Annotated in this window: 56 protein-coding genes (1 of these 56 cut by a window edge); 21 read left to right on the top strand and 35 right to left on the bottom strand. The window is 37.4% G+C overall.

The features are described 5' to 3' along the window. Nucleotides 1-966, top strand: the 3' portion of a protein-coding gene (locus CA730_RS10780; protein ID WP_096667156.1) for a sodium:solute symporter family protein. The gene continues 690 nt to the left of window position 1, outside the view; 966 of the gene's 1656 nt are visible here — the last part of the coding sequence; its start codon lies beyond the left edge, outside the window; it ends in the stop codon at nucleotides 964-966. Nucleotides 967-975: 9 nt separating this feature from the next. On the opposite strand, the gene CA730_RS10775 is transcribed toward CA730_RS10780, so the two are convergent. The 3 genes from CA730_RS10775 to CA730_RS10765 form a co-directional block, all read right to left on the bottom strand. Further along, nucleotides 976-1818, bottom strand: coding sequence for a tetratricopeptide repeat protein (locus CA730_RS10775; RefSeq protein WP_096667154.1), 843 nt, complete (start codon nucleotides 1816-1818; stop codon nucleotides 976-978). A 321-nt stretch (nucleotides 1819-2139) separates the two neighbouring features. Beyond that, nucleotides 2140-3054, bottom strand: coding sequence for a ribonuclease D (locus CA730_RS10770; RefSeq protein ID WP_096667152.1), 915 nt, complete (start codon nucleotides 3052-3054; stop codon nucleotides 2140-2142). Nucleotides 3055-3289: 235 nt separating this feature from the next. Further along, nucleotides 3290-3604, bottom strand: a complete 315-nt coding sequence (locus tag CA730_RS10765; protein WP_096667150.1) for an RNA recognition motif domain-containing protein — start codon at nucleotides 3602-3604, stop codon at nucleotides 3290-3292. A gap of 394 nt (nucleotides 3605-3998) precedes the next feature. Here CA730_RS10765 and CA730_RS10760 point away from each other — a divergent pair, with 394 nt between their 5' ends. Next, nucleotides 3999-4445, top strand: coding sequence for an SRPBCC family protein (locus tag CA730_RS10760; RefSeq protein WP_096667148.1), 447 nt, complete (start codon nucleotides 3999-4001; stop codon nucleotides 4443-4445). A gap of 54 nt (nucleotides 4446-4499) precedes the next feature. Here CA730_RS10760 and psbA read toward each other — a convergent pair whose 3' ends face one another. The 3 genes from psbA to CA730_RS10745 all read right to left on the bottom strand — a co-directional run bounded on the left by psbA (nucleotide 4500) and on the right by CA730_RS10745 (nucleotide 10390). Continuing rightward, nucleotides 4500-5582: a photosystem II q(b) protein gene (psbA, locus tag CA730_RS10755; RefSeq protein WP_096667146.1), complete on the bottom strand. Its 1083-nt coding sequence runs from the start codon at nucleotides 5580-5582 to the stop codon at nucleotides 4500-4502. 173 nt (nucleotides 5583-5755) lie between these two features. Then, a complete protein-coding gene (locus CA730_RS10750; RefSeq protein ID WP_096667144.1) occupies nucleotides 5756-7255 on the bottom strand; it encodes an MBOAT family O-acyltransferase in 1500 nt (499 codons plus the stop codon). A gap of 96 nt (nucleotides 7256-7351) precedes the next feature. Then, the gene (locus CA730_RS10745) at nucleotides 7352-10390 is read right to left on the bottom strand and encodes a DUF1574 family protein (protein ID WP_096667142.1); all 3039 of its coding nucleotides are present in this window, start codon (nucleotides 10388-10390) and stop codon (nucleotides 7352-7354) included. A 436-nt stretch (nucleotides 10391-10826) separates the two neighbouring features. Here CA730_RS10745 and CA730_RS10740 point away from each other — a divergent pair, with 436 nt between their 5' ends. Further along, nucleotides 10827-11063: a hypothetical protein gene (locus CA730_RS10740; RefSeq protein ID WP_096667139.1), complete on the top strand. Its 237-nt coding sequence runs from the start codon at nucleotides 10827-10829 to the stop codon at nucleotides 11061-11063. Nucleotides 11064-11097: 34 nt separating this feature from the next. After that, nucleotides 11098-12201 (top strand): cysteine hydrolase family protein, encoded by a 1104-nt coding sequence (locus CA730_RS10735; RefSeq protein WP_231940127.1) that lies wholly within the window; start codon nucleotides 11098-11100, stop codon nucleotides 12199-12201. Between the two features lie 4 nt (nucleotides 12202-12205). Here the strand turns inward: CA730_RS10735 and CA730_RS10730 are convergent, their stop codons facing one another. After that, entirely contained in the window at nucleotides 12206-13099 is an 894-nt protein-coding gene (locus CA730_RS10730; RefSeq protein WP_096671444.1) for a LysM peptidoglycan-binding domain-containing M23 family metallopeptidase, read from the bottom strand. 451 nt (nucleotides 13100-13550) lie between these two features. On the opposite strand from CA730_RS10730, the gene CA730_RS10725 reads away from it, so the two are divergent. Further along, nucleotides 13551-14753, top strand: coding sequence for an HhoA/HhoB/HtrA family serine endopeptidase (locus CA730_RS10725; RefSeq protein WP_096667137.1), 1203 nt, complete (start codon nucleotides 13551-13553; stop codon nucleotides 14751-14753). Between the two features lie 102 nt (nucleotides 14754-14855). On the opposite strand, the gene CA730_RS10720 is transcribed toward CA730_RS10725, so the two are convergent. The 3 genes from CA730_RS10720 to ispD form a co-directional block, all read right to left on the bottom strand. Further along, nucleotides 14856-15200 (bottom strand): DUF760 domain-containing protein, encoded by a 345-nt coding sequence (locus CA730_RS10720; protein ID WP_096667135.1) that lies wholly within the window; start codon nucleotides 15198-15200, stop codon nucleotides 14856-14858. A gap of 110 nt (nucleotides 15201-15310) precedes the next feature. Beyond that, nucleotides 15311-15868, bottom strand: a complete 558-nt coding sequence (scpB, locus tag CA730_RS10715; protein ID WP_096667133.1) for an SMC-Scp complex subunit ScpB — start codon at nucleotides 15866-15868, stop codon at nucleotides 15311-15313. A 106-nt stretch (nucleotides 15869-15974) separates the two neighbouring features. After that, entirely contained in the window at nucleotides 15975-16655 is a 681-nt protein-coding gene (gene ispD, locus CA730_RS10710; RefSeq protein ID WP_096667131.1) for a 2-C-methyl-D-erythritol 4-phosphate cytidylyltransferase, read from the bottom strand. A 150-nt stretch (nucleotides 16656-16805) separates the two neighbouring features. Between ispD and CA730_RS10705 the strand changes: the two genes are divergently transcribed. After that, nucleotides 16806-17747, top strand: a complete 942-nt coding sequence (locus CA730_RS10705; RefSeq protein WP_096667129.1) for a glycosyltransferase family 9 protein — start codon at nucleotides 16806-16808, stop codon at nucleotides 17745-17747. A gap of 94 nt (nucleotides 17748-17841) precedes the next feature. On the opposite strand, the gene CA730_RS10700 is transcribed toward CA730_RS10705, so the two are convergent. After that, entirely contained in the window at nucleotides 17842-18327 is a 486-nt protein-coding gene (locus CA730_RS10700) for a CRR6 family NdhI maturation factor (protein WP_096667127.1), read from the bottom strand. Between the two features lie 242 nt (nucleotides 18328-18569). On the opposite strand from CA730_RS10700, the gene CA730_RS10695 reads away from it, so the two are divergent. From CA730_RS10695 to CA730_RS10685, 3 genes are all read left to right on the top strand, one after another. Continuing rightward, nucleotides 18570-19016 carry a Fur family transcriptional regulator gene (locus CA730_RS10695; protein WP_096667125.1) on the top strand — a complete coding sequence of 149 codons (447 nt, stop codon included), beginning with the start codon at nucleotides 18570-18572 and terminating at the stop codon, nucleotides 19014-19016. Nucleotides 19017-19070: 54 nt separating this feature from the next. Further along, nucleotides 19071-20771 (top strand): DUF3685 domain-containing protein, encoded by a 1701-nt coding sequence (locus CA730_RS10690; protein WP_096667123.1) that lies wholly within the window; start codon nucleotides 19071-19073, stop codon nucleotides 20769-20771. Nucleotides 20772-21256: 485 nt separating this feature from the next. Further along, nucleotides 21257-22099 (top strand): HAD-IIB family hydrolase, encoded by an 843-nt coding sequence (locus CA730_RS10685; protein WP_096667121.1) that lies wholly within the window; start codon nucleotides 21257-21259, stop codon nucleotides 22097-22099. Between the two features lie 134 nt (nucleotides 22100-22233). On the opposite strand, the gene CA730_RS10680 is transcribed toward CA730_RS10685, so the two are convergent. From CA730_RS10680 to CA730_RS10620, 13 genes are all read right to left on the bottom strand, one after another. Next, nucleotides 22234-22989, bottom strand: a complete 756-nt coding sequence (locus CA730_RS10680) for an SDR family NAD(P)-dependent oxidoreductase (protein WP_096667119.1) — start codon at nucleotides 22987-22989, stop codon at nucleotides 22234-22236. A 37-nt stretch (nucleotides 22990-23026) separates the two neighbouring features. After that, nucleotides 23027-23863 (bottom strand): sugar phosphate isomerase/epimerase family protein, encoded by an 837-nt coding sequence (locus CA730_RS10675; protein ID WP_096667118.1) that lies wholly within the window; start codon nucleotides 23861-23863, stop codon nucleotides 23027-23029. A gap of 108 nt (nucleotides 23864-23971) precedes the next feature. Next, a complete protein-coding gene (locus CA730_RS10670) occupies nucleotides 23972-25093 on the bottom strand; it encodes a DegT/DnrJ/EryC1/StrS family aminotransferase (protein ID WP_015078120.1) in 1122 nt (373 codons plus the stop codon). Between the two features lie 2 nt (nucleotides 25094-25095). Continuing rightward, a complete protein-coding gene (locus CA730_RS10665; RefSeq protein WP_172891175.1) occupies nucleotides 25096-25518 on the bottom strand; it encodes a secondary thiamine-phosphate synthase enzyme YjbQ in 423 nt (140 codons plus the stop codon). Nucleotides 25519-25520: 2 nt separating this feature from the next. Beyond that, nucleotides 25521-26528, bottom strand: coding sequence for an SDR family oxidoreductase (locus tag CA730_RS10660; RefSeq protein WP_096667116.1), 1008 nt, complete (start codon nucleotides 26526-26528; stop codon nucleotides 25521-25523). A gap of 69 nt (nucleotides 26529-26597) precedes the next feature. Beyond that, a complete protein-coding gene (locus tag CA730_RS10655; RefSeq protein WP_096667114.1) occupies nucleotides 26598-27890 on the bottom strand; it encodes a glycosyltransferase family 61 protein in 1293 nt (430 codons plus the stop codon). Nucleotides 27891-28000: 110 nt separating this feature from the next. Next, on the bottom strand, nucleotides 28001-28537 hold the full coding sequence (gene gmhB, locus CA730_RS10650) for a D-glycero-beta-D-manno-heptose 1,7-bisphosphate 7-phosphatase (RefSeq protein ID WP_015078124.1): 537 nt from the start codon (nucleotides 28535-28537) through the stop codon (nucleotides 28001-28003). 97 nt (nucleotides 28538-28634) lie between these two features. Beyond that, nucleotides 28635-30539: a transketolase C-terminal domain-containing protein gene (locus CA730_RS10645; RefSeq protein WP_096667112.1), complete on the bottom strand. Its 1905-nt coding sequence runs from the start codon at nucleotides 30537-30539 to the stop codon at nucleotides 28635-28637. 377 nt (nucleotides 30540-30916) lie between these two features. After that, nucleotides 30917-31657: an HAD-IIB family hydrolase gene (locus tag CA730_RS10640; protein WP_096667110.1), complete on the bottom strand. Its 741-nt coding sequence runs from the start codon at nucleotides 31655-31657 to the stop codon at nucleotides 30917-30919. A gap of 9 nt (nucleotides 31658-31666) precedes the next feature. Beyond that, nucleotides 31667-33136 (bottom strand): glycoside hydrolase family 13 protein, encoded by a 1470-nt coding sequence (locus CA730_RS10635; RefSeq protein WP_096667108.1) that lies wholly within the window; start codon nucleotides 33134-33136, stop codon nucleotides 31667-31669. A 42-nt stretch (nucleotides 33137-33178) separates the two neighbouring features. After that, nucleotides 33179-33853, bottom strand: a complete 675-nt coding sequence (locus tag CA730_RS10630) for a glycosyltransferase domain-containing protein (RefSeq protein ID WP_172891173.1) — start codon at nucleotides 33851-33853, stop codon at nucleotides 33179-33181. Nucleotides 33854-34156: 303 nt separating this feature from the next. Next, nucleotides 34157-34948, bottom strand: coding sequence for a hypothetical protein (locus CA730_RS10625; RefSeq protein ID WP_051424265.1), 792 nt, complete (start codon nucleotides 34946-34948; stop codon nucleotides 34157-34159). A 5-nt stretch (nucleotides 34949-34953) separates the two neighbouring features. Continuing rightward, complete coding sequence (locus CA730_RS10620; RefSeq protein WP_096667104.1) at nucleotides 34954-35709, bottom strand: sucrose-phosphate phosphatase; 756 nt, start codon at nucleotides 35707-35709, stop codon at nucleotides 34954-34956. A 578-nt stretch (nucleotides 35710-36287) separates the two neighbouring features. On the opposite strand from CA730_RS10620, the gene CA730_RS10615 reads away from it, so the two are divergent. From CA730_RS10615 to CA730_RS10590, 6 genes are all read left to right on the top strand, one after another. Then, a complete protein-coding gene (locus tag CA730_RS10615) occupies nucleotides 36288-36935 on the top strand; it encodes an SIS domain-containing protein (protein ID WP_096667101.1) in 648 nt (215 codons plus the stop codon). A 225-nt stretch (nucleotides 36936-37160) separates the two neighbouring features. Then, nucleotides 37161-38711 carry a PfkB family carbohydrate kinase gene (locus CA730_RS10610; protein WP_096667099.1) on the top strand — a complete coding sequence of 517 codons (1551 nt, stop codon included), beginning with the start codon at nucleotides 37161-37163 and terminating at the stop codon, nucleotides 38709-38711. A gap of 22 nt (nucleotides 38712-38733) precedes the next feature. After that, nucleotides 38734-39732, top strand: coding sequence for an NAD-dependent epimerase/dehydratase family protein (locus CA730_RS10605; RefSeq protein ID WP_027401736.1), 999 nt, complete (start codon nucleotides 38734-38736; stop codon nucleotides 39730-39732). A gap of 121 nt (nucleotides 39733-39853) precedes the next feature. Further along, complete coding sequence (locus tag CA730_RS10600) at nucleotides 39854-40090, top strand: hypothetical protein (RefSeq protein ID WP_015078134.1); 237 nt, start codon at nucleotides 39854-39856, stop codon at nucleotides 40088-40090. A 62-nt stretch (nucleotides 40091-40152) separates the two neighbouring features. Then, the gene (locus tag CA730_RS10595) at nucleotides 40153-40515 is read left to right on the top strand and encodes a DUF2281 domain-containing protein (protein WP_231940080.1); all 363 of its coding nucleotides are present in this window, start codon (nucleotides 40153-40155) and stop codon (nucleotides 40513-40515) included. Further along, nucleotides 40505-40876, top strand: coding sequence for a type II toxin-antitoxin system VapC family toxin (locus CA730_RS10590; protein WP_096667097.1), 372 nt, complete (start codon nucleotides 40505-40507; stop codon nucleotides 40874-40876). The genes CA730_RS10595 and CA730_RS10590 overlap by 11 nt, the downstream gene beginning before the upstream one ends. Nucleotides 40877-41519: 643 nt before the next feature. Here CA730_RS10590 and CA730_RS10585 read toward each other — a convergent pair. The 10 genes from CA730_RS10585 to CA730_RS10540 all read right to left on the bottom strand — a co-directional run bounded on the left by CA730_RS10585 (nucleotide 41520) and on the right by CA730_RS10540 (nucleotide 52299). Continuing rightward, nucleotides 41520-42386, bottom strand: a complete 867-nt coding sequence (locus CA730_RS10585) for a BUD32 family EKC/KEOPS complex subunit (protein WP_015078136.1) — start codon at nucleotides 42384-42386, stop codon at nucleotides 41520-41522. 5 nt (nucleotides 42387-42391) lie between these two features. Further along, the gene (locus CA730_RS10580; RefSeq protein ID WP_228043877.1) at nucleotides 42392-42823 is read right to left on the bottom strand and encodes an NUDIX hydrolase; all 432 of its coding nucleotides are present in this window, start codon (nucleotides 42821-42823) and stop codon (nucleotides 42392-42394) included. Continuing rightward, nucleotides 42813-44183, bottom strand: a complete 1371-nt coding sequence (gene gntT / locus CA730_RS10575; protein ID WP_096667095.1) for a guanitoxin biosynthesis MATE family efflux transporter GntT — start codon at nucleotides 44181-44183, stop codon at nucleotides 42813-42815. Before gntT ends, CA730_RS10580 begins: the two co-directional genes overlap by 11 nt. A 214-nt stretch (nucleotides 44184-44397) precedes the next feature. After that, nucleotides 44398-44619, bottom strand: a complete 222-nt coding sequence (locus CA730_RS10570; RefSeq protein WP_096667093.1) for a hypothetical protein — start codon at nucleotides 44617-44619, stop codon at nucleotides 44398-44400. 641 nt (nucleotides 44620-45260) lie between these two features. After that, nucleotides 45261-46718 (bottom strand): dihydrolipoyl dehydrogenase family protein, encoded by a 1458-nt coding sequence (locus CA730_RS10565; protein WP_096667091.1) that lies wholly within the window; start codon nucleotides 46716-46718, stop codon nucleotides 45261-45263. 68 nt (nucleotides 46719-46786) lie between these two features. Further along, nucleotides 46787-47848 (bottom strand): threonine-phosphate decarboxylase CobD, encoded by a 1062-nt coding sequence (cobD, locus tag CA730_RS10560; RefSeq protein WP_096667089.1) that lies wholly within the window; start codon nucleotides 47846-47848, stop codon nucleotides 46787-46789. Nucleotides 47849-47874: 26 nt separating this feature from the next. Next, nucleotides 47875-48168, bottom strand: a complete 294-nt coding sequence (locus CA730_RS10555; RefSeq protein WP_027401744.1) for an HU family DNA-binding protein — start codon at nucleotides 48166-48168, stop codon at nucleotides 47875-47877. A gap of 316 nt (nucleotides 48169-48484) precedes the next feature. After that, on the bottom strand, nucleotides 48485-48937 hold the full coding sequence (locus tag CA730_RS10550) for a helix-turn-helix domain-containing protein (protein ID WP_096667087.1): 453 nt from the start codon (nucleotides 48935-48937) through the stop codon (nucleotides 48485-48487). 828 nt (nucleotides 48938-49765) lie between these two features. Then, complete coding sequence (locus CA730_RS10545; RefSeq protein WP_096667085.1) at nucleotides 49766-51046, bottom strand: vWA domain-containing protein; 1281 nt, start codon at nucleotides 51044-51046, stop codon at nucleotides 49766-49768. Beyond that, a complete protein-coding gene (locus CA730_RS10540) occupies nucleotides 51043-52299 on the bottom strand; it encodes a vWA domain-containing protein (RefSeq protein ID WP_096667083.1) in 1257 nt (418 codons plus the stop codon). The genes CA730_RS10545 and CA730_RS10540 overlap by 4 nt, the downstream gene beginning before the upstream one ends. A gap of 341 nt (nucleotides 52300-52640) precedes the next feature. On the opposite strand from CA730_RS10540, the gene CA730_RS10535 reads away from it, so the two are divergent. The 6 genes from CA730_RS10535 to CA730_RS10510 all read left to right on the top strand — a co-directional run bounded on the left by CA730_RS10535 (nucleotide 52641) and on the right by CA730_RS10510 (nucleotide 57178). Continuing rightward, a complete protein-coding gene (locus tag CA730_RS10535) occupies nucleotides 52641-53198 on the top strand; it encodes a TM2 domain-containing protein (RefSeq protein ID WP_096671438.1) in 558 nt (185 codons plus the stop codon). Nucleotides 53199-53470: 272 nt separating this feature from the next. After that, nucleotides 53471-54046, top strand: coding sequence for a Uma2 family endonuclease (locus CA730_RS10530; protein ID WP_096667081.1), 576 nt, complete (start codon nucleotides 53471-53473; stop codon nucleotides 54044-54046). A gap of 224 nt (nucleotides 54047-54270) precedes the next feature. Beyond that, complete coding sequence (locus CA730_RS10525; RefSeq protein ID WP_039202028.1) at nucleotides 54271-54960, top strand: ATP-dependent Clp protease proteolytic subunit; 690 nt, start codon at nucleotides 54271-54273, stop codon at nucleotides 54958-54960. Between the two features lie 174 nt (nucleotides 54961-55134). Beyond that, nucleotides 55135-55788, top strand: coding sequence for an ATP-dependent Clp protease proteolytic subunit (locus CA730_RS10520; protein ID WP_096667079.1), 654 nt, complete (start codon nucleotides 55135-55137; stop codon nucleotides 55786-55788). Between the two features lie 86 nt (nucleotides 55789-55874). Next, complete coding sequence (locus CA730_RS10515; protein WP_096667077.1) at nucleotides 55875-56468, top strand: ATP-dependent Clp protease proteolytic subunit; 594 nt, start codon at nucleotides 55875-55877, stop codon at nucleotides 56466-56468. A gap of 104 nt (nucleotides 56469-56572) precedes the next feature. Further along, nucleotides 56573-57178, top strand: coding sequence for a J domain-containing protein (locus CA730_RS10510; RefSeq protein ID WP_096667075.1), 606 nt, complete (start codon nucleotides 56573-56575; stop codon nucleotides 57176-57178). 68 nt (nucleotides 57179-57246) lie between these two features. On the opposite strand, the gene CA730_RS10505 is transcribed toward CA730_RS10510, so the two are convergent. After that, the gene (locus CA730_RS10505) at nucleotides 57247-57549 is read right to left on the bottom strand and encodes a hypothetical protein (RefSeq protein ID WP_407919785.1); all 303 of its coding nucleotides are present in this window, start codon (nucleotides 57547-57549) and stop codon (nucleotides 57247-57249) included. Between the last annotated feature and the right edge of the window lie 122 nt (nucleotides 57550-57671).

Raw genomic sequence — 57671 nt, 5'->3', positions numbered from 1 at the left:
TATACTCAATCTTTTGCCAACAAGTCAATGCTGGATGTTCTTTTCATCACCATTGCTTTGATGGTAGGAACTGCTGGTTTACCCCACATTATCGTCCGGTTTTACACAGTTAAAAGTGTTCGTGCCGCCCGGTTTTCTGCTGGTTGGGCATTATTATTTATCGCCATTCTCTACACCACAGCCCCTGCAATCGGGATGTTTTCTCGTTACAATCTCATTACTTCTTTGCATAATAAAACAATTGTCGAAGTCCAGCAATTAGATTGGGCAAATAAGTGGGAAAAAACCAAACTTCTGGCTTTTGAAGATAAAAATAAAGATGGACGTTTTCAGTTAACTCCGAACAAAGAAACTAACGAAATCATCATTGATAAAGATATCATTGTTCTTTCTACCCCAGAAGTTGCTAATTTACCTCCTTGGATAATTGCTTTAGTTGCGGCTGGTGGTTTAGCTGCTGCTTTATCCACTGCATCTGGATTATTATTAGTAATTTCTAGTTCTGTCGCTCACGATGTTTATTATCGCATTTTTGATTCCCAAGCTTCAGAAAAAAAACGGGTATTTGTAGGGCGAGTTGTTGTTGGTCTCGCCATTGTTCTCGCTGGATATTTTGGCGTGAATCCACCAGGATTTGTGAGTGAAGTGGTAGCTTTTGCCTTCGGTTTAGCGGCTGCAAGTTTTTTCCCGGTAATATTTCTGGGAATTTTTGATAAACGCACCAATTCTCAAGGTGCAATTGCCGGAATGTTAACAGGTTTGATATTTACAGTTATTTACATTGTCGGCGTAAAATTTGTCGGTATGACACCTTGGTTTTTTGGCGTTTCTGCTGAAGGAATTGGCACTTTAGGGATGATTATTAACTTTATTGTCACCCTCACAGTTTCTCGACTTACACCACCACCACCCGCAGAAATTCAGGCTTTGGTAGAGGATTTACGCACCCCAATTATTGAAGAATAGATGACACAATTACTTACCCAATTCCTCAATATTCTTCATGGCTTGTTGATATAAGTCCTTATTTCCTTGTTTGTCGAAAATAGCTGCCGCCCGTTGTAAATCTTTTAATGCACCCCGTTTATCGCCAATTGCAGCATAGGCGTTACCCCGATTATTATAAGCAGCACCGAAATTAGGATTAATGCGAACAGCTTCATTATAATCGGATATTGCTTTTTGCTGTTCTCCCCTTGCAGCATAAGCATTACCCCGATTATTATAGGCTACAGCATATTCTTGATCAATCCGAATCGCTTGAGTATAGTCCTCTAACGCCCCGTTCTTATCACCTTGGTTAGCACGGGCATTACCTCGATTATTGTAAACCTCAGCTGATTTTGGGGCAATGCTAATTGCCTGATTATAATCCGCAAGTGCTCTTCTATAATCTCCGATAGAAGCAAAAGTATTAGCACGGTTATTATATGCTTCCACATCCTGGGGATTGAGACGCAATGCCTGATTATAATCCGCGATCGCTCCCTCTTTATTACCAGTATCAAAATAAACTAATCCCCGACCTTTAAATGCTGGTGCATACTCAGGATTAAGACTAATAGATTTACTATAGGCAGCAATAGCCGCTTCGGAATTACCTTTCAGATGTTGAGTTTGTCCCTGAACATAAAATTCCCCGGCTTTAGATGTTCTCCCTATCTGTGGATTGGGGGTACTTGCCCCCCTTTCTGTCACCAAAACATCTTGATTATTACTGCAAGAAACGCAAATAATACCACTGAAAATTGTAAACATTGCTATAGTGAACGCCCTGTTTACTCCTTGCTTTTTTTGTGCCAATAACTGCCATTTCATAATTTACCAAAAATTGCCATCTTACTGGGAGTAAATCATTCACTAAATTACTTACTTCTGCAATATGTCTGCTTTTTGATTAATATTCAATTCAAATTATAAAATTCCCTGAAGTTATTGAGAATTAATGAATAAATTTATCCAGCCAATCACCGCATATTAGTAAAGATTAAAAATAAAATCCTAGATATCTACATTTATATTATTACTATACTCCCGCTAATAATTATGTTAATTTTGTGATCACTTTCAGAAAAATTTTCATATCAGTATTCTGAGATAGGATGAAAATTAGTTCCCAGAATTTTTCAGTATTTGCTTTTAATCTTCCTCATCATCGTAATTTTTTGGAGTGATTTTCCAATAAGTATTTGTATCAACATTTACAGACAATTTTTTAATATTTACTCCCAAATTTTTGCGAATATCTTCAGTTAAAGTAATGCTAAAATCTAAATCAACACCTTGATTTTCTACTAAATTTACCAATTCCTGAAACTGAGTTTTAAAAGTTTTTCGCTCATAACTTGTTAGTTTACAATGCGATGTTTCGGCAATATTTTGGACTAACATCGCTTTTTTTACCCGTTCTTGTAAATGCTCAAATTCTGACTTCAGTATTTTTTGTTGCTGTTCAATTTCTCTATATCTAGCAGTCAATAAACTTAAATCTTCCTTAATTGGATCTACCTGAAAATTAGCCTCTAATTCTAATAATCGTAAATATACTTGAGCCAAATAAATACAATCAAGATAAGCATATTCTAGTTGTGCTTCAGTTAATGGTCTTTTTCCCCAATCACTCCTTTGTTCTTGTTTATCAATATCATGAAAATTACAAAGTTCAGTGGCTAGAGTTTTTAGTTGATAATTAGGTAACGGTAGTAAATAAACAGGAATTTTCTTAGCCATTGCCAAAGTACAAGTAATATTTTTAGCTCTTTTACCTCCCAAATATTGCACATCATAACCAGCATTATGAAAAACTTTTTCAATAGCATCATTAGTCATAATCCTTTCCACAAAATCAGCAATTACATCTGATTTATCGAGAACATCCAACAAATAAACACTATTACCAGTCATATCTTCTGGATTATCCAACACCTGAATTAGTGATAATCTCGGATTACGAGTTTTATAATCAGCAACTTCTGTATCTATCCACAGAGTTTTAGCTTTGCCATGTTCAGTAATTAGGGAACGAATTTCCCCCGCAGTGGTAAGATAAGGCATGGGTAGATGTCGGAAAATGCGACTTAGTTATAGTTTTCCAACGTAACATTTTATGACTAATTGTGCTGACAAGTGCTACCCCATCATGATAATTATTGCCAAAATAGCTCTTTTAATGCCATATTGATCTTGTGGAGGAAATTTACCATAAAAAAGCCCAGGTATTCATTCCTGAGCTTTTGTTAAACCTAATTATCCTCAAGGCGGATATTTATCCACCTTAAATCTATGGATATTAGTAACGGTTACGGTTTCCACCGCCGAAGTTTCCACCACCACGGTTTCCACCACCAAAAGAACTACGTTCTTCTCTTGGTTTAGCTTTGTTCACTTTTAAGTCACGTCCCATCCATTCAGCACCATCAAGGGCTTCAATGGCTTTGTTTTCTTCTGCTTCTGATTCCATTTCCACGAAACCGAAACCGCGAACTTTACCAGTTTCTCGGTCGGTAGGTAGCTGAACACGCTTTACAGTGCCATACTCCTTAAAAATTTCGCTTAAGCCGTCTTGGGTAACTTCATAAGAGAGGTTGCCTACATAAATCGACATAGATTTTCTCCAAAATCATAAGAGTGTAGAGATTTAGATTTCGGAGAAAAGTCTGTAAATACCAAAGGGAAAAAGCCTATCAATACTAAAAACAAACGAAGTCCACCGAATTACTTCTCGACTTCCATTATTGCACAATAAATGATATATCAACGGGTAAATTCTAAAAAATTGATAAAATATTTTTTTATACCTCAATTAGCGAATTGCCTGCAGCAGTGCTAGTTCCCTCCGGGACGCTCCGCGTAGCAATATCCCGTAGGGTACGCTGTAGTTGGTTCTCTCGTTATACTGAATTTAACTATTTTTAGCTATCAATTCCGGGTTTTTCCGCCTATTTGCTCATAAAATTGTCAATAATGAATCTAAAGGCTCAATTTTAGGTTTTTTGTTCATGTTGCACTTTAAACATTCCTCAATTATTAACGCACCAGTTGAAGCAGTTTGGAAATTCCACGAAAGACCAGACATACTGCAAATACTCACTCCACCTTGGCAACCTGTACAAATCGTTAGACGTGAAGGTGGACTAGCCGCCGGGGCAATTACAGAATTTCGGCTTTTTCTAGGTATTTTACCTTTAACTTGGTTAGCACGGCACACAGACTATGAAAAATATCATCAGTTTACCGATGAACAGATATCTGGACTTTTTGAGTCTTGGGTACATCGTCATGAATTTACAGAAGAAAATGGCAAAACTAAATTAACCGATAATATTACTTATGCCATGCCCGGCGGTGATGGCATAGAATTTATGAGTGGTTGGTTAGTACAAGCACAACTAGAAGCCATGTTTCGCTATCGGCATTATGTGACTAAACGCGAATGTGAAAAATGAACACAAAAAAACGCCCCCCGTAATTGGAGAGCGTTTTTTATTTAACTAAACTTATTAACCGTTGATTGCAGGAGCGCTTAAAGCAACAGGAGCAACATCAGCAGCAGCCAAGTCTAGGGGGAAGTTGTGAGCGTTACGCTCGTGCATTACTTCCATACCTAAGTTAGCGCGGTTGATTACATCAGCCCAAGTAGCGACTACGCGACCTTGAGAATCCATGATGGATTGGTTGAAGTTGAAACCGTTCAAGTTGAACGCCATGGTGCTGATACCCAAAGCTGTGAACCAGATACCAATTACAGGCCATGCAGCTAGTAAGAAGTGTAGTTGACGGCTGTTGTTGAAGGAAGCGTATTGGAAAATCAAGCGACCGAAGTAACCGTGAGCAGCAACGATGTTATAGGTTTCTTCTTCTTGACCGAATTTGTAACCGTAGTTTTGTGATTCGTTTTCGGTTGTTTCCTTAACTAAGGAAGAAGTAACCAAAGAACCGTGCATTGCGGAGAACAAAGAACCACCGAATACACCAGCTACACCTAACATATGGAAGGGGTGCATCAAGATGTTGTGTTCAGCTTGGAACACGATCATGAAGTTGAATGTTCCAGAGATACCTAAAGGCATACCGTCAGAGAATGAACCTTGACCGATTGGGTAGATCAAGAATACTGCGGTTGCTGCTGCTACAGGAGCAGAGAATGCTAGGCAAATCCAAGGACGCATACCTAAGCGGTAAGAAAGTTCCCATTCACGACCGAGGTAGCAGAATACGCCGATCAGGAAGTGGAATACTACCAATTGGTAAGGACCGCCGTTGTATAACCACTCGTCTAAGGAAGCAGCTTCCCAAATTGGGTAGAAGTGTAGACCGATGGCGTTAGAGGAAGGAACTACTGCACCGGAAATAATGTTGTTTCCGTAGAGTAATGAACCTGCAACTGGTTCGCGGATACCGTCAATGTCTACAGGAGGAGCAGCGATGAATGCAATTACGAAGCAAGCGATCGCAGATAGGAGGGTAGGGATCATTAGTACACCGAACCAACCGATATATAAACGGTTGTCTGTGCTGGTGATCCAACCGCAGAAGCGATCCCACACATTAGCACTTTCGCGCTGTTGTAAGGTAGTTGTCATTTTATGATTGCTTTATTTTCTTATGATGTTGGTAGGTTGTTTTGCCTACCTGAATACAACATTAGAGGATAAGTTTAAATTTGTAAAGATAATTAAAATTAGTATTAGTTATATCAGTTATATGTTTTCCTAATGTAATGAGATTTACAGGAATTGCAGCAGAAAATTCACCTCTAAAAATCAAAGTATATATAAGGTAAACTCCCCTCAGGAGCTAGTAACCAAACTGCATAAAAACATAGGGGAACAAAAACAATTTTAATTGGCCAGCTAAATTCTAGTTTCATGCCTCGCTTAAGAACATAAGTTGTAAACATTAGTAAAGCTATGACTACCAACAAATAAGAGAGTTGGTACTGACTTATGTTTAAGGCTTCTACATAGATTTTTTCTGAAAATTGTTGATCACCGGCATGACCCCAAAGGTTTTTGATCACTAAAGCGGAATCTTGGGGGTTGGGGAGACGAAACCAAATCCAAGATGTGAAAACCATGATTTGTGTTAAAAGCCAAGCAAAAATAACTCCTAGCGGATTTTGCCAAAATGAATTAAGAATTGTCAAGCGATCGCTGAGTACAACTGTGAGACGATGAACTACTAAAGCGATACCATGCAATAGACCCCAAATAATAAAACCCCAAGCTGAACCGTGCCAAATACCAGCTACTAACATAACTATCAATAAGTTTCCGCAGGTACGCATTAATCCGCGTCGAGAACCACCTAAAGGAAAGTAAAGATAATTACGTAGCCAATCACCTAATGTAATGTGCCAGCGTCGCCAAAAATCAGCAATACTTGTACTGAAGTAAGGAAAATCAAAGTTTTCCGGCAAAACCAACCCAAATAGTAAAGCACTACCACGAGCAATATCAACATAACCATTGAAATCTAAATATAACTGTAAGCCATAAGCAAAGGTAGCTAACCATAAATCTGTGCTACCTGCCCTTTGTAAGTTACCAAAACATAAATCTACAAATATACCCAAATTATCAGCGAGGATACCTTTTTTAACTGCACCTCTAGCAATTAACCACATTCCTTCAGCAACTCTATCAATGCTGGGAAATCTGAGGGTATCAAATTGAATCGCTAAATTATGGTAACGAGTAATGGGTCCAGAAATTAGTTTAGCAAAAAATAATTTATATGTGGCAAATTGGATAAATTTAGTAGCAGCCTGAGCGCCACGATAAATATCTATTAAATAAGCAATACATTCAAAGGTAAAGAAAGAAATCCCTAGAGGTGCAACTAACTTAATCAATGATTCTGGTGAACTTGTTGGCTGATTAAAAACTAAATTTAGAAAATGATTTATGTATTTAAAGCCTAAAAGAATAAAAACATTAAAACCTATGCCAATCCACAATAATTTAAGACGGCGTTGATTCCAGTCAGCTTGAGAAAATTGCCATTCCTCATTAGATAAATTCCAGTTTTGAGAATGTTTTCCTTGTGAAGTATTACTGCCAATTTCTAAACCTAGATAGAAGTTGATAAAAATTAGTGTTAAAAGTAATGGTAAATATTGAATATTCAAAGATGCGTAAAATAGAAGGCTGGCTATTAACAATATCCATAATCTTATATTTGCTAAATTAACAGTCCAGTAGATGCCTAAAACACTCAATAAAAAAAGCCCATAAAAAATTGATATAAATTTCATTGTTTATTAATTGATAATTTTGAATTTGTGACGAAGTTAGGAGTTAGGATAAAGAATATTTGCTCATCTATTCTCTATTCCCTATTCCTTATTTAATCATTTTGTTGGCCAGCTAATCATTGGATCTATAGCTAGTTTCTTGGATACTTCATAAGCACCATAACGATTGAGATGACTGGGATCTGAAAAGTAATCATTTGCTTTTGGCCATAGCTGACTTAAATCACGATAGATAAATTGAGGATAATTGGTAAAGGTTAATAAATACTCTTGAAATTGTTGCTCATATTTGGTGCGTACAGGATCTAAATAATCTGAAGTCAGAGGCATATTCACAAAGACGAGAGAGATATTATTATTTTTGGTAAACTCTAACATGGAATGGAATGCCTGATCTTGTTTACCTGCTAATTGAAAAGATTTATAATCATTATCATAATCTCCAGAAACTTTAGGATGTTGTTGATAGTATGTGGTGGGATTATAGCGAATAGATAAAGGTAAGAATCCATCAAAATCAACTCCTCGGAGAGAAGAATTATTGTCTATTTCTGAATCATGGGTGATATAAACTTTTGATTTAACTGGGGAATTTTGATAGCTAAAAGGTAGATATTGAAGTTGTTTTTGGAGAAGAATTTTAATTTGATCACGGTTTTTATAACTAGCAGATAAATTAGCTACAGACTGATTTAACCAATCGTCAGTGGTTTGATAGATATTAGTATCTTCTACTTCTATCTTGGGTTTATTACTAATTTTTTCTGTTGGATCTTCTGGATTTTTATTACCTTCATTAGCTTTAAATTTTCTTTGAGATTTTTGTAATATTTTTTTGTATCCTGGTGAGGTTTCAATGGCATTGAAAGTAATATCTTCTCTCCCATTATTAAAGGCACGAGAACCATCTGCCCATAAAATTACTTTTGGTAGTTCTTGGGGTTGTAAAACCCGACGGATGATTACATCAACGACTTGTGCTGTTGCTCCATTAATGCCAAAGTTAAATATATCAATGTTGCTATGGTTTTGGGATGCTAAAGCTTTAGAAAGGGCTACAGGATCAACTCCTCTTAGTGCGCGAGAAGAACCAATAATTAAGACATCTGGGGGACGTTTTTTTGTGGCTAACCGCTGCTTATATAGAGCTAATTGTTCATCTAATTGCCTAGCATTAAAACTGGGCATTTGTGATCTGGCTGCTAATAAAATAGCTGTAGAAGTGGCTTTTTCTTTTAATGGTCCGGCTGGTAAATTTTCCGATTGAGAATCGTTATCATTAATGAATCCAGAAGCATTAAAAGCGGATGGATTATTATTAAGTGATTCTGTTGTCCCCGGTTGATTTGAAAATGATGTTTTCTGATTATTTGGTGATAGTGAAGATGCTTGTGCTTGTGAGGATAGTGGTGAAACAATATTATTACTAGCTTTTGGTGAATTTTTAACAGTATGTGCGACGACGTAGCCTAACATAAAATCACTTTGTAAGGCGAGAAGTAATCCTAATGCTAACCAAATCATCCCGCTGCCAATTCCTTGATTATCGGGATTTTCATCTGTTTTTTGATTATATGGTGTAAATAATTGACTGTTTAAAAGTAAATTTCTGATTGATTGATTGGTATTTAGCACCCAATTCTTTGATGCTTCTTTGAGAAAACTTTTTACTTTTTTATTGGTTAAATCGGGACGCAAAATTTCTTCACTGTTTTCATCTATCATTAGGGAATTTACATATTCTGATGTAGCGGCAAATTCTGGTGTTGCTTCGGGAACTAATCGAGAACGTTCTTCTAGATCAGCCCCATGATGCCATACGGGTTCTTTGTCACCAGCACGACGACCATAAACATGGACACCAGTAATACCAGAAATTTTCAGTTGGCGGATAAATTGAGTCACTTTACTAGAAACTTGATGACGTGTAGGACAAACGGGAGCATCACACATTATGTGTAATAAGTCTTCTTTGCGAACTAGTAGTACCCGGATACCACCGGTTTTCAATCGCCAATCTAGGTTGGGATTGAGTAGTCGCTCTAGTAAAAAAATGATTGCTGGTTGATCGCCTGCACGGGCAAGCTCCAAGGCAGATGTAAGTAGGAAGGGATGCTCAGATGCTGGTAAAGATACCCAATCTATCCAAGTTGGTTGTTTGTCTGTGGTTTTTTGTCCGTATATGGCGGCTGAGATGATGGATTGAGGAGCAATATTTTCGAGAATGGGGACAATGGCTTGTAGGGCAGTTGTTTTATCGGGTGCGGGTGCGGTTTCTAGGGGATCAAAAGCTGGGGTGCAGAAGATGTGTAAGGTAGATTCTTTGAGGGAAGTTTGCAGTGCTATTTTGAGGCTTAATAATTCCTCAGTTAATATTCTAGCGATCGCTTGCACATCTCCCCACCGCGCCCATTCTTTTAACATCACCTCTGGCGGTGTCAAATCTACTCTTACCCGCCAATCTGGCTCAGTTTCCCCTCGAACCTGGGCAACAATAATGGCATCCTGATAACCAACAAGCTGCAAATGTCTGAGCTTTTGGGCTACCGTTTCTGCCAATAATGATGGATCAGGGCTATAGCTAGACTGACAAAATACCCAAAGACGATTAGCGACAATCTGAGAGTTATTTTTCACCGGAAAGGGGTTAATTTTTACCTGTATTGCTATACCTAAATGGCTGAGATGTTCGCTCAAATAGCGAGCAATAGCATCCCCATCCCCTTGACGTGCCAAACTTTCATTAGAGATAATCAGTGAGCCACCGGGGCTTATAGGCGTTTCTGTCTGTGCCAATAGTGCCTGTTCTACCTGTTCCAAATGTCGCTCCAGTTGATTCAAGTACACCCGATGACACCATTCAGGACGGTGTTCCCCTTTTTTTCGACCATAAATTAATACTTGGTATATTGACGGTTGTTCGTCATTGGTGAGGGTATCTACATCTGTTTGCTGTAGTGCTTGCAGTAACTCCGACAAGGTTTGCCAACGTTGTGGACATTCAGCGTTTTCACAGAGAATATGTAGGTCATTACCTAGCAATCGGACTTTTACTCCGAAAGTATTTATACCTGTTGCTTGGCTTACCCATTGCACTAAGGAATTTTGACGATCATCAAGTAATACTGTTTTCATGGGCGGTGGAATTTAACAGCAAGGTTGTATGGGGGAATTTTGGCTGTACTTGTCAACTAGAATCATAGAGTTATCACATTTTGCCATTTTTTTTAAATAATTTTGTTACCTTCGCAGCTTGCAAAATTGATCAAGATGGTGGTATGGAAGAATTCACCGAGTCAGTAGTAGGAACAAATGGTCTAGTCCCAGTCAGAAGTCAGTACCCTCCGTAAGTCCTAACATAAAAGATGTCTAATATTGGGCAGTATTATCAGACACAAGAATACTTTTAACCTTTTTCGATGTTTCCTGCTACATCTTTCTGTTGTTAACATTGATGTAATATATCGTAGGCATAGCTCTGACATTATTGCACTTTGATAAATTCTCGCTCCTGAACTGACAATTGACTTTTTTGCCTATTTTACTTGTTTACTAATTACTAAGAATTACAATGCCATCCCTAAACCAACAGTTATTTTCCCAATCTGGATTAAATTTGATTGCATTCACAATTTCTCCGTCTTGTATTTTACAAATTGGTACAGTGTCTATGCTGATGTTAGTTATAGCTCAGAAAGCTACAAGCGAGGCATTAATCAGCCTGGGTGAAGCAAGTGAAGAATTATTACGAGGCGATCGCTTACCGGTCCTCCCTTTTCCGGATGATCACAAGTTAGACAAGGATTAGAAATCACTACATAGGATTAAAGCGTATTTTCATGATGAATGCCCAGAATAGACCCCAATTACCGATTCCCTCCCATTTCAACCCCACAAAAGTCGGTGAAGTTTGGCGTGTACCTTATCAACAACGTGCTGTTGAGGCTGAAACTTATGCCAAACAACAAAACATCCCAGTAGCAGCTTTAGATCAAAACCGGATTTGTCTATTATTAATAGATGTCCAAAATACCTTTTGCATTCCCGATTTTGAATTATTTGTAGGTGGACAAACTGGAATTGGTGCAGTTGAAGATAATCAAAGACTGTGTGCATTTATTTATCGCAACTTGGGAGTAATTACCAAAATTATTCCGACACTGGATACTCACACAGCAATGCAAATCTTTCATCCTATATTCTGGATAAATTCCCAAGGAGAACACCCAATACCTGCCGCAACTAACATTACACCCACAGATATTGAAAACGGTATTTGGCAAGTTAATCCAGCCATTGCTAATAGTCTCAATAATGGTGATTATGACTTATTAGTAAAACAGGCTTTTCATTATGTTCAACAACTTAGCCAAGATGGAAAATACCCGTTAACAGTGTGGCCTTATCATTCTATGTTAGGTGGCATTGGTCATGCTTTGGTTGCATCGGTAGAGGAAGCAATATTTTTTCATAGTATCGCCCGTCAAAGTCAAACCCAATTTGAATTAAAAGGGGAAAATCCGTTAACAGAAAATTATTCTATTTTACGCCCCGAAGTTTTAATAGGATTTGATAACCAGCCCATTGGACAAAAAAACACAAATTTAATTAAACAAATTTTAGAATATGATACGGTGATTATTGCAGGACAAGCTAAAAGTCATTGTGTCGCTTGGACAATTGATGATTTATTAACAGAAATTAAACAGGTAGATCCTACCCTAGCAAAGAAAATTTATCTTTTAGAAGATTGCACTTCTTCTGTTGTCGTTCCTGGTGTAGTTGACTATACGGAACAGGCTAATAACACATTTGCCAGATTTGCAGAAGCTGGAATGCACATTATTCAATCAACTGAAGAATTAGTCATTGGTCATTGGTCATTTTCTTCTTCCTTTCTTTCTCCTGACTCGGTGACTCCTGACTCCTTTCTCCTGACTCGGTGACTCCTCACTTTAAAAACTCCTGGGGATTTTTGGCTTCCCAACCTAAATAACCGTTAGAACGCATTTCAAAATGAAGATGGGGTTGAGTAGAGGTTGGTTGTCCTGTAGTTCCGACTGCTCCTAAAATATCGCCTTTGTTGACCATTTGACCGAGAGTGACTTTGATGCTGTCAAGTTGGGCGTAACGGCTTTGTAAGCCACCTGCATGGTTAATAATGACTAATTTGCCGTAGCTACCTTGTTCCTTGGCAAAGACGACGATTCCTGGAGCCATCGCTGTCACAGGAGTATTTACAGGTGCTAACAAATCTACGCCGCTATGAAAGAAAACGTCTCCTGTTATCGGGTGATATTGCCAACCATAAGCCAATCCCACCTCTGTAACACTTGGCAAGGGATAACCAGTAACGTTTCCAGCGGAGGTACTAGGTGCAGTAGCGATTACCCCAGTAGCGGCAGTAGGAGCAGTAGTATTAGTTACCTCTGGAAGTATTGGTAAAAAGACAAATTTAGGAGTTTTCTGACAACCATTGATTTCAAAGACTGTATCTGGACGAACTTTATATTTAGATGCGATTTGTCGCCAGCTTTGATTACGAGGAACTTCAACCACAATGCCATTAAAAGGGAGAATTTGCAATTGTGTACCCGGACTTACCACCCCATTCTTAACAGATGGATTGATGCCAATAATGGTTTCTGGGGATAGATTATAACGACTAGCTATACTTGCTAACGTTTCACCACGATTAACTTGATGACGTTGAATACGAGCCAACACGGGAACAGGACAATTCCCCGTCCTAGCATTAACGCTTTGTGATTGTGATAAGGTGGATAATAACCCTAAAGTGCTAAATAAACTCAAAAAACATAGTGAACGATAGGAAAATTTCATGTAAATATGTCCAGAAATCGCTAATTTTTTAGATTTTAGTGGGGAATTGTTAAAGATAGGATAAAGTTTTTCCTTTATATTTTTACTACCTATTTTGAGTAAATTCATGATGAAATCTAAGAACTAGATATGATCCCCGAATATGCTGACAAATTTTTGATATTTATCGCTCAAATGATCTGTTCACTGAAGGTTTGCTTGATTACACTAAAAGATATACAGCAGATTGCAAATTAATGAGGTACAGGATCTAAATTCAAAGCCAGACAGCAATAAGGTTTTACTTCTGACTCCTGACTCATGCTGTAAGCTTTCATCTGTCCTTGATCTCCATTAAGTAATGGGACAGAATTAATTACACAACTGATTTTTCTGTTCCCTGTTCCCCGTTCCCTGTTCTCTCTCTCAACGAGTGAATTTAATTTTGTCCGAATACTTATTTTTAATAATTATGAATGTATCTTGGAAACAACTGGCTGTGTATCTAGGTTTGGTGGTAATTGGCTCTGGTGGTGGTGTCTTTGTTAGTCGTTATTTTTGGACGCACAATCTTTTATTTCAAGAGTTAAAAAATGTGGCAGTAACTTTACCTGCTGAGTCTATTGTTCCTCAACCTGTCAATGGCATACTTAACACTCCGGGAAGTGATAATATCAATTTTATCGCCACTGCTGTCGGCAAAGTTGGTCCTGCGGTTGTGCGAATTAATGCAATTCGTAAAGTAACAAATCCGATGACTGAAGCTTTAAAAAATCCCTTATTTCGGCATTTTTTCAAAGAGGATGGACAACCAATGCCCTCAGAAAAAATTGAGCGGGGGACAGGTTCAGGATTTATACTCAGCGAAGATGGTAAGTTACTAACTAATGCTCATGTAGTGGCAGATACAGATACGGTTCAAGTTACCCTCAAAGATGGGCGGAGTTTTGAGGGGAAGGTGGTAGGGGTTGATACGGTGACAGATATAGCCGCAGTCAAAATTTCCGCCCATAAGTTGCCGATAGTCAAGTTAGGTAATTCACAAAATTTAATTCCTGGACAATGGGCGATCGCTATAGGCAATCCGTTAGGTTTAGATAATACTGTCACTATTGGCATTATCAGTGCTACGGACAGAACTAGCGCCCAAGTAGGCGTTCCCAATAAGCGCGTTAGTTTTATCCAAACAGATGCAGCCATTAACCCCGGCAATTCTGGTGGACCACTCTTAAATGCTCAAGGACAAGTTATTGGCGTAAATACCGCTATCCGTGCTGATGCTCAGGGACTTGGTTTTGCTATCCCCATTGAAACCGCCTTTCGTGTAGCCAATGAACTATTTACCACAGGAGAAGTTGCTCACCCTTTTTTAGGAATTGAGATGATAGACATTTCCACAACTACAAAAGAGCGACTGAAAGCAGAAGATCAACTAGACATTCAGCCAGACGTGGGAATTGTGATCAGAAAAGTCATGGAAAAATCACCCGCACAGATAGGAGGACTACTTCCTGGTGACGTGATTCAAAAAGTTAATGGTAAACAAATCAAAATTGCGGCTCAAGTCCAAAAGATAGTCGAATCGAGTAGTGTTGGGGACATTCTTACCATAGAAGTCAACCGCAGTGGGAAAACTCAAATCTTTAAAGTCCGTTCGGGAAATTATCCTCAATAGCCGGGAACAGGGAACAGGGGGAGTTGAGGAGTTGGGGAGGGGGAAGAAACTTTCTTTTTGTTCTTTGTTTTTTGTTCTTGTTGAACTCCTGACTCCTGACTCCTACTGATTGGATAAATGTTCCAATTGCATCCTCTGTTCCATTTGGCGGAGAAAATAACCCGTCATCATTGCGGATGCTAGTAGTCCCGCCAGATTTTCCCGGTCTGTTGTAATTTGCACATTAAAATGTTCTGTCGGTATCACTCCCACGAGTCCTTGGACATTCTGGGAAATGATTTGTTTAATTTCGGGGCTGACAGCTTGGGCTACACGGGCTAAAACTTCAGGAGATTGATGCTGTAAATATTTCAGTAATTGATTTGGGTTGTCCCCAAAGCGATCATTCAGAAGTTGATTAGGGTGTTGCTCAGAGTCGTCTTGCAAAAAGTCAGGATCAAACACCATTGGCGATTTATATTAGCTTAACTGCTGATTTTACTCTAAACCATATTCATAGGGTAGCGCATTTTCTACAGAGAAAAGGGAACAGGGAATAGGGAACAGAGAATATTTTTTTAATTTTGAGTTGTTTCCTCCTCTGTCTCTAATCCTGCTAACTCCAGTTCTAGTTGTTGTTCTTTCTCTGGAATTGCCAAAATTTGGGGTAGTTGTTCGATTTGGAAATACTGATGAAATTTTGGTGTTATTTGCAGTGAAAAGGAGCGAGAATCACTTTCTCGACGTTTGCGGACAAAACCGGATTCTACCAATTCTTGAACGTGCTGATAAGCTCCTGAACCCCGCAAGTTAATCAATTCGCTTTGCAATATGGGATTATGGAGGGCGATCGCAGCTAATGTCCGTAATGCCCCGACTCCCAATTCTACGGGTATGATAGTTTGCACTAAATCATGGAATTCTGACCGCAGTTGTAAACTATAACCATGTTCAGTTTCTACAACTTCTAAAGCTGTATCTCGTCGGGAATAATTCTCAATTAGTTCGATAATTCCTTCTTCGGCTGTGAAGCGATCGCATTTCGCATATTCAGCAATTTCACTTAGAGATAAGGGTTTACCCTTTAAATAAAGAATGGCTTCTATTTTGCCGGCTACAGGTATATTCTTGGGCATTCAGTATTTTAGATTTTAGATTTTAGATCTTGGATTTTGGATTTTAGATTTTGGATTTTAGAAAATTTTTCTCCCCCTGCTTGCCCCCTGCTCCCCTGCTCCCTGTTTATTCCCTGTAACTAAGTATAAATTCGGCGATCGCTAAATCTTGAGGAGTAGTAATTTTCAAATTAGTCTCTTCCCCCAAAACTATCCTCACTTCAATACCGCATTTTTCAAACAAAGCCGCATCATCAGTCACTTCCCAGCCTTGACGGATACCTTCAACATGGCACTTTTTTAACAATTTGACATCGAACCCTTGAGGGGTTTGAGCCGCCCAAAGTTGTTTACGTTCTGGTGTACTTTTAATTATGCCATTATCATCAACAACTTTAATAGTATCTTTAACGGGTACAGCCGCAATTAAGCCAGAACAATAAAGAATTGCCTCAGAACAAGCGTTAAATAAATCTGGTGTTGCCAAACAACGAGCGCCATCATGAATCAATACCTGTGCCGCATTACTTGGTAATGCCTGTAAGCCATGATAAACTGACTCTTGACGAGTAGAACCACCAGAAATTAATTCTATTGTTTTTTTCAGCTTTAAGTCAGCGATAATAGACTTGAACTCGTCCCAATCTTGAGGTTGAGAAACAATTCCTATCCAACTAATAGAACTTGCGGCTTCTGCTGCCAACAAAGTCCAAGCAATCAAGGGTTTTGAGCGTACCTGTAATAAAAGTTTATTACGATCAGCGCCCATTCTTTTGCCACTTCCAGCGGCAGGAATTAGTAAATGCACAACTTGTCCTTAATTTTCAAATAGAGGATAAATAAAATAAATTCAAAACCTTTTGACTCTTGAATCCTTGACTGATTAAATTCTGAACTTCTGAACTTCTGAACTCCTATATTCTCCTAAAATATAAAACAATAAACGTTAATAAATATTATGCGTGTAGTAGCCCTTGTACCTGGTTCAATTGATAACCAAATTCTTTTTTTTGCCACCCTTGATGATCTTAAGCGTTATTATCCCGACGCGCAGATAGATGTCATTGTCGAACCCCAGTCAAAGGCTGCTTACCGAGTCAGCAAGTCAGTTCATGATGTATTAACTTTTGACTACAAAGATCGTAATAGTTTGGCTGATTGGGGTAACTTAGTTGGCATGATCCGCGATCGCGAGTATGATGTCGCTATTATTGTCGGACAAAGTTGGTTAGTAGGCTTGCTAATGTGGTTAACAGGAATTCCCACACGCATTGGTTACCAAGGACAAGGTGCAGTTTTTTTAACTAATCCCATTACACCCAACCTATCCCAATATGTGGCAAAAGTGTACCATGACCTACTAAAACCTTTAAAGATTAATACTCCTTGTCCTCCATTATCAGTAAATTTGCCTAAAGTAGACATCGAATGGGCGCAAAGAGAGCAAAAGCGTTTAGGCGTAAGTGAAACAGGTTTTATTCTCATTAATGTTGGTGGAACTAATTTAGATACAACATACCCTTTAGAAAGTTGGCAAAAAATCATTGCAGCTTGCCAAGAAAAACAACCAGATTTACCCGTTGTTGTCATTAAAGAAGCTGATAATGAGTCGTTTGTGCGTTCAATTTTAGAACATTGTCACAATATTAAAGTTACTTCCCCCGATGATATTGGCAAACTAGCAGCCATCATTGGTGGTGCTAGTTTAATGTTGTCTGTAGAAAATAGTCTTCTGCAATTGAGCATAGCAGTAGAAACATATACAATAGCTTTGCTGAATTCTACGGATTCAAAAAAATTATTACCCACAAGTGAAAAAGTCTTAGCTATTACCTCACCCACTGGAAAACTAGCAGCTATTGCACCCCAAATAGTCTTAGAAAAAATTTGGGGAAGTTAGCTATTATCAATTTTGGATTCAAAATCATCTAACAGGAGTCAGGAGTCAGAAGGAAAATTTTTCCCTGTTCCCTGTTCCCTGTTCCCTTTCCGAATTAATTAGTTTTTTCAATCATTTCAAAGAAAGCATCATCTAATTCATAACCCAGAATTTGCGCTAAGGATTTGAGTCGAGAGGGACTAACAATATTTTGTTGGTACAACCAATCACTTAAAATAAAGATTTTGTGCATCAAAAATATTTCTAAGGCTTCGGGGTTGTACTGGATACCTTCTTTAGAACTAAACTGATGAGGTACTAACATTGCTGCGTATCTAGATAATTCTCCGGCTTTCCAGTCTAGTAAAAATGGCACCCAGGGATATTTAGTATCAAGACGCACAAACCATAGTCTTACCTCGGGAATTTCCGATAACTCCCTTGGATCATTTTCTTCCTGTTCATAATTAATTTCTAGACGGAGTTGCTGTTCATAGGAGGAAATATTTCCTGCTTGCAGCAGTGGTTCAATCACCATTAAGGCAGGTGATACATCTAAACTATAAATAGAGTCGTTGTTGAGGGTGATTGTGATTGTCATGGACTGGTAGCTACTTACTTACTCAACAGTGTTGAGAATCCACAGTAACAGTTTTTTAACCACTTGAGGTAGACATTGGGAGGAATTTTAAGATAAAGTTGTTATGAGTTTGTTTTATATTCAGAATATTATGAGTGAGCAAACAGGTAGAAGGCAAAGTTTTCTGGAATTTTGCGGAAGTGATTCCTGTAGTGAGGGTGTTTTGAATTGATTTCCAATTTCTAGAATTCACAACCTGAAATATGTACAAGCAAGGAAGTCCTCTTAAACCTATTCGTTCTTTAGAAGATGCTTTGGATAGGTGTCAAACTTTGGGAATGCGTGTCAGTCGTCAGCGACGCTTTATACTTGAGTTGCTTTGGCAAGCGAAAGAGCATCTTTCTGCTAGGGAGATTTATGATCGACTCAATAAGGAAGGTAAGGAAATTGGACATACTTCGGTATATCAAAATTTAGAAGCTTTATCTAGCCAAAGTATTATAGAGTGTATTGAACATGGTGATGGAAGATTATATGGAAATAATAGTGATTCCCATAGTCATGTTAACTGTATAGATACAAATCAGATTTTGGATGTGCAGATAGAATTACCTCAAGAGTTGTTACGTCAAGTAGAAGCGCAAACAGGGATTAAGATTTCTGAATATACTATTAACTTTTATGGTTATCGTGACACAATCAGTGATTAGGAATTGAGAATTTAAACTAGCCTAAAAAAATCAGGAATCAAATCTCTTGCAAAAATGAGCGATCGCCTATTACAATTCTTATTAATTGACCCAGATCCAATTTTCCGTTTAGGACTAAAGGTAACACTCGAAGCTATTCCTAATTTACAAGTCATAGCAGATGTTGCCACAGATACAGCAGCTTTACAGGTTTTAGCGGAAGTAAATTCTCAGCAAATCAAATTAATCATTCTAGAATTAGAGAATGAACAATTGGGTTTGCAGTTCTGTAAACAACTAAAAGCCTTATATCCCCACATACCTATATTACTTTTAAGTTCAAAATCTCAACCAGAAATGCTCAGTGCAGCAAGAGCAATAGGAATAAATGGTTATTGTCCTAAAGGGATATCAATTTCTCAATTAGTCCCCATTCTTCAAGAAGTAGCTAATGGTGGTTATTATTGGTTCACAGAACCAGTAATTATTAATTCTCCTTTGCCATTTGCTAAGTTGCGAAATAATTTACAAAATTCAGGAATTGATAATATTAATCAAGCCATTAATCAAGTTACAGAAAAATTAAAAACACCAGGAATACCCTTATTAGATAAAGCAATTTTAGCAGGACAACGACGGGAACTTTTAGCCGCTCGCTGGGTTGTTAATCACTTATTGACGATACCACAAGAAAGACAAAAACTACCACAAAAAAACCAATTACTATCCCTAAATATTCAAAACCAGGATAATATTATTAAATCGGATTTGGAACTACTACCATCAATTAATATACCACCTATAATTAGTTCTCGACAACTGCAATCTGAATTATTGACTTTATGTTTAAATAAATTACAATTTTCTTTAGAGAATCTCACTAATACACCTTTGGAAATTGATATTCTCCGAGAAAATAAAAAGCGGGAGTTGCTTTATATTATTCTGAAGAAATTTTTTACTCAGGTAGAGGAAATACATACTTTTAATTTTGATAAAAATCAGCTATTTAATTTACAAAGTCAGATTACCCTAGATTTATGGAAATTTGCTATTACGGAATTTTTTGGTAATTATTCTCGATTTTTTTTAGATAAACAAGAGATAAATTTAGTCAAGTTTTTATTAGATAAAACAACTGATTTACAAACAGAAATTATTAATAAAGTTCCCTTATTATTTGAGTTATTGTCTTATTTGCTGTTAATGACAGATTTATATATTGATAATGTTTCTTACCCAGCAGAAACTAAAGAATCTCAATCCCAAGCATTATTAATTGTAGAGAATTTACTGATTCATATAGCTAATGCTGTAATTCAACCATTACTAAATAACTTAGCAGATGAGGAAAGTATTAAACAAAATTTTTATAACTGGCAAATGATTTCTACTAGAGAAATTGAGAAATTCAGAAATAATTTATCTTGGAAATATCAACTAAATCAATATATAACTGAAGCACAAACTATTTTTGAAAGTCGCTATGAGTTATTTATTTTTTCCTCACGGGGAATTACGAAAATATCAGTTTACGCTCCTCGAAATCAAGAATTGGCTCAACTTTCTGGTATTCCTTTAGGGGTAACATTAATATTAGAATTTCGGGATGCTATTTCTCCACGTATCCAATCATTGGTAGGGTTTTTAGGAACTGGAATTGTTTTTGTTCTTACTCAAGTAATCGGTAGAGGTTTAGGTTTAGTTGGTCGAGGTATTTTACAAGGAATTGGTAGTGTTTCTTTATCAGAAAAAGGACAACGGAAGAATAGGTAATTAGTCATTAGTCATTCAATACTGCTCGGTTAAGGGGATATAGGGGGTGAATTCAAAAATATTTTGTTCGCGTATGTACTACGATAACAATAAAAGCTAAAAAACTTGCTTATACCTAACGAAAGGCACGCTGAAAAAACTTAATTGTCAATTGATGAGAATATCCTTAAACCGTGGAACTATAAATGTTTTCACTTTAAGTAATTGGACAAAAATATTTACAGTCATTGCGAGCGAAGGGAAGCAATCACAACCCTGGCGATTGCTTCATTTCACTTCGTTCCAGATGGCTAATGCCACGCAATGCTTACGCAATGACATTGTGTAATTAATTCTGTCTCACTACTTAGCTACCTTTAGTCCACTTAGATTAAAATACCTTTTTTCTGGTTTTACCTGCTGAATGTGGGCTATAATAGAATGTAAAATATAAAGTCTTTTCGCCCGAATCTCACAAAAGATACAATAATGTGTATAAGCATTATATGAAATATTGCAAACATAATATAAAACTGTTACCTTCTGTCCCAGAACCAAAATACGTTGTTTTTACAGATTTTGATGAAACTTATCTTGCTCATCAAAATAGAGAAGATTATAAAAATGATCTTAAAGAACTTGAGGAGTATTTATTAAATGAAACATATCAGAAACAAATCTTTTTTGGTTGGGTTACTGGTAGTAGTTTAACTTCAGTTTTTGATAAAATAAATAAATGTGGTTTGACATTATTACCTCATTTTATTGCTAGTAGTTTAGGGACTGAACTAATCTACTTCAATCAAAACCAATACGCTAAAAAAGATAAAATATGGGAAAACAATCTCATGAAAACTGGATTCTCTGAGAATTTAGTTAATAACTTAGTTAGTTTTTTAAAATTAGATAATATACATTTGACACCACAACCTCAAATAGCAGATTGTCCTTTTTTAAAGAATTACTATTACCATCAACAAAATGATCTAATTGATAATCAGGCAATTTTGAAGATAAAAGAGTTAGTGAAAAAAGCTGGTATTCAAGTAAATATTAGTCAAGCAAATCCTTTATCTGGAGATCCGAACAATTGCTATGATGTTGATTTTATCCCATCAGGGACAGGTAAAAAACATATAGTTAATTTTATTTTACAGCAGACAAATGTAAGCTATCAAAACTCCATAGCTTTTGGTGAAAGTGGTAATGATATTGAAATGCTGCAAACTGTTAAACATGGTTATTTAGTTGGAAATGCAACCAGCGAAGCTAGGAAATTACATTTTCAAATAGCAGAAAATGAATATGCTAAAGGAATATTATCTGTATTAAAAACACTTATTAAATAATCAAGAGTCATGAGTCAGAATGTTTGACATATTACATCCCACATTCCGCAACTATGAAACGCCATATTTTTGGTATTTTTTGTGTAATCCTGAAAAAGCTGAATTGTTTATAACTCAATCAGTCTTAATCATATTTACATAAGAGTAAAGCCACCGTTAATACATAAATATTGCCCTGTAACAAATCTGGACTCATGACTGGCGAAATAAAGCACTGCTTCAGTAATATCCTGTGGATTACCCCATTGCTGCATGGGAATTCTGACTTGGTAAGCGTCTTTTTTTTCTTGAGGAACGTTTTCATGGCGTTCTACGGGTATCCAACCGGGAGCAACTGCATTAACTGTAATACCAAAAGGCGCTAATTCGGTGGCCATGCTGCGTGTAAATCCCAGTTGTCCATTTTTGGCAGTAACGTAAGCACTGAAGTTATTAACTGAGCGGAAACAAACGTCACTACTAATATTAATGATTCGTCCCCATTGTTTTTGTTTCATGGAGGGTAAACAAATACGAGTTAATAAGTAGGGACTTTTGATAAAAAAATCCAGCATGGTTTGGAAATCTTGCCAGGTGTATTCCTCAAAGGGGATCTGGGGTTGGTTTCCTGTGGCATTTAACACCAAAATATCTACTGCACCCAGTTGAGAGGCGATCGCTTCATAAATTGCTGCTACATCTTCTTCTTGGGTAACATCCCCACGAACCAAAATAGCTTGGCAACCTTGTTGTTCAAGTTCAGCTAAAGCCTGTTTAGCCCGTGATTCGTTATTGCTGTAATTGATTGCTACCTTAGCACCTGCTTGTCCCAATTTGAGAGCGATCGCTTTCCCTAAACCAGCAGAACTTCCTGTAACTAAGGCCACATGACCATCTAAAGAAAATGACATTTAATTGCTAACCCCTGATGAAAATAATGAAATAAACTTAGACAACGGCAAATTTTTGTAATACTTGAGACAAGTTATTTAAACTCTCTTTCGTTCCCTGCTCAACATCTGATGTTTCTTCATATTCAACCACCCAATATCCCTGATAACCTGCATTTAATAGTTCTTTAATAATCGGTTCCCAGACAATTTCTCCCTCTCCAAAAGCACAGAATTGAGGACTACCATTAACCCATTGCACATCTTTCCAATGACTATAATTTACCCAAGGAAGAATATAGCGGAGTGCCATCAAAGGATCAGTTCCCTGATTCAAAAAATTAGCGGGATCATAGTTAATACCAACAGCAGGACTTTTAATACCTTCCATCATTCTGGCCACTCTTTGTCCGGTTGCAGTTGGTCCACCATGATTTTCAATCGTTATTTGAATTCCTTGTTCTTCGGCGTAATCACCGATTTTATTAAAAGCATAATGCAACAGAGGAAAAACATCTGGGAGAATATAATCATTTCTGTGATCACCAGACAATAATCTGACAAATTTTGCCCCTAATTTTTCAGCACTATCAACAAAACGCTCTACTCTTTTAATTTCTGTTTCTAACTCATTTGCATCTGAGAGTGTAAAATTATTTCTTCCTGCTATACAAATAATATCTACTCCTGCTTCTTTAGCCCAATCAGCAATTTTAGATACTGCTTGATCATCACCATCATGTAAAAGATGTTTGGGTGCTTGGGGATGAGCATTCACTTCTACTGAACGAATGCCTTGGTTAGCTATCCAGTGGAAATATTCAGGTATTTCCACTTCTCTCCAGCCCCAAGCAGCACAGCCAATATTTAGTGAATTAATGTTAGACTTTAGCATATTTTAGATTTTGGATTTTAGAAATGATGTGTATAGCTTAGAGGGTAAGCTGTCGTGCATTCAAAATGCACAACAGCAAGTCAAAAGTGAAGAAAATTTGAGGCTTATTTATTGATAGAATAACTTAATGTTTTCACAAACTTGCTCAAGTTCCTGAACGGTTAGTCCTGGATAAATAGGTAAACTCAGGATGCGGCTTGCTTGCATTTCTGCGACAGGAAAACTCCCTGCTGGATAGCTTAATTCTTTACCTGCTGTAGATAGATGAATTGGCACTGGATAATGAATTGCTGTACCGATACCGCGATCGCTCAAAAATTGACGCAATTGATCACGCCGTTCAGCTTGAATCACAAAGGTGTGGTAAACGCATTTTTCCCACTCTCGTTCCCATGGCATTATGATTTGAGGAATACCCGCAAGTTGACTTTGGTAATAGTGAGCATTTTCTTGACGTTGCTGTGTCCATTCCTGGAGGTAACGCAACTTAACTAACAGAATAGCTGCTTGTAGAGTATCTAAGCGAGAATTATGAGACCACATCACACAGTCATCACGAGTTCGTAAACCAATATTCCGCATAATTTTTAACTGGTCATACAGTTCGGAATCATCCGTTACTATTACTCCTCCATCTCCACAAGCATTTAAGTTTTTCAGGGGGTGTAAACTGAAACAACCCACTATTCCCAAAGAACCTACTCGTTGACCTTGATACTCAGCCAGTACAGATTGGGCGGCATCCTCCACTACAGCTATTCCATTTTCCTGGGCAATATCTAAAATTGGTTTCATGTTACAAGGTCTTCCCGTTAGATGTACAGGGATAATTGCCTTTGTTTTGGGAGTAATAGCTGCGGCGATTTTAGTTGGATCAATATTGTAATCATCGCCCACATCAACGAATACAGGTTTAGCACCAAGTATGCGAATACAGGTAGCTGAAGCCACGAAAGAATTAGGGACAGTAATAACTTCATCACCAGAACGAATACCAAGTGCTTTGAGTGCAAAAATTAAGGCATCTGTCCCAGAATTAACACCAACTGCATAACGAACGCCACACAATTGAGCAAACTGACGCTCAAACTCTGCAACTTGCTCGCCTAAAATAAAGTTGCCATCATCAAGGACTTCACCCATTGCTGCTAGTAACTCAGACTTTATGGCAGCGTGTTGACTTTTAAGATTAACGAAGGGTATTTGATTAATGGTTAATAGTTGTGACATTTTTAATATCCCAATATATTGATAACGACTTCACGGATGTAACCAGACTGACGATGTTCCCAGATATAAATATCTTGTAAACGTCCTAGCTGCAAAAGACCTTGAGTAATGGGGATCTGTTCAGAGGTATGGGTAAGGGCAGAGCGAATATGTGCCGGCATATCATCTAAACCTTGTCCGGCTAAAAGATATTGACCATTTTCGGGAACTAACTTCGCAAAAAAGGTTTCTACGTCGGGTTTGGCATCTTCTTCTTGAATCAATAAACTGGCGGAAGTATGACGGATAAAAAGGTTACAAATTCCTGCTGTAATTTCCGATTCTGTAATGACTGCTTGGACTTGGGGCGTAATTTGACATAGGGATTTACCAGTAGTTTGTACCTTGATTGATTGTTGGTAAAGTCTTATAGATGAGTTGGTCATTTTTATTCCTTTCCTAAATGCTCAAACCACGATTTTGTCTCTTGCTGAATTGTTTCTGGTGTCCAAACTGGAGCATCTCGCCAAAGTTCAATATTGGCTAACATTTCACTTACACCTTCACTTAAAGGTACTTGAGGTTGCCATTTTAAAAGAGTCGTAGCTTTGGCAATATCAGCCCAAGTACAATCAGGTTCTCCTGGACGTTTGGGAATGTGAGTAATTTCTCCTGCTAATAATTTCACCAGTGTTAAAACGCTTTCGGATTTACCAGAACCAATATTAATAATTTCCCCGGTAATATCCGATTCAGCAGCTTTGATAAAGGCTGCTACTACATCACTAACGAAGGTAAAATCTCTCGTTTGCATTCCATCTCCAACAACAGTAAAAGGGGTTTTCGCTAGTTTTTGAGCTAAAAATACGCCAAATACTGCACCATAAGCTCCTGTGGTTCTGGATCTTGGTCCATACACATTAAACAATCGTAAAGAAAGGGCTGGAAGTTGATAAACTTGCGCCCAGTGCATGACTAATTGTTCACCTAAATATTTTGTTAAGCCGTATGGATGTTTAGGATGACAAGGATAGGTTTCTGATGTGGGATATTGATTAGGAATACCATAGCAAGTGGAAGAAGCTGTGTAGATAAATTTTTGGATTTTAGCAGTACGACAAGCTTCTAAAAGGACGAATGTACTATGTAAATTGGCATGATAATATGCTCCTGGATTTTGGATTGAGGGAACTAAATCAGCTAATCCTGCTAAATGAAATACCCAGTCAATATCTGTTAATATGGATGGGGAAATATCAGCAACATCTTGCTCAATAAATGTAAATGTGGAATAGGTTTGAGCCACTTTTAAATTATCCGTTCTTCCTGTCACTAAATTATCTAAACCAACGACACTATGACCTGATTTGAGGAGGAGATCACACAAGTGGCTACCAATAAAACCAGCAGCACCAGTGACTAAGCAATGTTTAGGAGAATTTAATTTACTGTTCATACAAAATTAATAATCTGTTAGTCAAAATTTAAATTTTCATCAAGCTTTATGATCATCTAATTTACATTATCAAATTCTATTTTTTGTCATTTTATCAACCATTCTACTTAATTCTTCACAATTGACAATGATATCTTCATTCTTTACCTCACAAAACATACAAGCATAATCGAATCCTAATCCTTTAGCAACTGTATAATAGAAATGGCTAATTTTCTGACCAAAAAGTTCAATTAAATTTAAATTTTGGGAGAAAATAATATTTGTTACTCCACCACCATGAGGAGCAATAATAAATTTAGCTTGAGCAAACAATTTTACTTGGTCAGCAAAATCTAAATCTTCTAGAACATAAGGTACAAAATCCATTTTATCGAGAGTATTGCTTACTTCTTCTTCATTCAAAATGCGGCGAGCATTTGCTTTTTTACGAGAAATAAAAATATTGGGACTCAAAACCAGATTTGGATTTGCATAAGTATCTACGTTACTAAGAATACGTTCTCTTACCCAATGACAAGCTTTGATAGAAATACGTCCTCCTTCACGTCTTTTAGAGCAAATAACTAATTCATTAACTTTAGCTCTATATCCATTCCATTGGATATAATTTTCTAGACCATAACCCATCAATTCTAAAGAGCGAATTTTCCAACTAGGAATATCTTTATCAATTATTAAGACTGGTTTTTTACCTGTTTTTTGAGAATAATATTCAAGGACTTCTAATCTAGTTAAAGCCTCATAAATCCAATGAGCGTATAAATGACTCCAATAATTAACAAATGAACAAGCTAAATCAAAATATTCTATTTTATCTATGGTGGCAATATATTGAGAATTGAAACCAGCCTTCATTGTAGAAATAGCAGTGTGTTCTAAAACATCTACTCTATCTAAAACTGTTTCTAAAATAATATTCTTATCCTCAGTAAAACCAATCCCATAAATTCCCAATAACTCCACGTTTTTAACAACCACAGCAAAAGGATTAGTAAATTCAAATTTACCTTCTTTTTCTCTAAATGTTGCGGGAATTTTTTGATAACTTATAGCTGGTTCAATTTGAACAACTTCATCATATTGAAACTGATAAAGATTATTCTCTTTTTGACATTGCTGGAGCAAATCTTCTCTGGTAATTAGGTTGGTGTGCAGATAGTTAAATAAAATTGAATAGATTAACCTAAGAATAGGTAATTGTTCATATTCCGCCTCTAATTTAGGAATATTATTCTCCATTTTATCTTTCTCCATCTCCTCAGTCATCGTGATGAGATTTTCGTCAATGTATCTCAATAAAATAGGATATATGAGTTTAAATATTAGCAATTCTTGAACATAACGCCCAACTTTATTCATCTGCTTGTAAATCTCTCTGTTTTGTATAGGACAGCAAAATAATTTGCTTGTTTTTTAGTAAAAGTTTAGTAAAATTTAATGAATATTTAATAAACATATTCTCAAATTCATTAAATAAAAAACTTTAGTGCTTCCAGATTATCCAACCGAGCAGAAACTTGTAATTCTTTAGGAATAAAAATTTCTGGACTGAGTAAATAAAATTTACCGATTCCTGCGGCTTTAGCAGCTTGCATATCCGATATTCTATCACCAATTAGGATTGAGCTTTGCAAGTCTATAGGATATTTCTGACAAGCTTGTTCAATCATTCCTGGTAACGGTTTACGACATCGGCAGTTTTGACGGTAATTAGATATAGTTGATTGGGGATGATGTGGGCAGTAAAACACATCCAGTATTGTTATATCTTGGTTATTAAATTGCTCATACATCCAGACAGTAAGACTTAAAAAATCTTGTTCAGAATAGTAACCACGAGCAATACCTGATTGATTTGTGATCACAATTAGCTTATAACCTAAATCTTGTAGTAGACGACAAGTAGCAAAAATGCCATCATTAAATTCAAACTGCTCACATCTAAAAACATAGTGATGATCAATATTAATTACTCCATCTCGATCAAGAAAAGCCACTTTAATCACTGGTAATTATTCTCCTTTAGATTCAGATCCCCGAATTCTTCTGTGATCATCTGATAATTTATGGTGATGATCACAGAAGAATTCGGGGATTTTTTTCTTATTTTAACATTTCCTCAACTTTGTTCATGATGCCAATAGTATCAATACCTTGATGGGGGAGTTGTTCCCAAATTCCGCTACAACCTTCTTGATGAGTTCCCATATAGGCATATTTGGGAGAAAACCCTCTTTCTAGTAACCATGAACCAAAACGGATACCTAAACCTGTACGCCGATTTAAGGATTCAACTACTAAAACAAAGGGTGTTGAACCAATTTTTGCCATGATTTCTTCATCTACTAGATTCAATGTGGATTTATTGATTAAACCGACATTAATTCCCTGTTTTTTCAGGCTTTCTACTACTTCTAAGGCGCGGTAAAGTACCTCTCCAAAGCTAACGATATAGCCGGCTGTTCCTTCTCGTATTACGTCATCTTTTCCAGGAATAAATGTATAACCATCTGCAAATAAAGGTTTACTATTTGTATCCAGAATATCGGGTACTGGGGAACGGCTAGAAAAGAGAAATCTTAACCCTGGTTGATCAAATACAGTTTCCACACAAGCTTTCATTTGATGTCCGTCGGCGGGATAATAGAGACGGGTTTGATAAGCGTCTTCTAAACCGTTATCGGCAAACATATTATTTAACCCAAAATGGCAGGTGTTATCTCCTAATTCATCTATCCCACTATGGGAAAATTGACAAAGAACGTTGGATTTATTAAGCCGTGCCATTGTAATTTCAGAAATACACATTTCTAAAAAGGCACTATAAGTGCTGAAAATGCCTTGTTTTCCTGCTTCCATGCCAAATCCTGCCGCCGCAGAGAAGTTTCCTCTTTCCATGATGCCGCCATGATAGAAAATCTCTGGATAGGCTTGACTAATTTTATTGATACCACAGGATTCTCCTAAATCACTGTCAATACACATTACCTTTTCTCGCCGTTCTGTGGGTGTCATTTGACTGAGAAGAGAGACAACGGTAGCATCAAAAATATGGCGTGTTTTGCTGCTAGAACCCGTAAAAGAGTAGGTATGTGTGAGGGGAATAACTTTTTTGAGGTAATTGACGGCTGATGTATGTCCGCGAGTTTGTAAATAGGCGATCGCTAACTCTGGTGATAGGGCATCATGTCCTAAAGGTGTGCCTTCTACTCCAACAATACCGGGAGTCATAGGACGTTTATTAATTACTGCTACTGGTCCATTAATAGTGACAGCTTGACAGAGACGAGTATATAAATCATCTAAATCTTCCCCTGCTCCAGTTAATACAGTTAATCCATGTCCAGCTAAAGTTTGACCGACGTTATAACCCTTGAGATAATCTGTTGGATATCCGCTACAGGTGGAATTGTTATCATCAATAATTAATTTGATATTGAGATTTTTAGCCACAGCTAAACGGGCGGCTTCGGCATTATTTCCTTCTTGCTGTGAACCATCTGAACCCAAACAGAATACTACTTGATGAGGATGTGCGATCGCTACTCCATTCACATAAGCCCAGAGGTGTCCTAATCTTCCCGAACTAAATTTTACACCAGGAGTGCGTCCTCGTTCTGGATGTGCAAGTAGTAATGAATAGGCTTCTCGATAATGCAGCAGATTTTCTGCATCAAGATCACCCTGTAAAGTTGCCATTAAATATTGTGTAGCAACGCGGTGTCCTGCTTCATCAAAGAAAATTGGCACAAATTTATCTGCTACTCCCCGAAAGAAAGCATCTAAAATCATCACTTCGGGAACTGTATCATAAGCTCCTCCCGTATGACCGCCCACACCTTTGGCTGCTGCTACAGCGGTAAAAAAAACAATAGTATCTCGACAAAGTTGAATATTAGCTTTCAGAATTTCTCTTTGTTCATTAGTCAAAGTTGAATTAGTCGGGTCTAATTTTAACGGTTTGTAAGCATTGAGATCAATAGGAAAACTAGAAGTTGTAACAGTCATTTATTTTTGTTCCTTATAGGATTTTAGATGCTGACTTTTGGATTTTAGATTATCCCAATCATTTTTCAAACATTGCTGAATTTTAATATTATTACTTCCTGCACTTCTGGGTAAAAAAAATGATATTTTTAATCGAATTTAACATTTGAAAAAATCAAAAAAACGGCTCTCCTAGAGTAGTTACAGAAAATTAATACTTGATATCAGGTTAAGTCCTAACATGGTAGGGGATTCAAGAATCAGAAAGCATTTTTTTATTAAATCTTCGATTCTATTTGAGCGAAACCTAGTTATATCAGGTATTTTAGGTTTTTTAGTATTAACTTATCAAACGAAGTCTAGGATAGCCAAAAAAACTAGATAAATTTAATTATTTTTTAATCCTTGCCATAGACTTTAAGACCATCCCAAATACCCATTACTCCAGGATAAGGGCTATGATAAACATTCTCCATTATTTGAATTTTCTCAATTAATCTTGGTTCAGAGTTTCCGACAGCAATTCCCTTTAATCCTGTTTCAAATAAGGATAAATCATTGAGAGTATCTCCACAAGCAATTGTATTATTAGCATTAAAATTTATTTCGGACAAAAACTTCAGGAGAGTTGGCCCTTTAGAAACTCCTTTTGGCATGACATCAAAATAAAAATAGATATCATAAGATGAAATAATGCAATCAAATCCAGCATCAATTACTTTTTGAATGGTGCTAGGTTGTAATATTGCAGAATCATAATAGTACGATACGCGATAATCTGGATTAACAGACTGTAGTTTTAATCCTGGTTCATTTGCTAATAGGTTCTTAACTTGTTCGTTGGCATTATCCCATTGTTTAATTATCCAATCTTGCACAGCAGAAATTGGCTCGAAGGTTTTACCATTTACAATAGTTGTTCCTACATCACCAATGATGTAGTCAGGTTTAGGGATGTGGGGGTTTTCAACTAGGAAGTTGCTGATCCAGTCTAGTTCTCTGCCAGTGACATACACTAAAAGAATACGATCTTGCTGATTGTGAATATATTGATAAAATTCAGAGCGTTCTTGATGAGTACCACCTAAAAAAGTACCATCTAGGTCAGTTGCTAACAGTAATGAGTGATTAGAGTTCATCTTAAATAATTAACCTAAAATTAACCCACTGCGCGGTGTAAGTGTAAAATTGAGACTTGGTTGTGCTGCTTCATTATTCCAATTTACTGTACCATAACCATAGGTCAATAATACTTGATGAGGTTGTGATCGCCATGATGTTTGAATACTAACTTCTGCTGTTTCATTACCCGCATTTACCGCAATTATCAATACTTCTTTTAGTAAGATTCGCGCAAAAATGTAAACTTGTCCTTGAGCAAATAAAGTTTGATACTCACCAATTTTTAATGCTGCATAATTATGACGCAGTTTAATTAATTGACGATGATACTCTAAAATGTCTTGATTCCATTCTTCTTTGTCAGGAAAACCTTTACGACAGTCGGGATCATAACCACCAGTTAAACCGACTTCATCGCCGTAATATATGCAAGGTGCGCCAGGAAAAGTAAATAATAGTAACGTTGCTAAATATAAACTGGGGCGATCACCTCCAGCTACATCAATTAACCTAGCTGTATCATGATTATTAATACCATTAAGTTGAGTTAATTGAATTTCCCACGGATAAAGTTGCAGTAATTGATTAATTTCTTCCCCATATTTAGCCGCATCCGCTGGTGGTGGTGGTGCATATTCGGCAAAATGTCCTTTAACTTGGCGATCGCCGACAATAAAGGCAGTGGTAGCATTAAGAAAGGGTAAACTTGACACGCCATCAAATTGTGTGCCATCTAACCACTCAGTTGCATTCATAGGAATTTCTCCCACAATATAGGCTTCAGGATTAATTGCTTTGATTCTTTCCCGAAATTCTTGCCAAAATCCAGGAGTTTTGATGTAATCTGCCGAATCTAAACGCCAACCATCTGCACCACGTTTAATCCAATATTCACCTATACGCATAATATATTCGCGCACTCCTGAATTATTAGTGTTAAATTCGGGTAAAGCACGAAGATCACACCATGAAGCATAATTAGCAGGACGAGAATTATCATAAGGTGAGATAGGCCAACCTGTAATTTTAAACCAATCTAACCAAGGAGAATTTTGTCCATTTTCGAGAATATCATTGAAAAAATAAAAGCCTCTACTAGCATGATTAAAAGTTCCATCTAAGATAAGTTTAATCTTACGATGATGAGCTTCTTTAAGGAGATTGGTAAATGCTTCTTCACCGCCTAATAAGGGATCAATTTGATAATAATCAAGAGTATGATAACGATGATTACTGGCAGATGTAAAAATAGGATTAAGGTAAATTGCATTAATACCTAAATCTTGTAAATAATCTAGTTTTTCAATTATTCCCCAAAGATTTCCGCCTTTATAACCATGAAATGTAGGAGTAGTATTCCAGTCTTCTAAAGGTATATTAAGTAACCACTTTTGTTCAGTGGGAATACTTCGAGAAAAGCGATCAGGAAATATTTGATAAAAAACGGCGTTTTTAACCCAATCAGGTGTATTAATCTTCGTATAGAAACTTGTCATGATCTCTGAAACATTAACCTCATCATTGTTGTTGATTATTCTTTACCGCGATACAACATCACCCATATCTTCTGCCAACCTGAGCAGAACATTATAATACTTTTTAGAGTATGGTATGTGAATTATTGCAGGATATGTGCCAGTTAATTTGTTTAAGACAAATCCATTGTGTATGTCATACAGTTCTGGTAAAATTTCCCATTCCCCTGCTGTACACCAAAAAATATCACAGCAATAATCTAAGGTTACTGTTTCAGGATTTTCAAAACAGTATTTTCCATACAATCTTTGATCACTACCGTTTTCATGAAAATTCGGATAAGAAAGAATATTATCAATCATCTCACAGACATATTTTTTGTATCCCATGAAAGTCCCTGCGTTTAGATATTTATAATCATAGGGAACTTTAATGCTATCGTAAAAATCTTTGTATTCTTCGTACTGATGAGAGTACCATTTCTCTGCTGCAAATAATATCTTATAACCACCTTGAATAAATTTTTCATATATACTGTTAGCATTCTGTACATACAGAACATCAAAAGCATCAGTAACAAGAACTATTGTGTCATCTTTCACATCCTTTAGTTCCTTCAAAATCAAAGGAAGTCTTAGAGAATTGGCTGACCATTCGAGACCTTCACCTAGCACCTTAACGTCTATATTTTGTTTTTTAGCAGATCTCAAAAAGAGTTGTACCTTAGAAAAAGACACAGAGTTACAACAAGTATAAAATGCGATATTTGGGCTTTTCTTCATTTTGTGACAACCTTACCTCTTACAAAAAAATATTGTGGTTTGCTGATTATAGCTTAGAGGGTGTTTGAAAAGTCTACTAGAAGTCGCGGTTCATCTTGCACACAGACAAAACCCACGGAGGTGGGTTTGAAACCCTCGATTTTTCATTAGTCCACGCAGGTGGACTTTGCTTGTGTAGTAGTGAATTATATTCACCCAAAACTTTTCAAACATCCTCTTACATTCCTCGTGTTTTACCAATGAGGAATGAGAATTTAATTATGGAGAAGAATATCGGTTAATCATTTCTCCTTTATTTTGTAACAATTTATCAATCAATTGTTCAAATAGTTTATCTGTCACCATGATGCCTTTATGAGATTGATTTCTAAAAGATAAACACAAGTTAGCCGCATAAATAGGAGATTTCAAGGCTTTTGTATATAACTCGATAATCTCAGTTTTATCTTCTACAATTGCGTGCATTAGAATAGGACTAAAAAGCCCCATATTTGGAAAAAGAGGTAATTCCATAATCTCATAAAGTCTGCTTAAAAATTTCGTACTAACTGCTAATCTGGATAACCTTCCGGTCTGATTTTTCAAGATTGATTTAGTCGCATATATATAAAAGTCCAAAAAACTATTTTTTTGAGTAAAATAAACTAAGGAATTAGTGACTTTTTCAGTACAAAATAAAGTTCCCTCACCCAAATTTTGATCATCTTCTGTATCCAACCAAACTTCACGACAAACTAAATATTCTTCTGTCGTTTCAATGTTTAAATTATCGGGATCAAAAACTACTACATCAGCATCCATCCAAATAGTTTGGTCATATCCTTGATTAAGAAACTTTTTAGCTATTTCTAGCCTAGCTAAATCAGCAATGATGTTAATTTTGCCTTGGGATTTATCTATATACCAATCGGGAACATAGTCAAAAAAGTTGTCTACTCTTTGGTAATCAAAGTCTTTTAATTCTGCCCAATTTTTGACTGTTTGCATACAAGTTTCCAGCCAATTTGGTGTTTCATTTCCCCGATAGGATTGATAAACAATGGTTTTCATATCAGTTATTCTCTGTAAAATCCAAAATATTTTAATCCTTCTAAAATGCCATTTGCAAAGTGACTTTTTGCCAGATAGCGATTCCCTGGTGGGGAATTTTCATGCCAATCTAATATTTTTGGTTCGGCATTACCAACGATAATAGCGGGACAAAGCATATTTTCAAACATAGATAGATCATTACCTGAATCTCCGCAAATAAGAGTTTGTTCATTAGTAAAACCTAACCGTTGTTGCAGAAAAAGAGCAGATGCAGCTTTATTTGCTAATGCTGGTAAGATATCTAAAAATGCACCCCCAAAGTTATCTATCATTTGTACTGCTAAACCATGATTTTGCCAAATAGCTTTTAATCGCGGAAGTGTTACTGATAATCCTTTAGTATTAGTATAATAACTAACCTTAAAGTCCGTTTGTTCTAAGGGAGATTGGGGGACTAGGCAAGGAAATCGGCTGGTTATTTCTATTACTTGTTCTCTATCCCAACCCAGGGAGATTTTGTTTTTCCACTCAGAATCGGGGGTTTCACTGCCTGGGTAGTAAATTTCTGTACCCGTTGCCAAGACGAGTATATCAGGTTCTAAGAGTTCTTTTTGAGCGATCAGTTGTTGATAGAGCGGGAGAGATCGCCCTGTGGTGTAACAGATAACTGTACCGTCAATGCGGCGCTGTTTACTTAACCACTGATTTAATTTTTCTAAAGCTAGATCATCACCAACTAAAGTCTGATCTAAATCAGTCACAAATAAAAATTTTGCCACCTTTATTATTGTTATTAATATTTTAAACTGTACATTTAAGTAGGTGAACACAATAAAACCAAACTGTGTAAAGAGACGTAAAATCCCCCAAAACCTCTTTAATCTTGCGTTTTGCCTTGCTATAACGACAATTTTCAACGCCAACCTACTTATTTAAAATTTACTGGTTGATTATACAAAAATATTACTACTTTATTGCTTTCTTAATATTCTTTAAAGATTTTCTGAAAATAATGTTAATTGGCATTAATTGAGTAAGTCATAAAAATTTATTCTTTAGATATTCTTTATATTTTCTTTAGATTTCAAAAATAGAAAAAATAGTATACATGAACAATACCTTTTCCAAATTAGAAAAAGTCTTGATTCGTAGGTTGGGTTGTGGAACGTTAGCATTGCGAAGCAATAGAATGAAACCCAACAAATCCGTTGGGTTGCGCTGTCGCTTAACCCAACCTTGTATCTTAGAGGTATGTTAGAAGAAGTGGTAGACCGTCCCAACCTGGGTCAGAAAAGACCGCTTTGTAGCAAGGCTTAGGTATACATAAAACAATGACATTAATTACTTGATAGTGTTTATGAATAAAGTACAGCAGCGACTTCATCCATTTTCTAATGATTACTTCCAGCAACTATCTACCCTGGGTGAGAAATTTCAAGTCACAGATCATCAAGGTAAATCTTTTGCTAATTCAGAAGGAATTGATATGGCTGCGGCTTTAGTAGAAAAGCGAAATCAGCAGTGTCGAAAAGTGATATTTATCGGTAATGGAGGAAGTGCAGCCGTAGCTAGTCATCAGGCTATTGACTACTGGCGTAATGGTAATATTCCCGCGATTTGCTTTAACGATGGTGCTTTGGTTACCTGTATTAGTAATGACTTTGGCTACGAACAAGTTTTTAGCAAACCCATTTCTACATTTGCTCAGTCTGGAGATGTTTTGTTTGCAATTAGTAGTTCTGGACAATCACAAAATATTCTTGCTGGTGTTTACCAAGCACTAAAAATGAATTGTCATGTGATTACACTTTCAGCCTTTCAACCTAACAACCCCTTACGTCAACTTGGACATCTAAATTTTTATGTTCCCACGATGTCCTATGGTTTTGCAGAAATCATGCACTTATGTATTTGTCACTGCATTATTGATGGCTTGGTAGAAGGTGCTTTACCTAGTGCAAATGTGGATAACTATCTCATTTTAAATGAACTAAAAGCATCCTAAAATATTCATCCCATTTATATATAGAAGAAATTCTCTCTGTGGTAAACAACAAAATTTAATGATTGCATATTAAATATATGTGACAAGAACTAGAATTGTAGACCTCTTTCTTCAAAAATTGTCAGATATCTAAACCTAGAATCATCAAGTAAATAATGATGTTCTAGTTCTGAATTGTTCGATTTTTCTGTGAACTTTTGCACCAAGATTAGCAATGAAATAAAGATGCAATTAGAAATATATAGAGAAAAAATTATTGACTTTGAAACTTGTGCAGAAGTATTCACTGTCTACCATCAAAAAGGACGGAAAATCGTTCTCTGTAATGGGGTATTTGACTTACTACATCCCGGACACATTGCTCATTTACAAGCGGCTAAAGCAATGGGAGATTTATTAGTAATTTCCCTAACTGCTACTCCTTATATTAACCGAGGACCAGGAAGACCAATATTTTCTGATGAGTTGCGTGTTAATTCTATAGCTGCTTTAGCTTGTGTTGATTATGTAATTTTAACTCCCGCCGTCACAGCTTTGGAAGTAATTGAGAAAGTGCGTCCTCATATTTACTGCAAGGGAGATGAATATGCGGAAACAGAGAAAGATGTAACCCACAATATTGATAAAGAAATCGCTCAAGTAAGAGCTTACGGAGGTGACATTCGCTATACTCAAGAAATTACTTTTAGCTCTACACGACTGATTAATAATTATCTTGATGTTATCCCTCCAGAATTAAAACGTTATGCCAATGATTTTAGTCAACAATATGCTTTTGAGGATATTAGAAATGCGATAGAAGCAATGCAGGATCTCAATGTTTTGGTGTTGGGGGATATTATTATTGATGAGTTTGTTCACTGTACAGTTCAGGGATTAACCTCAAAAGGAAGAGCGCCATCAACCCGCTTTGTGAAAAAAGAACAACATTTGGGGGGAGTTTTTGCGATCGCTAACCATCTCAGTAGTTTTGCCAAATCTGTCACCCTAGCTAGTACCATTGGTGATGAACCAGATGTACATCATTTGATTGCTAATCATATTGATGGTACGCTGCATCTTAATTTACATTGTGTAGAAAACTATTCTACAGTAACAAAGTGTCGTTATATTGAACAACAAGGGAAAACCAAGGGTTATACCCAATTATTTGCGATTAATTCCATAGACGAAGAAGGACTAGGACTCCAAGAACGAGAAAAACTTTTAGATGCTTGGGAAAAACTGTTAAAAAACTGCGATTTAGTGGTTTTGGCGGATTATGGTCATGGATTAATTGATGCTGAGGCAATTGAATTAATTCAATCACAAGCACCATTTTTAGCCTTAAACTGTCAAACTAATAGTGCTAATTACGGTTATAACCTAATTAGTAAATATAAGCGAGCCGATACATTTTGTGTAGATGAACAGGAAATTCGTCTGGCATTTTCTAATCGTTATGGTAATCGAGAAGAGTTACTAAAACGGTTGCAATATCATTTAGGGGCGCAACAAGGTTGGTTAACTTTAGGATCTGCTGGTTCTTTGGGAATTAATACTCATGGAGAGATGGAAATTACTCCGGCTATGACACAACAAGTCAAAGATACCACCGGGGCTGGAGATGCCTTTTTTGCCCTAGCCAGTTTGAGTGCTAAGTTAGATTTGCCTGTGCAGTTAGGATCATTTTTAGGAAATTTGGCCGGAGCGATCGCTGCCAATGTTTTAGGAAATGAAAAGCCTGTAGACAAGGGACGCTTATTAAAGTTTGCTAAAACAATTTCCACATTTTAAAAGATAATTAAGGAGTAAATCAATGAATCCAATTCAACAAGTTTTAGTGACCGGCGGTGCTGGTTATGTAGGAGCTATTTTAGTTCCTAAACTTCTGCAAGCTGGATATGGAGTTAAGGTAATAGACTTGTATCTTTATGGCAAAGATGTATTAAATGCCGTTAAAGATCATCCTCATTTAGAAGAGATTGAAGGCGATATCCGCGATCGCCAACTTCTAGAAAAAATCATGCCAGGATGTGATGCTGTCATTCATTTAGCTTGTATTTCCAACGATCCCAGCTTTGAATTAGATCCAGACTTAGGCCGTTCGATTAATTACGATGCCTTTTTTGACTTAGTAGACGTTGCCAAAGATGCCGGAGTGAAGCGGTTTATTTATGCTTCTTCCTCCAGTGTTTACGGCATCAAAGAAATAGAAAATGTCACAGAAGACTTACCCTTAATGCCTTTAACAGACTATTCTCGTTATAAGGCTTTATGCGAAGAAGTCTTATTGAGTAAACGAGAACCAGGTTTTGTTACCTTAGTTTTGCGTCCTGCTACAGTCTGCGGTTATTCCCCCCGTCAGCGACTAGATTTAGTGGTGAATATTCTCACTAACCACGCAATTAATAATGGTAAAATTACAGTTTTTGGTGGTCAGCAAAAACGTCCCAATATCCATATTGAAGATATGACTGATCTGTATCTAAAATCTCTACAATGGTCAGATGAAGCGATTGACGGTAAAATATTTAACGCTGGCTATGAAAATCATACCTTGATGGAAATTGCCGAGATGACCCGTCAAGTAGTGGGAGAATCTGTAGAAATTATGACTACACCCACCGACGATCTGCGTTCATACCATATTTCTTCAGAAAAAATTAAGCAAGAACTGGGATTTGTCCCTGCACATACTATAAAGGAAGCGATCGAAGATTTAGCAGCAGCATTTAAAGCTAATCAAATTCCCGATTCTCTCACAGATACTCGTTACTATAACGTGAAAGTAATGAAAGAAATTAATTTCCGGTAAAACTTACCCCAAACAATCATCTGTAGGGAGGGAACAGGCCGTTTAACCCTACAGATAATGTGTAACGTTAAGGTTGGGAAAAGACCTGTTTTTAAGTATAAATCCTTCTACAAGAGATCGTATGTTAGCGATCAATGTAGAACCCGGTGTTGTCGCTTTTTATGAAGGAGAAAATACCTTTGATGAAGTACATAGAGGATTAATTGAAGAAGGATTTTGGCTATTAAGTCTCAACTTACAGAACCATTCTCGAATTAAGCAAAGCACCCGAAAAGCACTCTCTGATAAATTTGATCAGCAGCAGATTCCACCCATTCAATTTGATCAATTACCAGGGAGTCCTATAGTAGTGTGTTAATTCTGAATCCCTTATCCCATAAGACTTCATGCACAAAATGTGTCGCATATTTTTATGAGAAAGTGCCTGGAACAGATGCTTTCGGTGTAAACTACGGTAACACCAATAATTTCCCAGGAAATCGCTCCAAAACACACAAAATTAACATACTAGCTATGAACCCTATTTTGCAACAAATTCAACACCATGCTGCCGCTCTACCGATATCATCGCAAGCGGAGTTACTGAATTATGCTGTTTACTTAGAACAAAAAGCACGAGAAAAAACGCCTATCACTTCAAACCAAGCAAGGCGCGAAGGTTTGGCGCAAGCATTGACGCAGGCGGTGGGGTTAAATCCTTTTGCAGAAATTGCTGATCCAGTTGTTTGGCAGCGTGAACAACGTCAAGATCGCAATTTATTCGGGAGAGACAATGCTGATTGATAGCAATTTAATTATTTACGCCACTCAGCCGCCATATACGCAGTTGCGTAGCTGGTTGGTGAATTATGCCACGCATTATTCTGCGATTAGTCGTTTGGAAACATTGGGCTACCATCGTTTAGGTCAGGCTGAAAAACAGGCGATCATGGCAATTTTAGATAACTTGGATATTTTGATGATCAATAAAGTTACGCTTGAAATTGCGGTTGCTTTGCGCCAACAGCGAAAAATGTCCGTAGGTGATGCCCTAATTGCTGCAACCTGTTTAGATTCTGATCTACCGTTAGCAACGGCAAATATAAAAGATTTTGAGTTGATAGAGGGTTTGGCGATCCACAATCCATTGGAGCTAGGAAGTTAGCATTTTATGGGGTACAGCCGGGATACCTGCAAAATGGGACATAATGTAAAGTTTTGTAAACTTAATTTTCAAAACTCTTGATTTACCGTTATTTCAGCCTCCATCTAGTGTGTTAATTCTGAATCCCTTATCCTATAAGACTTCATGTACAAAATGTGTCGCATATTTTTATGAGGAAGTGCATAAAACAGATGCTTTTGGTGTAAACTGCGGTAAAACTAATAATTTTTTAGACAATCCCTACAAAATACACAGAATTAACATACTAGTACAACACGGCATAAATAAACCAACCATTCTAAATCGTTAAAAAGCCTATACTGTCTTCATTTGTTTTGACTTTTGACTTTTGACTTCCGCCCTGCGGTACTAGGCAGAGCCTCATCAACTGCATTCCTAGTCAGAGACTAGGAACGAGATGTGGTAGGGATTTGAGCTTAAGTTGACACCAATGAGCGCTGCTAAAACCCTACACATCTAGATTTTTCGTAATCTTGTAAAAGTCCACCATCTTCTTTAGGGAACACCAAAAAATAAATTACCCAATTTTGTGGGATGGGCATCCTGCCCGTCCTTGATGATTAGCGGGCAATTCGTCCCGCACCACAAGAAATTTTTGGGTATTTTTTTAATTGGAAGTCCCTTAATCAGCTTCAGTAAACATCGCAATCAAGCGATTCGCTGGTTTAGCCATTGCCACATACAAACTTTTTGGTAAAGACCATTGATTACCGGGCTTATTGGGGTCAAGATAAAACTTGCATAAACCTTCAATAAATTGTTTCATTTTGGAAATTTCATAACCCCATGCTTTTAATGATGGTAAAACTTCCGTTTCTACTATTGTTAACAATTCATCTCGTTTGCTAGTTACTCTCATGGCATTAAAAATAGTCCATGCCATTTCTAATGCTTCCAGAGTACCATCATTACCTCCTTGATAAAACCATTCAATATCAAAATCAATCATTCGCACATTTCCCTGGGTATCAATCATTTCATTCCCAGTCCAGCGATCAGCATAAATAATTCCCTGTCTGTGAGCTAAATTCATTTCTTGTAGAACCTTCGGCAAAAACTTGACTTCTCCAGTTTCTAGAAATTCCAACAAAGTTTTCCCTGTTACATATTCAATCAGCATCCAATCTTGATCTGCATGGATTAATTTAGGAACTGGTAAGCCGACAGCTAATGCCCGTTTGATAAAATCAACTTCATCTCCAATATTTCTGAGTTTAAAAGAACCGCCATTTTGGATAAAGCCAGTGGCTTCATACATATACTGCATATAAGCATCACCAGCTTCAGTGGAAATATCCCGTCTGGCACGAAAAACGCAGCGATCTGTGGCTGTTGTAATCAATAAGATATGATTAAATAATCCTTCTGATTGGGGTTTTTCTATTGTTGCTGTTTTACCTCCAGGTAAATAAGCTAAAGCACTTTCCAATCCCTGAGCGATATTTGTTGGTAGTGTATTCTTTAAATTTTCTGCAATTGAATTTTTCATTAGCTTTAACCAATACTTAATTTTAAACTAATTGCTAAGAAATCAAAAAACTCAGCCAGAATTTGATCATAGTGAGAGGCAAATTCAAGCTGATTAATTTCCTCTCGACTAAAATAGGCTAATTTTTGTCCTTCGTGTAGGGTTATTTGAGAAATATCTAAATCCAGCCGAGTCCAAAAAATGTGTTCATCACACTCTTCCCAAAAATAAGACTTGAAAAAATTAACTTCATCGAGTTTTAGTTCCAATTCTTCAACTAATTCTCTACGAATAGCTGCTTCTGGAGATTCATTTTTCTCTATATATCCTCCCAGGAATGCCCAAGTATTAGGAAAAGGAATAGAGCTTTTATTATCTCGAAGTACAAGTAAAACTTGCTGCTGACTGTTGAGAATAATTATGTCAGCCCCTGGTGCTTCTCTCATTTCAAATTTCATTTTTAATAGTTGTCAAAAAAATTGCATTAACCCCAGTATCACTACTCAAAGATTTTGGTAAATAAACTAACATTGTCACCATTTTGGCAAACATAAATAATATAATGGATAGCCATAAAAGATAGTTGTTGTGAAAATACCAAGCTGCTATAACTGATGGGATAAATCCCAAACTAGCAGAGATCAAACTGACATTACGAACAATTTTCCCTTCGGCTAATCCTAAGAAATATCCTTCCAGCATTGAGGCAACAGAATTGAATATAAGTATGAAGCATAAACACCAAATATAGGTATCAATATGTTCAGTAATTTCCCTATGGTTGGTTAATATGCCAAAGACAGCCTGGGGAAAGAAAACACAAATTGTAGCTACAGTGAGTCCTATCAACAAGCTGCTGGCAACTGAAACTTTCAGCAAGGGTAACAATTTCTCTTTTGAATCTTTACCTTTCAAGTTTCCGCTTAAGGTTTCGGTAGCAAATCCCATTCCGTTAGTTAAGTAAACATTTAGATGTGTTATCTGTCCTAATAAAGAATTTTGGGTAAAGAGTATCGTTCCCATCATGGCACTCAGATTACTAAAAATAGTAAAGACAGACATCTCAGTTATAGTTCTAATCAAGATATCTCTATTGAGAGCCAACATAGTTTTCAACTCTGAAAAATCCATGATTTGTGGGCTAACTGCGCGGATTTCTTGCCACTGAACTTTCTGACTAGCTAAAAGGAGGCCGATAAACAACATTAAGTATTGGCTAGATGCTTGAGATACTCCGGCCCCCACACTATTCCAACCCCATTGAATAATAAATAAGTAGTCTAAAATTATCTTGGCTGCATTGCCAATAACTGAAAGTACCACAACCTTACTATTCTCCTCTCGTCCCAGTAACCAACCAATGAGAACGAAGTTCAGTAAAACAGCAGGCGCTCCCCAAATGCGAGCATTGAAATAGTCAATGCCCGCAGCTTTAACATCAATATCAGCACTCAAGAGCGAAAAACCTACCTCTCGCAAAGGATACTGCAAAATTAACAGTACGATACCTAATCCCAAGGCGATTAAGCCATTGCGTAGTCCCACTAGCAGTGCAGCCTCTTGGTCATCTGCCCCCACAGCTTGAGCGGTTAACCCAGTGGTTCCCATACGTAAGAACTCAAGAATCAAATAGACGAGGTTAAACAAGATATTAGCTATGCAAACCCCTGCTAAGGCATCAATTTCTTGCAGATGACCCAAAAAAGCTACACTGATTAAACCCGCTAGAGGAATCATCAGGTTTGAAAGAATATTAGCGATCGCAAGACGGTAGAAACGAGGGAGAAAGTCATACTGTTCTGTTCGCGTTAAGTTCATGAGTTAATTCAGTATTTAGCTTACTGGTTGGATTTTAGACCGAGTTGAGTCGAGATATGGACGAATTTGTTACCCGCTTGAGTTCCTTGATTCTTAAGTCCTCATCAGCAGTAGAATTGTTAACAAAGGTATTTTCTTGCCCATAATTAACACTTCGGAGTGCAGGTTCTGGTATTTCAGTATCCGGTATTAAATTATCAACAGAGCCACGTATCTACCCATTATTACTACCTTGAAGCAGTGGTTCTCCTGAAACTGGATCTATCTGTGTGCCATTCCCAACAAACGCGCTCTGTAACGCGTTGTTAACAACTTCCTCTGCTGGTTCTGGTGTTACCATAGCTGGTGTGCCATCCTCAACAGAATCTATTTGCCCCCCCGTTATTGCCATTTGGGGTTGATGTTTTTGGTAAAACAGGGGATTGTTAATCGCCAAAAGCCTGAAACGACGGATTTTCGTTCATGCACATCATGGTTAATTTGTACAGTGCGTAAGTCCTAGTAACAATCTTTTTCCCCATAAATCTGGTTAGTTGGGTTTCTGGTTTCATATCTAGCATACTGGAAATTGGTGTAGGAAAATCTCAGCAATTCTCATTTTGAAAAAAATAAAGTATTAGCCCCGATTTTGGAATTCAAAATATAGTACAAAGTAACTATTTGTTAGCCATTGCCTCTGGCTAAAAAAACAGTCGGGTTGAAAAATAAGTATGAATACTGAGGGTAAATGAGCAATCGAACAGAAAGTTACGCTAAGGCTGTAACCTATACTGGATAGGCATTCTGTCAATCAATATTTTTGGTAATTCTCAACGTACCAATTTACCCAAAGATTATTTAGTACAACAATTTCATACGACACAGCAGTGGTTTGAAGACCCTAAATTTCAGCGGCTTCAATTGGTACAGGTTTTTGGTAAGTGGAAAGGATGTTGAAAACAGGTCATCATTGGATTACTAATCATAAAATCACTGAAAATAATGTTGAAAAAATTGTCATTAAATTAAGAGAATTTTATCTTATTTTTTTCAAAATGAGAATTGCTGATCATTCTTGCTACACTCAAGCATAATCTACTATAAATTCCAATCACGACGATAATTAAAGAAACTTAGCAACAATTCTGGAAAGGTACGGTTCTGATTAATTCTTTGTCTATGCCATTCTCGCGCTGTTTCCATAAGAATTTCGGAAAAACTGGGATAAATAGGTGATAATTTAGCTAAATGTTGAATTTTAATATTTTGTAAGATTGCTAAACTAATTAAATTAATTAATTCTTCTGCTGCTATTCCTAATATAGAACATCCCAAAATTTTTCCATTTTCCAAAATGACTAATTTGCAAATACCTGTAATTTCTCCTTGTATTTGTGACGATGTGGCTGTTTTAAAATATTGCTTAAAAACTAAAACTTGCTTTTGAAAATATTGATTTTTAGCTTGTTTTTCTGTTAACCCAACTTGTGATACCTTTGGCTGAGAATATATTCCCCAAGGAACAGATTCATAATTAACTTTTAGTCGGGGGAAAAATAAAGCATTTTTGACAGCAATATTAGCTTCATAATTACCAATATTCTGAATATCATAACCACCTAGCGCATCACCGCAAGCATAAATCCGATGATTTGTAGTTTGTAATTTTTCATTGACAACCAAGTGGCGTTGATTCCATTTTACTCCTACCGCTGGTAAATTCAAAGATTCTAAATTCGGCTGTTGTCCAGCACAAATGAAAATTTCATCGGTTTCAATGGCTTGATTTCCAGCTTGTACCCATTTTTTATGATCTATTTGTCGGACTTGGGTAACTTGAGTTTGTGTTAAAACCCGTACACCATCACTTTCTAATTGTGCTGTTAATAATTGGGCTATTTCTGCATCAAGATTAGGCAAAATACTGGAATATTTAACTATTAATGTAACTTGACAACCGCATCTGGCTAAAACTTGGGCAATTTCTATACTTTGAGGAACACCACCAATAATCACCCAATTTTTTGGTAATGTGTTTTTTTCTAAGAATTGCCAAATATTAGCTAAAGTTAGATATTTAATCGCATCTAATCCTGAAATATTGGGAATTAATGGACGCGAACCATTAGCGAGTAAGTAAGTACGACTATATAACCGTCTTTCATTAACTGTAAAACTTAATTTACCAAAAGATTTAAATTGACCATTACCAACAATAATATCAACACCTTGGGCGGATAAATTAGGCAGAGAATTTATTTGATTAATATTTTTTGAAATAGCATTTGCATAAAACAATCCTTTGTTTAAATTTAAAAATTCTGGATTTAAGTGAATATTTTTTTCATAAATTCCTAAATTTACTAAATTATAATATTTCTGAGTAGTTTGACTAATTTCACTAAATATGTATTGATAATTTAAATTATAGTTATCAGAAAAATCCGCGCTAACAATTAAGGCAACTTTAGCGTGTAGCTGAGTAGCACGTAAAGCTGCTTGATATCCAGCAATACTGCCACCAATAATAACGATATCGTAATCAATATTTGTCATTGGGTAATATTCTTTCCTTCTTCCTTCTTCCTTCTTCCTTCTTCCTTCTTCTTTCTTCCTCCTAACTCCTAACTCCTAAGCGCTGTTAATAGGCGTTGATTATCAGCTTTTGTACGGACTGCGACACGGAAAAAGCGATCGCCTAATTCTTTAAAACTTAAGCAATCACGAATTAAAATCTGGTGTTGCCGAAGCAAATTTTGTTGTAACTGGGAAGTAGGTCGTTGAGATTCTACCAATAGGTAGTTAACAGAGCCTTCTAGGGGGGTTAACCCAGGAATTGAGTCCAGACCTTGAAATAGTTGATTTCTCGCCCCTGGCAGCCATTTCCAGGTGAGATTTTGAAATTCTGTATCTTCGAGGGCGGCGATCGCTGCGGCAGCTGCTAAAGTATTTACAGGCCAAGGATCTCGCCATAATTTCCACTTAGCCAGACGTTGAGGGTGAGCGATCGCATATCCTAATCTTAGCCCTGGTAAACTGTAAAATTTGGTGAGCGATCGTAAAATCACCAAATTCTCGTATTCTTGTACCAACCCAATTAAACTTTGTTCCGCTTCCGGTGGCAAAAAATCCATAAACGCCTCATCTACCACCACCAAAGCGAACTTTTCTAAATACGGTAAAACAGACTCCCGTAAAAATAACTTTCCCGTGGGATTATGGGGATTATTCAGCAATAACCCAAAACCTGAAGTTTCCAGACCAAAATCTGGCAATAGAGAAATATTCCCCTTCCCCGTTGCCAAATCCACAGGAAACTCCAGAACTTTAGCATTATCAGCCGCAAGAGTGCGGTAATAGTCGCCAAAAGCTGGAGTTAGTACAACCGTTGCTGCTAATTGTGCTAATTCTCTACCCACCAAAGTTAATAATTCTGCTGAACCATTACCCGGCAAAATCCACTCAGTAGGTAATTGATGAAAATGACTCAGAGCAAGTCGCAATTCACCATACTCTGGGTCAGGATAATTCCTCAAACTACCTAGTTGAGACACAATCGCCGTAATCACACTATTTGGTGGTCCCAACGGGCTGATACTGGCAGAAAAATCCACAATAGCATCAGGGGAACAGCCAGCCAGTGCTGCTGCCCAAGCCAAATTTCCCCCGTGTGCTTGTTGTGGCATCAAAAATATCTTTCCTATAACCGGACTTATTCTTTTGGCTCTTTTGGAGGTGCTACTCTTTCTCTAAACAGTTTTCCAGCAGAGAAAGCGGGAACTCTGGTAGCGGGAATTTCCATTTTTTCATTCGTTTTGGGGTTACGTCCTTCACGGGCTTTGCGTTCCCGTGATTCAAACGAACCAAATCCCACTAATGTTACTTTATCACCGGAAGAAACCGCTTCCACAATAGTTTCGATAGCAGCGCTCAAAACTTGGTCAGCCTGTTTCTTGGTAACGTTAGCCTTTTCAGCTACTGCATCAACTAATTCGCCTTTGTTCATATCAAACTCCTAAAGTTTTATCAGAGATTATTTCTCAAGATGCACCATTAAAGCATCTTTACGTAAATCTCTGTTTGTAGAAATACAAAAATCGTTCCTTGAGAGTATTTACACTCAAAATCGCTGCAAATACGATTGACTTGACTTTTCAATGAATCATTCTAAGGTGTTGTAGCCCGAAGTGGATAGATGAAACTATTAATTTATATAGATTTCAGGATTTTTTTTCTTTTCCACCTCTTTCTTGTAATTAAAATACCCTATTTTTTAGAAATAAATACTTAGTTGTCATTGGTCAGTGGTCAGTTGTCAGTGGTCAGTTGTCATTGCCCCCTGTTCCTCTGCGCGTATTAATGACCTTGCCTCTGGCTTTGAGAACTCTGCGAAGTCGGTCAGGACTCAAGTAAACTTGTCGCTCAGATGCTAGTTTTTTGGCTAGTTGTTTAGAGTTATAAGTCTGAGGTTCTTCAAATAGACAGTTTTCTAGGTACTCTAAATCATTTTCTGAATAGCGGGGTTTTCCGCCTCGACCTGGGGCATCCCATAATCCGGCTAAACCCATCTTTTCCCAACGATGTAGGGTTTGACGGACTGTAGAAACTGCCCAGTTTAAACCTTGAGCAATTTGTTCGTTATTTAATCCCCGGACATTCAACAGTAGAACTTGAGCGCGGTCTTTTGTCCGTTGAGGAACATCCTTAGCCTTTCTCAACTCTTCTAAAGTTAACTTTTCTTCATCACTTAAAAAAATTTTCAGTCGGCATCCCATAATCCTTTTAATCTAATTAATGTATTTGGTATATTGATGTGTATTTTCAATCCTTGGACAAATTGGAAAAAGCCTTGATTCGTAGGCTGGGTTGTTTTCGTTAGCGTTGCGGAGCAATCAACATGAAACCCAACAAAGCAGAAAAGGGCGAATGCTTTGGTATTTTGGGAGGTATATTTGTCACTATCACCTATGATAACACATTATTTATAGGTTTTGTCAAGACTTTATGGGTCTTAGTATAGTTGTAAATATTCTTTGATTTTGTTAAGTATATTAGTATACAATATCAACTCAAGTTTTTATTTACAGCAGGTTGCAAATTAATGGGGTACAGGATCTAAATTCAAAGCTGGACAGCAAGCCAGTTTTACTCCTGACTCGGTGACTCCTAAATTTGAGAAGCGAAAAAAAAGGTTTGGTGCTATGACCAAACCTCCATAATTGCTGTGCTTAACAACGTACTCAATTAATTTAGTGCTACTCTAGTCACATATCATCTTCCTAGAGAATGTGTACAAATTGCTCTAATTGTGATAAATCAAGACGAAAACCTATATTGGCATTGCAAATAGTAGTCTATATGAAATTATACTAATTAATTTCAATATAAAAAAGGCTTGGGTATTAGCCAAGCCTTTATATATACCAGGTGTTTACCATATATAGATACTTTAAACCTTAAATTACTCCTATTCATCTGCCTATAAGGTGTGTACAAATTCAATAAAATCTGATATGGCGGATGTTTATACTGATTTTAGAGCGATCGCTGGCTCGAAAATTGCCGAAAATTGGATCAGGTAGGCCAAAAGACCTACCCTACAGCTATTCTTTCAAAATAGTCTTGGATGCCATTCTTGTCTTCTTGCGATCGCTCTCCGATAACTCTTCACCGGCTTGTAAGCGAGTTGCCGAAACTTGTAACACAGTGGCTGCACAGGTATCACCGATTTGTAAGGCTGTATTAGCAGCAGTTTGTAACATTGTGGCAGCACCAAGGCGATCGCCTAGTTCTAATTTTGCCTCAGCTAATTGAGTTTGCCGATATTTAGCCAAAAGCAGAATCGAGTTTAGCACCTGGGAATTGAGAGCAGGTTCATAACTCTTGGTAAAATTGGCATATATTGGCACTAAGGGAGAAAGTAAACCCTCTTTATTCAACGATGGGTCATCATAGCGAATTTGAATATGACCAATGACTTGTTTCCCTTCTGGCAATTGTCCCAGATAAATATTCGCTAAAACAACCCGTTCGCTATCCTTCATCAAATCCCCTAACCGCACTATTAAAGTCCCATTAGAATCGGTTTCTACTGCTAATTCAATGGTATCTGGAACAACTTGGGCAACAGGTTTGAGTTCCGCCAGACGGACAGCAGGTACTAAAGATAGAAGTAAATGGGCATTTGTTAATCCCACCGACTGTACCCGCCGAAACAGCCGGGCAAATTGAGTTACAGCTTGTTCTGGGTTCTCGATGTAAGCTAAAGTACCACCCCCAGCATCAGCAATCTTTTCCAATAAATCTGGATTCCAGTCATCACCAAAACCCAGAGTGTTAATTGTCAGGTTGAGTTTAGCGGCTTTTTTGGCAAGTTGCAAACAACGTTTATTGTCATTTGGTCCAATTTGCCATTTCCAAATCTGTAACCCGTTATCCCCATGACCATCTGTGAGTAAGAAGGCTTGGGAAACCGCCCCTTTTGTGCCTTTGAGTAGTTCTGTAATCCCCAAGGATAAACCTTCGGCGATGACAGTCCCGCCAGCAGCCTTTAGCTTGGCTCTTAACTGGGTTTTGATGCTTTCAATATCTTGGATGATTTGGTTGGGGATAATGACTCCAGACGTGCCAGCAAAACCGATGATGGAAATCCTGTCACCAACTTTTAATTGATCCAATAATTGCTCAACTGCTTGAATGACGATATTCAGGGGTTCACCGGACATAGAACCACTTTGATCGAGAATCAAGCAGAGATTCAAGGGTAAACTTTGTTCAAATTCAGCAGGAATGGCGGAAATAGAAATTGAGAGTTGCCGTTGATTGCTTTGTTGGGCAGCATCAACGTTGGTATCATTTAGAGCCGATGTTAGTTGAACTTTCATTGAGGGGAAGCATCTTGCAAAACAGTTTTTGAGACAATTCTGGTTTTTTTGCGATCGCTTTCTGATAACTCTTCCCCAGCTTGTAGGTGGGTGGCGGAAACTTGTAATACCGTTGCTGCACTAGCATCGCCCATTTGCAGCGCAGTTTTTGCCGCAGTTTGTAACATCGTTGCTGCACCAGCCCGATCACCCTGTTGTAATTTCGTTTCGGCTAACTGGGTTTGGCGATATTTGGCTAAAGCTAAAACTGACCGTTGTACCTGGGGATTTGGTGCTGGTTGGTATTCCCTGGTGACATGAGCATAAATTGGTAGATTGGGGGAGTATAGTCCGATTTGGTTATGGGCGGGGTCATCGTAGCGGACTTGAACATTAGCGATCGCCTGTTTACCTTCTGGCAACTGTCCCACATAAATATTAACTAAAACTACCCGTTCGGAGTCTTTCATTAAATCGCCCAATCTCACCACCAAGCGGCCATCGCTTTCGGGTTGTACTGGTAACTCAATGGTATCTGGAGACACTTGGGCAATGGGTTTGAGTTCTGCCAGTCGGACATTAGGCATTAAAGATAATAATAGTTGAGCATTGGTCAACCCCACTGTTTGCATTCGACTAAACAACCGCCCAAATTCCGATACAGCCTGATCTGGGTGTTGAATATAAGACATTGTACCCATGCCAGCATCAGCGATTTTTTCTAAAACTTTATCATTCCAATTGTCACCAAATCCCAATGTATTTAGAGTTAAATTATAGCTGGCGGCTAATTGGGAAAATTTCAAACAGCGATCGTTATCACCATGTTCATTTTCCCCATCAGTCAGTAAAAATGCTTGGGAAACTGTATCATGTTTACCTTTGGCTAATTCCTCAATTCCCAACCGTAAACCCTCATCAATAGCAGTTCCCCCATCAGCGGTAAGTTGTTTAATTTGCTTTTTGATATGTTGGCGATCTGTAATTAATTGATTGGGGACTAAAACCTTGGCCCGGTGGTCAAAAACAACCACACTCAGACGATCTTCAGGACTCAGACGATCTACTAACAAACAAGCGGCATTTTTCACCGTTTCTAGGGATTTTCCTTGCATTGAACCGCTATGATCGAGAATTAAGCATAAGTTCAATGGCACAGTCCGATCCACAGTTTCACCACCAGCAGAAACGGATATTGCTAATTGACGTTGAGTGCTGGTTTGATTTGCGTCAATACCTGCATCATTTAAAGCCAGTTGTAAATTAACTTTCATAATTTCAATTTCCTATCTAGTCTCAGACATACACAATTTTATAAATAGCTTCAAATGGCATCCTCTATACTACGGAAAATAATTTTATGAAATATGCGTTATCTAAAATGTTCGCCAGAGTTTTCGTGCTTTTTATTACTTATATAGGCTGGCATAGTTTAATTAGAGATAAAAAGACGCTTCGCTTCGATCATTTACCATTGCTTTTGCAGCTAGACGCAGCACAAGTTTTTAGGATGTTGATTTTACAAGTGCAACCCCGAAAAATACGGATTTCAGAATCAAATCTAAGTCTTAATGTGCTATTTTTGTTTCTAGACTACATACACTTACTATCAATCATGATTAATAAAAGCACTGCTTATTTGCTTTGGCTACTCTGGTGTTTAGGATTGGGTGGTATTCATCGTTTTTATGCTGGTAAACCACTATCAGGTCTTATCTATCTTTTTACCTGGGGTTTGTTTGGTTTTGGTCAGCTTATAGATTTGGCACTAATTCCTGCAATGGTGGATGAGAAAACCCTGAAATATTTGGCATTACACGGTGGTAATCAAAACAATAATCAATCCAATACCCAAACTGTTGTGGTTAATCTTGGTGGACAAGTTACAGGACAAATACCAGGATCAGGTTCTGATCTTTCTAGTATTCAACTACCACCGCAACAGGTTTCCCAAGGAGCAATAACACCTGCAATATCCAAGCAAAATGATATTGTTGCTCTTTTAAAATTAGCTCAAAATAAAGGTGGAAGTATATCCATGACTGATGCAGTTATTGAACTTAGCAAACCTACTTCAGAAGTTCGCTCCATTCTTGAGACTATTTGTGCTGATGGATTAATGGAAATGGCTAATCACGAATCTACCGGAGCAGTTATTTATCGCTTGCTTTAATAATAGAAAAACAAGTTTTGGGCGAATATAATTCGCGGCTATACAACCAAAGTCCACCTATTCCTTCAGAACGCTACGTGAACTAAAAGAAATTTGGAATTTAACTTTAACCCACGCAGGTGGATTTCATTCGTGTATAAGCGGTTTCTAACCGCCCTGTTCTGAAAATATCGTTAAAATGGTAGGTAGAACCTCCCGGACAGCATTCCCAGTCGGAGACTGGGAACGAGGGAACGAGGAAATAAATAGAGATTAGTCACGAGGTATGAATCATGACTGCTATAACTTTACAAATACCACAATCACTCAAATTCACAGATGATAAATTTGTGGAAGTGGTTGCTGCTAATAAAGATTTACGTTTAGAATTATCGGCTCAAGGAGAATTAAGTATCATGTCACCAACAGGAGGAGAAACGGGAAATAGAAATTTTGAAATGTGTCTGGATTTAGGATATTGGAATCGCCAAAATGGTTTAGGAAAAGCTTTTGATTCTTCTACAGGTTTTAAATTACCTAATGGTGCTACCCGTTCTCCTGATGTGTCTTGGATTAAGATAGAAAGATGGAATGCACTCACACCAGAACAAAGAAAAAGGTTCTTGCCTTTATGTCCTGATTTTGTGATTGAGTTGGTTTCTGAAAGCGATGATTTAGCAGATACTCAAGCTAAAATGCGAGAATATATCGCCAATGGTTTGCGGTTAGGTTGGTTAATTAATCCTAAAAATCAACAAGTAGAAATATATCGTCCAAATCAGGAAACAGAAATTCTAGAATCTCCTACAAGTTTATCTGGAGAAGATGTATTACCAGGATTTATTTTAGATTTACAACCAATTTTTTAATTATAGATATAGCGTTTATCATTCAGATGCTATATATTTGAAAACGTATACCTGATGTCACAACATTTTAAATTGTGTTGTCTTAGGAATTAAAGGTAATTAAGAACAAAATATTCTAAAATCTAGCTTTTTTCCCTATCAGGGAGAAATCCGCACCCTAAATTGGGTGAGCATCGCGCTAGGATGTAATACATTAACGGCATAATCTCAGATCATCAGTTGCTATGGAAAATTCCCCCATCAAGTCAGTTCAAGCTTCTTACTACGGCGACAGTTCCTACCGGACACCGCCACCAGATTTAGCTTCTCTACTTTTAAAAGAACGAATTGTCTATCTGGGAATGCCTTTAGTTTCAGCAGATGAATACAAACGGCAAATGGGCGTTGATGTAACCAAGCTAATTATTGCTCAGTTGCTTTATCTGAAATTTGACAATCCAGACAAGCCAATTTTCTTTTACATCAATTCAACGGGGACATCTTGGTACACAGGGGATGCGATCGGCTACGAAACGGAAGCTTTTGCTATCTGTGATACTATTAACTATATCAAAACACCCGTACATACAATTTGCATTGGTCAGGCATTGGGAACAGCAGCGCTGATTCTATCTGCCGGAACTAAGGGTCAGAGAGCTAGTCTACCTCATGCCACTATTGTCCTGAATCAACCTCGCAGTGGGACTAGAGGTCAAGCAACAGATATTCAAATTTACGCCAAGGAAGTCTTAGCCAACAAAACGGCTATCTTGGATATTTTCTCTCAAAACACTGGACAGTCTCCTGAAAAGATTGCGAAGGACACTGAGCGGATGTTTTATTTGACTCCCCAACAAGCCAAGGAATACGGATTGATTGATCGCGTTCTCGAAAGCATGAAGGATCTGCCGAAACCTTTACCAATGATTGCTTAAATTGACGTGAGTTCGACATAACGATAATTTGTGGAAAACTCACCCCAAGTAGGAGTCTCAAACCCTTATTCTCTCGTTGAAAAATCATAAAACTGAACTCCGAACTCCGAACTCCTAACACCGAACTCACGTTAAATCGGTTCTCATCATCTCTAATTTCTTCTAATTATCCCTATGGCTGTTGATTCATCACTAAAAGTTCCTTATAACATTCCTGGTGGTAACCAGTGGCAGTGGGTCAGTATTGATCAACGAATGGCGCAGGAGCGGATTCTTTTCTTGAATCGTCCACTGAATACGACTCTGGCTAATTCCCTGATGTCTGCCATGTTATATCTGGAGTCGGAGGATCAGAGTAAACCAATCTACCTTTATATCAATTCTTTGGGTGATCCTGTGTTGGCTGGTATGGATGAAACTTTGGGAATGATGTCAATTAGGGCTTGTTTGTCGGTTTATGACACAATCCAGTACATCAAGTCAGAAATTGTTACTATCTGTTTGGGTCAAGCGGTGGGTATGGCAGCATTGATTCTATCATCTGGGACAAAGGGAAAAAGATTCAGTTTACCTCATGCCAATATTGCTCTGACTCAGTTTAGTGTAGCTACTCAGGGTCAAGCAACAGATATTCAAGTGAATGCGGAAGAGGTGTTGCAGAAAAAAAACATACTTTTTGATATTTTTTCCCAAAATACGGGACAAACAGCCGAAAAAATCTCGAAAGATAGTGAACGTATTTTCTATATGACTCCCCAGGAAGCGCAGGAATACGGACTAATTGATCGGGTGCTAGAAAGTACAAAGAGTTTGCCAAGCTCTATTTGAGCTTAATCTCTATTTTGGATTCTGGCTTTTCAACTTTGACGGAAATTCTCCAGTTCTATTTTCATAGTCTTCACTAAAATTGTCCTATGCCTATTGGTATTCCCAAAGTTCCTTATCGTCTCCCAGGTAGCACTTATGAACAATGGATCGATCTCGAAGATCGTCTATTTCGGGAGCGCATTATTTTTTTGACGGAGGAAGTAGATGATGGTATCGCTAATGCGATTGTCGCTTATTTGCTCTATTTAGATTCCGATGATCAAACTAAGCCAATTTATTTGTATATCAATTCTCCCGGTGGTTCGGTAACGGCGGGATTGGCGATTTACGACACTATGCAACACATTAAGTCTGAGGTGGTGACAATTTGTGTTGGTCTGGCTGCTTCTATGGGATCTTTTCTGTTGGCTGCGGGGACAAAGGGGAAGCGGATGGCTCTACCTCATTCTCGAATTATGATTCATCAACCTTCTGGTGGAACTCGTGGTCAGGCCAGCGATATCGCTATTGAGGCTAAGGAGATTTTGCGGCTTCGTCACCAGTTAAATCAAATTTATGTTGATAATACTGGTCAATCTTTAGAGAAAATTGAGAAAGACATGAATCGTGACTTTTTTATGTCTGCTCAAGAAGCTAAGGAATACGGTTTAATTGATCGTGTGATTGAAGAACGTATTTAAATAGGGGAAAATGATTCAAAATTCAAGATGTAAGGTTCAAAAGTCTGAGTTTTTCGTTTTGAATTTTTAGTTTTGAATTTTGAATTGAAGTCAAACGAAGCAACATGGATCTTGAAGATTATTACCGGATATTAGGTTTAAGGTCGGGAGTTTCTTTTGCTGATGTTAAAGCGTCCTATCGCAGATTGGTTCAGCAATATCATCCTGATATCAACCCAGATGATCTCAAAGCGAAAGATAAGTTTATTGCGGTGACTGAGGCTTATAAGTTTCTCCAAGCGGTTTTACCACCGGAGGAAATTAAGCCAAGGAGTAGTGCGGTGAAAACTCATGTTTCTAGCGCTACAGAAGTGCAAACTCAACCAGCAGCACCAAAAACAATGGTTACACCTCATCCACCAAATTTGGAGGAGATTGAAGAGCGGTTAAAGTGGAAGACTTATGAGCAGTTACAGCGATTTTTGCTGGAAAAACGGTTTCCCCAGGCGATCGCTCTAGCAGAGGCTTTACTGGCGCGTTTACCGGAGGATGGGGAGGTGCGACAATGGTTAGCGATCGCTTATCAAATCTGGGGACGAGCCTTAATTACGGAAAAACAACTCCCAAAAGCCAAAATTTATCTGAAAAAAGCCTTAAAAACTGACCCATACAATAAAGCTTTATGGTCTGAAATTCAGCAAGATTTTCAACGTTTGGAATTGAAGCTTTAGTAATTGGTAATGGGTAATGGGTGATTGCTAAGAGTTTATTATTGATTCATTCTTTATTTTTTAATTGTTTATTTTTCAGCATGGATATAATCTACAAAGTAGAATTTAGGAATGAGCGAAAATTTTAGCCAACTGTAAGCACCTAAACCTAAAAGTGCAGTAATTACCAATGGTAAACCTAGCTGTAACCGCCAATGATCAGGTAATACAGCAACTCCAGATATAATAATTACAAAATATGCTAAAAGTCCTATTTGCAACCGTTCTAGATTTTTAACCGCTGTTCGACAACTACTACAATGTTGAGTATGTTGTTTATATCTATCCAACATTTCAGCATGATTATCATTAATAGGTGTAGGTTCACTCACATTAATTCCTACTTCATGCCAAGGTAATTTACCTTGACAATATTTATCAAACCAATTGCGAAATTCAATGACTAATTTATCAGCATTTGTCGGTAATAGGACTTACGCAAGTGTCACACTAA

This window comes from Dolichospermum compactum NIES-806 (assembly GCF_002368115.1).
GTDB lineage: Bacteria > Cyanobacteriota > Cyanobacteriia > Cyanobacteriales > Nostocaceae > Dolichospermum > Dolichospermum compactum.
This window is presented reverse-complemented; position numbering and strand designations above follow the sequence as displayed.

Bases quoted from the DNA above. Each gene is read 5' to 3' on its own strand.
- CA730_RS10775 (WP_096667154.1), bottom strand. From the start codon at position 1,818: ATGAAATGGCAGTTATTGGCACAAAAAAAGCAAGGAGTAAACAGGGCG.
- CA730_RS10770 (WP_096667152.1), bottom strand. From the start codon at position 3,054: ATGCCTTATCTTACCACTGCGGGGGAAATTCGTTCCCTAATTACTGAA.
- CA730_RS10765 (WP_096667150.1), bottom strand. From the start codon at position 3,604: ATGTCGATTTATGTAGGCAACCTCTCTTATGAAGTTACCCAAGACGGC.
- CA730_RS10760 (WP_096667148.1), top strand. From the start codon at position 3,999: ATGTTGCACTTTAAACATTCCTCAATTATTAACGCACCAGTTGAAGCA.
- psbA (WP_096667146.1), bottom strand. From the start codon at position 5,582: ATGACAACTACCTTACAACAGCGCGAAAGTGCTAATGTGTGGGATCGC.
- CA730_RS10750 (WP_096667144.1), bottom strand. From the start codon at position 7,255: ATGAAATTTATATCAATTTTTTATGGGCTTTTTTTATTGAGTGTTTTA.
- CA730_RS10745 (WP_096667142.1), bottom strand. From the start codon at position 10,390: ATGAAAACAGTATTACTTGATGATCGTCAAAATTCCTTAGTGCAATGG.
- CA730_RS10740 (WP_096667139.1), top strand. From the start codon at position 10,827: ATGCCATCCCTAAACCAACAGTTATTTTCCCAATCTGGATTAAATTTG.
- CA730_RS10735 (WP_231940127.1), top strand. From the start codon at position 11,098: ATGAATGCCCAGAATAGACCCCAATTACCGATTCCCTCCCATTTCAAC.
- CA730_RS10730 (WP_096671444.1), bottom strand. From the start codon at position 13,099: ATGAAATTTTCCTATCGTTCACTATGTTTTTTGAGTTTATTTAGCACT.
- CA730_RS10725 (WP_096667137.1), top strand. From the start codon at position 13,551: ATGAATGTATCTTGGAAACAACTGGCTGTGTATCTAGGTTTGGTGGTA.
- CA730_RS10720 (WP_096667135.1), bottom strand. From the start codon at position 15,200: ATGGTGTTTGATCCTGACTTTTTGCAAGACGACTCTGAGCAACACCCT.
- scpB (WP_096667133.1), bottom strand. From the start codon at position 15,868: ATGCCCAAGAATATACCTGTAGCCGGCAAAATAGAAGCCATTCTTTAT.
- CA730_RS10705 (WP_096667129.1), top strand. From the start codon at position 16,806: ATGCGTGTAGTAGCCCTTGTACCTGGTTCAATTGATAACCAAATTCTT.
- CA730_RS10700 (WP_096667127.1), bottom strand. From the start codon at position 18,327: ATGACAATCACAATCACCCTCAACAACGACTCTATTTATAGTTTAGAT.
- CA730_RS10695 (WP_096667125.1), top strand. From the start codon at position 18,570: ATGTACAAGCAAGGAAGTCCTCTTAAACCTATTCGTTCTTTAGAAGAT.
- CA730_RS10690 (WP_096667123.1), top strand. From the start codon at position 19,071: ATGAGCGATCGCCTATTACAATTCTTATTAATTGACCCAGATCCAATT.
- CA730_RS10685 (WP_096667121.1), top strand. From the start codon at position 21,257: ATGAAATATTGCAAACATAATATAAAACTGTTACCTTCTGTCCCAGAA.
- CA730_RS10680 (WP_096667119.1), bottom strand. From the start codon at position 22,989: ATGTCATTTTCTTTAGATGGTCATGTGGCCTTAGTTACAGGAAGTTCT.
- CA730_RS10675 (WP_096667118.1), bottom strand. From the start codon at position 23,863: ATGCTAAAGTCTAACATTAATTCACTAAATATTGGCTGTGCTGCTTGG.
- CA730_RS10670 (WP_015078120.1), bottom strand. From the start codon at position 25,093: ATGTCACAACTATTAACCATTAATCAAATACCCTTCGTTAATCTTAAA.
- CA730_RS10665 (WP_172891175.1), bottom strand. From the start codon at position 25,518: ATGACCAACTCATCTATAAGACTTTACCAACAATCAATCAAGGTACAA.
- CA730_RS10660 (WP_096667116.1), bottom strand. From the start codon at position 26,528: ATGAACAGTAAATTAAATTCTCCTAAACATTGCTTAGTCACTGGTGCT.
- CA730_RS10655 (WP_096667114.1), bottom strand. From the start codon at position 27,890: ATGAATAAAGTTGGGCGTTATGTTCAAGAATTGCTAATATTTAAACTC.
- CA730_RS10645 (WP_096667112.1), bottom strand. From the start codon at position 30,539: ATGACTGTTACAACTTCTAGTTTTCCTATTGATCTCAATGCTTACAAA.
- CA730_RS10640 (WP_096667110.1), bottom strand. From the start codon at position 31,657: ATGAACTCTAATCACTCATTACTGTTAGCAACTGACCTAGATGGTACT.
- CA730_RS10635 (WP_096667108.1), bottom strand. From the start codon at position 33,136: ATGACAAGTTTCTATACGAAGATTAATACACCTGATTGGGTTAAAAAC.
- CA730_RS10625 (WP_051424265.1), bottom strand. From the start codon at position 34,948: ATGAAAACCATTGTTTATCAATCCTATCGGGGAAATGAAACACCAAAT.
- CA730_RS10615 (WP_096667101.1), top strand. From the start codon at position 36,288: ATGAATAAAGTACAGCAGCGACTTCATCCATTTTCTAATGATTACTTC.
- CA730_RS10610 (WP_096667099.1), top strand. From the start codon at position 37,161: ATGCAATTAGAAATATATAGAGAAAAAATTATTGACTTTGAAACTTGT.
- CA730_RS10605 (WP_027401736.1), top strand. From the start codon at position 38,734: ATGAATCCAATTCAACAAGTTTTAGTGACCGGCGGTGCTGGTTATGTA.
- CA730_RS10600 (WP_015078134.1), top strand. From the start codon at position 39,854: ATGTTAGCGATCAATGTAGAACCCGGTGTTGTCGCTTTTTATGAAGGA.
- CA730_RS10590 (WP_096667097.1), top strand. From the start codon at position 40,505: ATGCTGATTGATAGCAATTTAATTATTTACGCCACTCAGCCGCCATAT.
- CA730_RS10585 (WP_015078136.1), bottom strand. From the start codon at position 42,386: ATGAAAAATTCAATTGCAGAAAATTTAAAGAATACACTACCAACAAAT.
- CA730_RS10580 (WP_228043877.1), bottom strand. From the start codon at position 42,823: ATGAAATTTGAAATGAGAGAAGCACCAGGGGCTGACATAATTATTCTC.
- gntT (WP_096667095.1), bottom strand. From the start codon at position 44,183: ATGAACTTAACGCGAACAGAACAGTATGACTTTCTCCCTCGTTTCTAC.
- CA730_RS10565 (WP_096667091.1), bottom strand. From the start codon at position 46,718: ATGACAAATATTGATTACGATATCGTTATTATTGGTGGCAGTATTGCT.
- cobD (WP_096667089.1), bottom strand. From the start codon at position 47,848: ATGCCACAACAAGCACACGGGGGAAATTTGGCTTGGGCAGCAGCACTG.
- CA730_RS10555 (WP_027401744.1), bottom strand. From the start codon at position 48,168: ATGAACAAAGGCGAATTAGTTGATGCAGTAGCTGAAAAGGCTAACGTT.
- CA730_RS10550 (WP_096667087.1), bottom strand. From the start codon at position 48,937: ATGGGATGCCGACTGAAAATTTTTTTAAGTGATGAAGAAAAGTTAACT.
- CA730_RS10545 (WP_096667085.1), bottom strand. From the start codon at position 51,046: ATGAAAGTTCAACTAACATCGGCTCTAAATGATACCAACGTTGATGCT.
- CA730_RS10540 (WP_096667083.1), bottom strand. From the start codon at position 52,299: ATGAAAGTTAATTTACAACTGGCTTTAAATGATGCAGGTATTGACGCA.
- CA730_RS10535 (WP_096671438.1), top strand. From the start codon at position 52,641: ATGATTAATAAAAGCACTGCTTATTTGCTTTGGCTACTCTGGTGTTTA.
- CA730_RS10530 (WP_096667081.1), top strand. From the start codon at position 53,471: ATGACTGCTATAACTTTACAAATACCACAATCACTCAAATTCACAGAT.
- CA730_RS10525 (WP_039202028.1), top strand. From the start codon at position 54,271: ATGGAAAATTCCCCCATCAAGTCAGTTCAAGCTTCTTACTACGGCGAC.
- CA730_RS10520 (WP_096667079.1), top strand. From the start codon at position 55,135: ATGGCTGTTGATTCATCACTAAAAGTTCCTTATAACATTCCTGGTGGT.
- CA730_RS10515 (WP_096667077.1), top strand. From the start codon at position 55,875: ATGCCTATTGGTATTCCCAAAGTTCCTTATCGTCTCCCAGGTAGCACT.
- CA730_RS10510 (WP_096667075.1), top strand. From the start codon at position 56,573: ATGGATCTTGAAGATTATTACCGGATATTAGGTTTAAGGTCGGGAGTT.